The organism is Pseudomonas sp. OG7 (genome assembly GCF_014192825.1).
Lineage (GTDB): Bacteria > Pseudomonadota > Gammaproteobacteria > Pseudomonadales > Pseudomonadaceae > Aquipseudomonas > Aquipseudomonas monteilii.
The window spans coordinates 342,620-400,290 of record NZ_JACHYK010000004.1 but is presented as its reverse complement, the minus strand read 5'-3'; the positions used below and the strand labels follow the sequence as shown (position 1 = coordinate 400,290).

Genomic DNA, 57,671 nt, shown 5'->3' with positions numbered 1-57,671 from the left:
TTTGCTTACTCACTAGCAGCGCGACAGAATAGAAAGCCATCACGATAGTTATAAAAAAATTAAGACCCGTACCAAAAATTACACCCGTCAGCCTCAGCTTACCTAGACCGCCGCGCTCTACGGCAGCTAAACACAGCCGCCATATCATGATACTAAGAATCTTAAAAAACATAAAAACCAAGAGGAGGCACATTGCTTGAGAAAGCGCGCCTCCATTACCGATAATCATAATAAAACTTATTAATGTAGAAACACCAAAAATCGATATGTCGACAGGTATTTCCATCCCTGCCCGCCAAAATTCATGTGGACTTATAGGGCGGCAGGCTATGAGCTTTAGTATGAACACAATTGATAACAAGGCGATTGGCAAAACCGCTGTATACGTTGCGGGGGTCATTCAGTGCAGTCCTATGCCTCAGTATTTTTTTCATTGTCCAAGCAAGCGACTTGCACAGGGTGCAAGCCCAAGGAACGGCATTATGGCATATTCATGGCACTCTCTACCGCTACGATCTCCGGGCCACCTCCAGACTCATAGAGGTGAAACGAGCACTGGCCCTGCCAGCACATCAGGTGCCGCAAACGATGATCAGGAAAATCATGCGGGAGCTAAAGGCAGCCTCCGGATCCGGGACTGCTTTTCATTTAGCTATCAAGGCAAGCCTTAACCAGGCCACGTACCTCTTGAAGATTGATGGGGGGTGATCTCACGCTCAGCTAGCTTGGGTGTGATGGCCTGCAGAGCTCCTTGAGGGCCCACTATTTCCACCAGCTGGTCAAACGCGCGGTTGTCGCGAAGCTCTGAGGCAGTGCCTTTGATATCCTTGTAGCCTTTTTCGATTGACTTCAACATAACGCATCTCCTCACGGGCAGTGAATATGGCGCTAGGTTTCGAACCTGCTTAAAAAGTGTAAATAGCCGAGACAGAGGCGTCCTACCGTATCGCCCTACTCATCACATCTCAAGCCCACATCGTATCAAGGCGCTGCAACTCAGCTGTGTTAAGTTCCGCCCCGTCATGATCAATAACGCAACGCGTCCTGCTTTGCCATCGTATCTGCACGTTCTGCGTCGCGCAGCCACGACTGTGCGATTTGTTCGAGCATCGCGTGAGTACGGACAAAATCCACTGACGCCTGGGCCCACGCTCGTGCTTGATATGCCAGATCCCGCTCTTGGTCGCCCCCCTCTCCAATCGCTTTAGAGAAAACACCACGCATATTGGATCTTTCGATGCAGACACCTAGCTCAATTTGCGAAGAAGCGAGTGCCTCGATGACGTGGCGAACCGCTTCGTGTGGCCACGCTCCATCGATGGAGCTCAATGGCGCGTGCGCCAATACTTGGCCGATTAGCTGATCGGTAATGTCTTCCCGATTCACTTGCGCCGCCAAGTGCCGAAGCTCAAGGCACCACGCCAACAACGTCTCCTGATCGACCTCTTCACCAGTCTGCCCTGGCAGAGTTTTCAAGCTTTTCAGCAGCTGATAGGCATTCGTGGCTTGGCTCTTTTGCAGTGCCGACACCTCTGCTGGCGCTGCCCCTTTGGCCCTGAACACCATGCTCACCAAACTGATGAAGAAATTCGGGTCTTTCAGCAGCATCTGGTGCAAGGCCTGAGGCCCTTTGCGAAGGATGGGCAGGTAAGCGAACTCCAGATTCGCAATTTGTCTCAGCGTCGTATCAGATCGCTCGGCCAACTCTCTGATGATTTTTTCTACATCGAAGAAGCTCGTACCTAACATTGCTCCCGGCTTGCCGTTTCGTTCGGCGACCCCGTCCATGAGCAGTGACACCACCTGCTCTGTTGGGACATCGTCCAGTCGACGCGACGCAGCACTCAATGCAGCAGAAGGCCGACTTGCCTCCCGGTATTTGCCCATCGCAAAAAACAGTTCGCCAACAGTGACTTCGAGGGGATAAGGGGTTTTTATCGTCCAGTACGACTTTCCGACTTCATCGCCAAATGACTCTACATATCGCCATGTCTGTTCACTCTCAGGGATACGCTCCAGCAGTCTTGCGATAACCTCCACTCCTAGACCGCAGCTTAAGAGTACCGAACGAGCCGCCTCCTTCCAGCTGTCCTCGAAATGGGCGATCCCGTCAGCCAGAACTACGCCGGCTGCAAGTTCAAGATCCTGAGCATCGCCGGCAAGCAGGCCAGTGAGCAGTTCCAGGCGCTCCTCGTAAGACAGCTCAAGGCGCAACGCGGAGTAGATAACGAAATGAGAAATCTGGGCTCGAGATGCGAGTTGCACAATTCCCTGGATGCCCAAGGTTTCATATACTGATCTCAGAGCCTGCAGACGCGCTTTTTCAGCGAGTTGTTCAATATCTGCCCCTTCATCATCGATGCCATCCACTGGCGGCATCCACTCATCGAACAGCCATGTGAATTTATCGACCAGCGCCTGGGGAGCAAACCGTTCGATCAGCGGCAAGAGACAGTCGATCCGTTCCTTGGTCATAGCCCAATCTGCACTTGAATACTTCTGGTGTTGCTTGATCTGGAGGTTCAACGCCTTCCAGATCTGCGCACAAACGTCAGCGCTGACCAAACTCAAAACCTCGGCCAGCCGCTCAACCGCAACCTCAAATGGAGCAGATTGGAAGTTCGGCAGGGCATTAATCAGCGTGATCCAGCGCTCTGGAAGCATTTCGGCTGCGTCGACCGCCAACGCGATGATTTTGGCTTCACTTTCCCACACCAGACCATACGTAAGGGTTTCACCGTGATGCTGCTCATACTCCCGAAACTTGGGCTTCTCGGTTACCGAGCTCGTATCCTGCGAACTCGGCAGCAAACTGGCGAGAAGCGGCCAGGCGATCTCGGGCACAGCGCTCACGGTGGACTGCAGCGCTGTTAAGCGGCGCCTAGTCGTTACAGAGGTACCGGGGCACCATGAGAGGAAGATTGCACGTAGACTGTTAATTGGCCGGTTGCTCAATTTGCCGCCGGGGTCGATTGCAGCAAGCTTGGCGAGAGCCAGCACGGCTCTTTCAAAATAAGTGGCATCCCACGCAATTACTTCCAGCGCCCACAGCAGACCGCAGTGGTACGTCACTGGCGTCAGCATGCCTGGGTGTTCATCGAAGATCGGCAAAATGCTGGGCGAAGCGCCCTCAAGCTGACGCTCAAGGGCCTCTAGAAAAGACTTAGGTGAGGCCTCTGCGAGCAATGAAAGGTTTTGGTTCAGGCTGGCCAACAGCGTCACGTTACTCGACAGCCCAGGAATGGACTTGACCAGATCATCAACAAAAGACTGCGGATCACACCCAGCCACGTTGAAATTCGCGTGTCTGTGGAGCACTGCCATATGCAGCAAGGTTGTCATCAACCCGTTTCTGAGCTGCTCACTGTGCGAATTATCCTGATCCCGCTTACTGCTGAGAATGAACGGTTGATCAGCACTTGGCGGTTTGTGCGCGGCGGCAGCCGTCTCGAACACGGCGATCAGCGCCGCTTTAAACTGCGCCAGATGCCGACGGCCAATCCGATGAGCCAAGTGCAGAAATGCGTCGACAGGGGCTCTGGTGGCCCAAAGGTTGTCGATACGCTCGATAGGCGAATCCTGCATCACAAGGAACTGAAGGAGATCATCCTCGGTATCGTAATAGGATTTCTGGCTGAGGGCGCTGAGGATGTCTTGGTCGTGTTGTACATCGCAAACCCAAGCGCCAGCCAGCATGGCAGGTATCAACGCGTCGGCGTCGCCCACCCATGTGGGTAACTCGGCAGTACCACTTGGCTTCTGTCTAGCCAAGACCGCCAAGCTCCGACCACAGGTTCGGGCCACTTCATAGCCCTCGACTTCAGACATGCCCATGGCCGTGAACGCTTTGCCAAGCTGTGCACTGGTCGGCCTCACCAGCTCAACATGTTCGTTCTTGCGATCTTCAGCCCCCGCACTTATCACGGTTGGCCCCGACGATTTCAGTAGGCCGACACAGCTTCGTGCTGCGAGTCGGGGGAGATAGATCAGGTTGCAGGTACTTACCAAGTAGCGAGCGGCCTCCTCCGTCTCGACAATAAGTGTGCGCGCCTCCAACGGTTTGCGTACCAGCTCAGGAGCCTTTCGGATCGCGGCAACCGCAAACGCGATAACTTCATCCGTGGTGTCAGCCGCAAACGCCAATCGTCCACTCCCCTGGGTAAGGGTACGCAGTAAGTGATCAGCCTGAGATTCGCGTCCGGCGAGTAGGACGTCTTCCACCAATGCAGGGTCAAAACGACGGGAAAAGAATTCCCAGAACTCGTCGGTGCTGAGCACGCCGCGCTGCGGGGCGCGCTTGAAAGCATTTCGCGCCCAGCGCGAGGCTACCGCCGGACTCTGCGCGAGCCAACCTTCCAGTAGAGGCCCGTCAAGGTAAACGACCCGCTTCCACTCATTGAGCGCATTTTTTTCGTCAAGCCAATCCTCAACTTTGACCTTCGGCGTATCCCAAGTCCTAGGCGAGATGATGACCAACGTGCACTCAGCCCGAACGGCTACATCGACCTCTCCAGTGCGCTTGGCATAATCACCCTCAGCCTTGACCTTGCCGGCGCCGTTGGTACCAAATTCCCAAATCGACTTTCCGTTGGGTACAAAGGGCGAATTCGCCTCGACGTTGAGATATCCATCGAAGCCCCGAACCTGTCCCATATCGCCATGCAAGAACCGAAGACGGTGCACCCTTGTGGCAGTGGCCCATATCAAATCTTCCACAAGTTCGGGGAGCTTATCCCGACCTTGGAGGGTGTCAGCCCACTGTCCCAGTTCAAGCGCATTGATCCACTTCAACGATTTTCTCCCTTCACATGGTGCCGCAGTCGTTGCCGATACAAGCGAGGTTCGTTCGCAAAGGGGCACTCTACCCCACGCCAGAACAGGACGGCTAGGCATGCAGCAACATTGCACAGCGCCTTTCGGTGCAGACCAATCCCAGCATTAGCCTATGATGAACCTGTCGCTCAAACGTCTACATCGGCGACACCAGCTACCGCTAAGTACCAACGTTAATCAGGCGGAGTAAATGCAGACCTACTCCACCATGACTGCCCTATTTTGACGGCATGCTCACGACCCGCCTATTTGCAGTAAACAGTCCATAGTTCGTCCACTTTTGTCGTGTAGCTTTGGCTCATCATCTCCCGGCGCATCCCCCAGCTGGGATCGATAGGCACGCTGGCCAGCCGCATGGTACCCCTACCCCATCTACCATTTACGGCATCGAGCACGCCCATCAGCTTTTCACTCGCTATTGGCTGAGCCGCCGCGAACAGGTCACCGGTGATCTCGTTCGGCTGGCTGAGGTCGAGCAGCAGCACCTCTGCCTTGCTGTACCGGAAGCCCTCCCGGTACACCCGCTCCACGCCCTCCTGCGCCGCTTTTGTCAGCAAACGCGTGTCGTCCGTTGGATAAGGCAATTCGATCAAGACACCGTTGGCGTACTTGGCCTCATCCGGATTGAACATCCCCGTGCGGATACTCACCCGTAGGCGCTTGCAAAGCGACCGCTGGGAGCGGAGCTTTTCAGCGGCACGCGATGTGTAGGTGGCCACGGCCTCTTTGATCGGAGCCAGCTCGGTCAGCCGGGTACCGAACATGCGGCTAGAGCAAATCTCCTGTTTCGGCGGATCGGGCTCGTCGAGTTCGAGGCAGGTGGTACCACCAAGCTCGCGGACTGTCTTTTCCAGCACCACGCTGAACTGCTTTCTGAGCGACCAGGCGTCGGCATGGGCCAGCTCCCAGGCGGTGCGAATATCCATAGCCGCCAGATGGGCGGAAATGGCGCGATGCAAAGGAGTGCCCGAGCTCAGCTTCATTGGAGCAAGAAAAAGCCACTCGTGCCTTATGGCTGCCGAGTGGCTTGTAAGTCAGAGCTACAGTCCGACCCAAGGACGAGTGGCCTCAATGTTACTCGGCGGCGTAACCGCCATCGATACGAGCTCGCTGCCCATCATGAACTTTGAATCTTCCGATTCCAGGGAGAGAATGGCAAACACGATGTCGTCCGGCTCCCCCCTCTCCAGTTACGCGTACTCCGGTTCCGCCTTGAAGAATTTCGCGCTGGATGGCGGTAGCTGGCGACCGAGAATCATGTCCGCTGCCTTCTCAGCGATCATGATCGTCGGCGCGTTAGTGTTCCCATTGGTCACCTCAGGCATCACAGAGGCGTCGACAACTCGTAAGCCACGCACCCCTTTGACCCGCAGCTGGCCATCGACGACAGCATCAGCACCACTGCCCATTTTGCAGGTTCCGCAGAAGTGGTAGCCACTTTCAGCATGGTCACGAATAAAGTCGTTCAGGCCCTCATCGTGCATGGCGGTTTGCAACGGCTTGAGCATCTTCCCGCGATACGGTTTGAAGGCATCCTGCTCCATAATCTCGATGGTCGAGCGAATGGCATTTCTTGAGTCAATCCAATCCTGCTCCTTTGTGAGCCAGTTGGGCTGAATCAGCGGCGCATCCTCAGGATTAGAGGACGCCAGGTTGATCCACCCACGGCTCAGAGGGCGCTGCGGGCCGAGATGAACCTGATAGCTATGGCCTTCGGCTGCCATTCGCCCGCTGTATTCCGCCGCGACTCCAACGAAGTGGCATTGTACGTCTGGCCAGGGTTTATCAGGAGAGGAGCGCAGGAAACCACCAGCTTCAAAGAAATTGGATGCTCCCAACCCGGTGTGGGTCGCATACCACTCCGCACCAATCGCAGCCTGGCGATGCAGCTTCAACTCCTTGTAGTACGAAACCGGCTTGAGACAGTCATAGGCCACGATATATTCGATGTGATCACCGAGGTTCCTGCCCACGCCTGGGGAGTTACATACCACCGGAATCCCATGCTTCTTCAGCTCGTTTTCCGGGCCCACACCAGACAACATCAACAACTGAGGCGACTGGATCGCACCCGCTGACAAGATGACCTCACCATCACAGCGGATGACCTGTTCGCGGTTCTCGCTGCGCAGTGCGATACCGACCGCTTTGTCGCCCTCGAAAACGACACGACGAACCAGAGCCCCGGTGATCACCGTGAGATTCGGGCGCGACATCACAGGGTGAAGGTATGCGCGGGCAGCACTTTCCCTGACCCCTTTGTGAATGGTCATATCCATCCGCCCGAAGCCTTCTTGCCGGTAGCCGTTCTGGTCGGAAACGTGCGCGTGGCCGGCTTCTTGGGCCGCTTCAACGAAGACTTGGTACAGCGGACTCGCACCGAAACCTTTGGTCACATGCAATGGGCCCGCCCCACCGCGATACTCGTTCTCGCCCTGGTCATAGCTTTCCGATTTCTTGAAGTACGGTAAGCAGTGTGCGTAAGACCAATGGGCCAGCTCTGGATCCGTCGCCCAGTTGTCGAAATCCATCGGGTTACCACGGATGTAAACCATCCCGTTAATGGTCGACGAGCCACCCAATACCTTTCCTCTGAAGTACGGAACCCTGCGGTTGCGCAACTCCGGAACGGGCTCGGTCAGGAACTGCCAATTGTAGGTTTTTCCGACCAAAGGGTACGTAAGGGCAGCAGGCATCTGGATGCGAAAATCCCATTTCCGATCAGGCCCACCTGCCTCGATGACCAGCACGTTGATGTTGGGATCCTCACTTAGACGGTTAGCCATCACACACCCCGCCGAGCCGGCGCCTACGATGATGTAGTCGTACCCGCCACCCTTCACTGCACTCATTTCGCTCACCTTCTTGTTCGATTTTTCACTGCCAGATCGGCAACTCACGTCAGTCATGCGCTCCTTGGAGCAGTCCCGGCTTCAGCACGATTTCAACTGGAAAAGCCATAGGCCCCTCGGTTGACGACAGCACCTGGCCCTACTGAGCCATGCAAATTTCGCCTCAAAAAGATGCGAAATAGCATGAAATTGCCCAATTTTGGCCAGGATATCGCCAGACCTAGCTGACTTAAGATTCGCCTGACTACCCCTTCAAGCTACCAAGCAAAAAAGCACTTGTCTAAAAATATTTGTGGACGTAGATTTAAAGCCGGCACAGGTTTTCCTGCGCTTCACAAAAATAAGAGGCATGAAAATGACAACGATCAACGTCATCGGACGTGACGCAGTGACGGCATTCCTAACCCCGCCATCAGGGGGCGAATTGGAGCCGGGCCTTAACAGCTGTGGCATGCGCGAAGAGTCGGTCAGGGATGTCCAACAGTGTGTTCGAACAATAAAAACAGGTTCCGCCGGCAGCTTGGCCTGGACGGCAGAGTCCCGCTCCTCTAATGATTTTCTTCCCCTACTGCCAGGGCGGCCCGTGCGGCTGATCTCACCCACGCAGACAAACGCTCGGACGGGCTAATACCAGTCCTGAGACGCCTGCATTCGCATCAAGCACCAACTCACCTTGGCGGCACCTCTGCATAGACGGGGATAGAATCTATGAGTTATTCGGAACCTGCAGGGCTCACAATGACGGCCCGACAACAGCACCAATCATCACAGCGTCTGCGTGGCAATCTCGGCACCTTCGACATCGTTTTCACTGTGCTGGCCTATAACGCTCCACTGACCATCATCATTGGTTTGATTCCAGTGATCATTGGCATGGGAAACGGCCTGGGCGCTCCTCTCACCTATCTGGCGGCAGGCGGATTGATGCTTCTTTTTGCCGTCGGCTTTACCACGATGGCTCGGCACGTTCCCAACGCTGGGGCGTACTACGCGTACATCACTGCCGGCCTGGGCCGCTCTTTGGGGCTGGGCAGTGCATTCATGGCCATCTTGGCCTACACGTTCATGTTGATCGGGGCGTATCTCTACGTGGGGGTGACCTTCTCGACGATTTCGCTGTCATGGCTCGGTCTGGAGAAGCTGCCCTGGTGGCAGTGGTCGCTAGGATTCGCGGCCATTGTCGCAGTGCTCGGCCACTTCCGAATTTCGCTTTCAGCAAAGCTGCTTTCCCTGGCACTCGTGTGCGAAGTCATCATCACCTTCGTCTGGGAAGCCGCTGTGTTTCAAGATGGGGGAGCTAACGGGCTGTCACTGTCGTGGATGACCCCTGAAGTCCTCACCTCCGGCTCGATTGGCCTGGCGGTTCTTTTCGGTGTCACGTGTTTCGCAGGTTTCGAAGCCACCGCTGTCTTCCGTGAGGAGGCGCGCGATCCGGAAATCACTGTCCCCCGGGCAACCTACATCTCGATTATTGCCATGTCGGTGATGTTCGCCTCGGCCACGCTTTGCTTTATCTGGGGATGGGGGCCGGACGTAGCTCTAGATAAGTCGATCAACGACCCTTCGAATGCCGGCATGGCTGTCATTGAGGCCTACCTGGGTAATGTGGGGGTCAGCATCGTCCACACCCTGGTATGCAGCAGCATTTTCGCGTGTGTACTTGCCATCCATAACATCCTGGCTCGGTACATCTACTCACTGAGTGTTGACGGCGTCTTGTTCAAAGCACTGAGCACGGTGCATCCCACTCATGAGTCGCCGTACCGCGCCTCTGGACTGGTCGCCGTCATTACTGTGGCCAGTCTGCTGGCCGCCATTTACTCAGCAGTGGAGCCCTACTCGGGATACGCCTCACTCATCGGCATCGCCGGTTACACGTTGCTGATCCTCCAGATCCTGACCACGGTGGCGGTCATCGTGTTCTTCATCAAAACGCCCAACAGCGTGAGTGCCATGAAGACGAAGCTAGCCCCTGCCCTCGCGCTCATCGGCCTGTCCGTGACCGCGTGGTTGGCAACCGAGAACATCGGGCTGCTTACAGGCAGCGAGAGTGTTGCCATGATCCTGCTCGCATTCCTTTTCGGCTCGCTGTTCTTCGGCTGCGTCTATGCCCTGTGGCTAAAACGCTCATCGCCTCTGGTTTACAGAGCGATCGGACGTCAAGAGATCTGACTCCTTACAACGGGTTGCTATCACTTGCGGCCCAACAACGCCACCTTAGGAATGGAAGTTAAGCAACATGCAGAAGTATTCGAAATTCTTCATCGATGGACAGTGGGTAGCACCTGCACTGTCCACACCCTCGCTGCTTGCTGTGATTGATCCAGCGACCGAGGAAGCGTTTGCCGAAATCGCGATGGGAACAAAAGAAGACGTTGATCTCGCCGTCAAAGCAGCCTCGAAAGCGTTCGACACCTTCTCTAAAAGCACGGTCGAAGAGCGTATCTCCTTGCTGGACGCCATTCGACGTGGACTGGAGGAGCGACGTGAAGAGATTGCTCAGATCATCAGCCGCGAAATGGGCGCACCGATCACGTTCGCCCGAGAGGCACAAACCTTTACCTGTATCGCTCACGTCGAAGCGATGATCGACATCCTCCGGACTTACAAATTCGAAGAGTCGCTGGGTACCACACAAGTCCTCAAAGAGCCTATCGGGGTGGTGGGCCTGATCACGCCCTGGAACTGGCCACTCAACCAAGTCATCTGCAAAGTCATTCCAGCGATTGCCGCTGGTTGTACAGTCGTGCTCAAGCCGAGTGAGATTGCCCCACTCGACGCCATCATCTTCGCAGAAATTCTTGAGCAGGCTGGCGTACCCGCAGGTGTGTTCAACCTGGTGAACGGTGATGGGCCAACAGTGGGGGACGCGATCTCGCGGCACCCCGACATCCATATGGTTTCCTTCACTGGATCAACGCGAGCAGGCATTCAGGTGGCCAAGTCCGCTGCAGACACGGTCAAACGCGTTACCCAGGAACTGGGCGGCAAGTCTGCCAACATCATTTTGCGAGATGCCGATCTGGAGCAAGCAGTCGCGACTGGCGTAACGGTATGCCTCAGCAACAGCGGGCAGTCCTGTGATGCCCCTACTCACATGCTCGTTCCAGCAGAGCACTACGAGCAAGCACTGGAAATCGCGGCGAAAATCGCAAACGAAGCCGTGGTGGACAAGCCAAGCAACGCCTCAACGGAATATGGCCCACTCGCCAGCCGGATGCAGTTCGACAAGGTGCAAACCCTCATCGAGTCCGGCATTCAGGACGGCGCTCGCTTGGTCGCAGGCGGTCTGGGACGACCTGATCACTTGGCTGTAGGTTTCTACGCCAAGCCGACCATCTTCGCTGATGCACATGAGAACATGGCCATTGTGAAGGAGGAGATCTTCGGCCCTGTGCTTGTGATCTCCCCTTACGATACCGAAGAGCAGGCAATCGACTATGCAAACTCCAGCCATTACGGCCTGGCCGCATACGTTCAGTCGGGTGACAAAGCGAAAGCAAACGCGGTTGCCAGGAAGCTCCGCGCCGGATCGGTCTTCGTCAATTACCCGCACTGGGATGTGATGGCCCCATTCGGCGGCTATAAGCATTCTGGAAATGGGCGAGAAGGTGGGCCACACGCCCTCACTGAATACCTGGAGATCAAAGCGATCGTCGGATACGGCGCTTAACCACCACAACCCTAGCCGGCGCTCACTGCAAGGCCGGCCAGGGTTCCAAGCGCTAGCGTCGACCCGGAGCTTTAGTTAGGTAGAATAGGAAACCGGCTCGAATGCACTCCCATGAGGACTCAATGATCAGTGGTGTAAACCATCCCCAGCGCCTGACCATGTTTGCTTTGCGAGCAGAGCAAACATTTGGCGTTGACTCCGTGATAGCACGATTGCGCACGGCCATCGATCTTGGGTTTCTTCAGCATGGCGAGATGCTGCCCAAAGAAGCGCTGCTTGCCAAAGAGCTTCACGTGACAGCGTTCACGTTAAGGGAGGCACTAGCTCAACTCCGAGCGGAGGGCATGGTAGATACGAAGCCTGGTCGAGGCGGAGGAACGTTTGTAAACCACGCCTCAAAGCTCGTGAGAGAGAAAGCCATGAGTCGGCTACAGGAGCTCTCGGCAGTAACACTGAGAGATTTGGCGGACTGGAAAGCCATGTTGCTTGGCGAGTCTGCAGAGCTTGCGGCTACTAGAGCTTCACCGGCCAATATTGCTCGGCTGGTTTTGTATAAAACCAGGATTGCTGAGGCCAAGGATGCGTTGACAGCCTGTCGTGCCCATGCGCGCTTTGACGTCGAGCTAGCGTCCGTTGCGCAATCAGTCCGGCTGAGCGCTGCGGCACTGCAGGTATACGAAGATTTTGGTTGGTTATTGGCCCTGGCCCATGAAGAACAAGAATATACCGACCTGTGCGCTGCCACCGTCGGTGAGATTCTTGAGAAAATCACTCTAGGTGAAGGCATCGAAGCCGGGAATTTGGCGCGGTCACGGACTCGTGTGTCTTTTGACAATCTTGTACGCTTAAGATTGAAACTGATTGCTCAGAGCTCAGAGTCTACTTTAGGCGAAAAGTTAGAGACCGCATAATGTTGCAGCCGTTGGTAGAATCAGCCAGTGCTGTTTTCGAGTCGACTTTCGTCGAGTTGGAAAAGCTTGCAAATCGCTTTGAGTTGCTGGTTTCGAATTCAAAGAAAACCAAGAAAGGCATTTCGGAATCTGGTTTGTCAAAAATCCGCCCAGACTTGGTTCGCTCCCTGACAAACCTGGGAAGCTACGCTTATGCCTTGGGCATAGTGCTGGATGAGGGCGTAATTGAAAACTCCCCCTTCTGGCTCAACTGGATCGAGATCGATGCAGACGGAATCATTCAAGATGATTCGAACATAAGATACCCATGGCGCGGCAATTTTTATGAGTACCCAAATGCTGACTGGATGGTAATCCCGAAGACGCAACGGCGCCCGGCAATTGTAGGGCCCTATGTGGACTTCGACAAACACATCATCACGTTAGCAACACCTATCATTGTCCAAGAGCAATTCTTGGGGGTGAGTGCCGCAGATATTCGACTCAGTGACTTTGAGCGAATCGTGGCCACGCCTCTGTCACGTATAACTCGGGAGTGCCTACTCTGCAATCACGAGGGGCGGGTTGTTGTGTCTAACACAGCGAGTGCTCCAGTCGGCTCTCTCAATCACACATATCTTGAATCAGGCCAACCTGTTTCATCCACCGGCTGGAGAGCGATACTTCTTGAGTAACGGGCTGATTCAGCCCTTTCAGATACACATCAATAGCCGGCTTTCAGCCAGAGACTGGACAACTCAATTTCCATAAGAAACCATTAAAGGTTCTCTGAACGAGCACCACATGTTTGCTCGCCAAAAATACTGACTACCGAGTATGATCTTAACATACCCAGTGGTTTATTTTCAGTTAACAACCTAGCTGCGCAAACAACAATCCACCGAAATCTGCATACACGACAATAGGAAAAAAAACGTGAATAAAAGATTCAGCATCTTGGCAGCTTCGCTTATTGGTGCTTCATCGAGTCTCGCCAGTGCCGCCCAACTTAGCGATGATTTTTCGATTGCACTGACGGCTGGAGTGTTCAGCGACTACTGGTCACGAGGTATGTCGCAAACCAAGGGAGACCCTGCTTTACAAGCGTCAGCCACGCTAATCCACTCAAGCGGCCTGTACGCCGGCGTGTGGTCGTCCAACGTCGACTTCGGAAACGGCAGCAAGACACGCCAGGAAATAGATTACTACGCGGGATATTTCTGGCAGATCTCGGACGATGTCTCTCTTGACCTCGCCTACTACCAATACGAGTACCCAAAGCAATCTTTTTCCAACTACTCTGAATACTATGCCAAGCTGTCCGCATACGGCTTCAACATCGGTGGATATTACTCAGACGATCTCTTTGATGATCAAAGCTATCTCTACAGCTTTGCGGGCTATACAGCCAATCTTCCACACGAGATTAAGCTAGACCTCACTTATGGCAAGGTGGATTACAAAGATCCAGTTTTTGTCAAGGGCAGTGGGCAGACCCGAGACAGCTACAATTTATGGCTGGCCAAAGTTAGCAAGTCGCTCTTTGGCTTCGTTTGGTCTGCAGCGTATGGCGATACAGATCTCTCGCGACAAGAGTGCATGAGCTTCAATGGTTACGACGACATTTGTTCAAGCACTGTTATTTTCGGCGTCGAGAAGTCGTTTTGAGGTAAGTGGGAGGGCAATTTTGCCCTCCCCTACACACGCGCCAAGACGCTCCACTCGCACACCTCTACAAATCGTGACCTAACGCCCAGAAAGCCAACAATGGCTTCGGCCCCGAGCGCATGGCATGGACAACCTCGGCCTCGGTGTAAAGCGAACCTCTGTATCCAGGCGCCGCCCAATCGCTTCCATCCTTGCGGAACTCACCTTCAGAGACGACCAAGTACATTTTGGCAGGTGCATGGCTGTGGTCTGGGTGACGAACGTCTGGGGCGAGCAAGCTCATCCCAATTCTCAACCTATCACTGCTCACCAGGCCGCCAGGGCCATAAAGGGTGGCGTTTGCGTGCCCAATCCAGAAGTTCGCTGATGCCGACTTTGGATGGGACAGTGAGTGGGTCTGGTACCAGTCCAGATCGCTCGCGATGAGTTTGCAGGCCTCAGAAATTCCCCAAAGGCCCAGTTCCCGGGATGCCGAGGTCAGGGCGGCACCGAGGTGGGAGCATGCAGGCAAGGTTTGCCTGACCCGCTGAACCTTCGAGGGGCTCGTTTGGTAACCAGTGAACGCCTGGGTCACCACCGCCAGAGCACGGTCATCACCTGCAGCATTTTCAAAAGCGAGATGGAGCGCTCGAATGAGCCTATGTGCACTGTCCCTTGTCATGTACCCAGCTCCTTTCAAGGCTTAGAGCTGCACGTGGCAATCACAGCGACGTCCGCCCCACACACGTCAGGCTCAAGTCATGAACCCATCATGCATATTTTAAAACCTAATGGTATCATTTTCTGACCATTCGGTATTTTCGAGCAAACAACTCGACCGTAGCGCCCGTCGAACCTCACACCGCAGTCAGGCACTCAAATGATTTCTCTGAAGAAAATTGAACTGAGATTAGGCACAAAGGTGCTGCTGCAGGACGCAACCACGACGATCAATGCGGGTGAGAAGGCCTCTCTGGTCGGGAGGAACGGAGCGGGCAAATCAACGCTGTTCGCCCTTATCTGCGGCATCCTTCAAGAAGAGGCTGGCGAGCTCGACCTCCCCCGTCAATGGCGTATTGCTCAGGTTGACCAGCACATGCCAGAGACGGCGGACGCCGCGACAGACTTCGTCCTACAGGGAGATGTCGTACTCATGCGCGTCAGGGAGGAGCTTGAGCGTGCGACCGCTAGCGACGATGGAATGGCAATCGCACAGGCCTACAGTGACTTGGCTGATGCCGGCGACCATGATGCAACAGCCCGAGCTCAATCCCTCATCCTCGGTCTTGGCTTCAAACCAAGCGACCTCGAAAAACCAGTGAATAGCTTTTCCGGTGGCTGGCGGATGAGGCTACAGCTGGCCCGGGCTCTCATGAGTCCATCCGATCTGCTGCTCCTGGACGAACCCACCAACCACCTGGATCTTGATGCCCTGGTTTGGCTTGAGGCTTGGTTGAAGAAGTATGAAGGCACGCTGCTGGTCATCAGCCACGATCGTGAATTCTTGGATGCCGTCACCGATGTCACCATTCACCTTGAGCATGCCCAACTCAACCGATATAGCGGTAACTACAGCGCATTCGAACTCCTGCGTGCTCAGAAGCTTGAACAGCAGCAAGCCGCCCACGAAAAGCAGCAGGAGAAGATGCAGCACCTGCAGAAATACATTGATCGGTTCCGCTACAAGGCAACCAAAGCACGGCAAGCTCAGAGCCGTATCAAAGCGTTGGATCGCATCGAGAAGATCACTGCGGTAGTCGCCGACGCCGAATTCTCCTTCACCTTCAAAGAGCCCGACCATCTCCCAAACCCCATGATCGCGATCGACGATGCCGATTTCGGTTATCGGACAGCAAATGGCGGCCCTGGCCATAAAGTCCTCACCCGCGTGCGCAAAACCGTACTGGCCGGACAGAGGATTGGTGTGTTGGGTGCGAATGGCCAAGGCAAGTCGACTTTCATTAAATCCATCGCGCGTGACCTAGAACCCCTTGCTGGATCTATCACCGAGGGAAAAGGGCTGACGGTTGGCTATTTTGCCCAACAGGAATTGGACGTCTTGGATCCTGAGCAGACCGCTCTCCACCATATGCTGGAGCTGGCACGCAAATCAGGACAAGCCGGCTATAGCGTCCGGGAGCAGGAGCTACGGAATTTCCTTGGCACATTCAACATCAACGGAAACATGGTCACTCAGACCGTTGGGACACTGAGTGGTGGCGAGAAAGCACGCCTGGTGCTTTGCATGATCGTCTGGCAGAAGCCAAACCTGTTGTTACTCGATGAGCCGACCAACCACCTGGATCTTGCCACTCGCGAAGCCCTCTCCCTAGCACTCAACCAGTTCGAGGGAAGCGTGATGCTTGTAAGCCACGACCGGGCTCTGCTTCGCGCTGTCTGCGATGAATTCTGGCTAGTAGGTCGAGGAGATGTAACTCCCTTCGAGGGTGACCTCGAAGACTATCAACGCTACCTCATTGATGAGTCCAAACGGAACACTGAGGCTAGACGGGCTGAGCACTCCGTTGCAGAGACGCAAGGCCAACCGAAAAGCCAGCCTCACGGCGTAAGCTCGAAGCGCCTAAAAAGCATCGAACGTGAATTGGAAGAAATAGAGCAGATCCTGACACAAGCACAAAAGGATAAAGCTCTGGCTGAAGGTCGGCTGTGCCCCATGTTGTCCTATACAGAAGTCCAGACAATCGCCCTGGAGCTAGAGAGCATTGGCCAGCTCATTAGCAATCTTGAAGAGCAATGGCTAACCCTTCAAGACCAAGCTGAAGAGTTAAGCGCCACAGGCTAGCTCAACGTATACGAACAGGCCGAAGCACATAAATAAATTAGAAGTGCCCCATGCGTGCAAGGTTCGCCTAGTACGCATGATCGTTGCAACCATTAGAAGAATCACACTGCCGTTCCAGAATAACAAACACAGGGGCCAGAATCAGATGCTTAACAACCTTGCAATCAAAACAAAGTTCACCTTAGCATCACTAACCATCATATTAGCAGTGATCATCTTGATCACATCGATAGGGATATCAAGGAACTCTGAGAACAACGAACAGACTTACCGCAGCAGCAACCAAATAATCTCTCAAAATATCCAGCAAGTTTTAGATTCGAAGTCAGCTGAACAGACAGAGAAAATTAGAGGCACTTTCAACAGCCAGATCAATCTCGTTGAGTTTCTGGCTCATCAGACCTCCTCCATGCACGCCCTCATCAGCATCGGAGCTGATGTAAGAAAAATCCGCATGGAACAGAACGTTTTATTGAAAGAGCTGTTCGAAGCCCATCCCAGTATTTTGGGGCTTTGGATCATCATGTACCCGAACCAGCTGGGAGACGACAGCAGTTTCATCAATTCCATGGCTGCAGGCTCCAATGAGGCAGGCAGGTTTTCTAGCTATTGGGTGAGGCCTGATGGCCGATCAGTGAACATAGCCACTAAAGAAGAAAGCCTGAAGAACGCAACTGTCGGCGAGTCCGGCTTTCCTGCCAACTACTACATGTCCTGCCCAGACAGGAACAAGAGCACCTGTGTCCTGGAGCCGTTCTACGGTTCGGATTCCGGCACCAAGATTTTGATGACCAGTATCTCAACGCCGATCATGGCCGACGGAGAGGTCATCGGTGTAGCTGGCATCGATGTCTCACTCTCGTCGCTGCAGACGATCGCCGAAGACGCGAAACGTCAGCTCTATGATGGAAAAGGTGACCTGCTCATCACTACCGGGCAGGGATTGATTGCTGCCAACAGCGCCGATGCTGCATCTATTGGCAAGAAAACTCAGCTGCTCGATGAGTCGACTTCCAACCTCCCCTCCTCTGCACAGCCCCACTCACTTAAGGTCATCAAAAATCTGGAGTTGAGCAGCTCCGCACCCTGGAAGATCAGTGTGGCGCTTCCGAATGAGGTAGCCAGCGCTGACTCACTCGCCCTGAAGAAAGCCCAGTCAGATCTGCAACAAGAATCCACCGTGTTTTCGACCATCATTGCCGTGATTGCTGCCCTGATCGGGGCCTTGGCCATGTGGTTCATAGCAGCTGGGCTGACCAAGCCCATGAGCGGAGTGGCGGCCATGCTGAAGGACATCGCTGAAGGCGAGGGAGACCTCACCAAGCGGCTGCATTACACCAGTAAAAACGAGCTCGGTGAGTTGGTGCGCTGGTTCAACCTCTTCCTGGACAAGTTGCAGCCCACCATTCAGAAGATCCGATCAGCAACAGTCGAAACCCGCTCTACTGCAAGCCGGTCAAACCAGATAGCCAAAGAAACCAGCATCGGCATGCAGTCGCAGCTTCGAGAAATCGAGCAGGTCGCTACAGCCTCACACGAAATGAGTGCTACTGCGCATGAGGTAGCGGCAAGTGCAGCCAGGGCAGCAAACGCAGCCCAAGGTGCCGATGAGTCTGCAAAGAATGGCTTGCAAGCAATCGCACGAAGCACTGAGGACATCACCGCGCTGGTGGAGAACCTGTCTGCCGCGATGTCAGAAGCCCGGTCACTGTCAGACAACAGCGAAGAAATTGGAAGCGTGCTGGAAGTGATTCGGAGCATCGCTCAGCAAACCAACCTTCTCGCTCTCAATGCCGCGATCGAGGCCGCCCGTGCAGGCGAAAGCGGGAGAGGTTTCGCCGTCGTGGCGGATGAGGTGCGGAACCTGGCCATGCGCACACAGGAGTCAATTGAACAAATTCGGGAGGTGATAGAGCGCCTGCAATCCGGTACCGAGGGCGTGGTCAACTCAATGCAGAGCAGCTACAGCAAAGCCGAGGTCAGCCATGAGACGATCCAAGCCACAGCCCGTTCGTTCAGAACCATTAGCGATGCTGTCTCTGTCATCAGCGAGATGAACCTCCAGATTGCCGCTGCCGCTGAGGAACAAAGCGCTGTCGCGGAGGATGTGAATCGCAACATCACGAACATCCGGCAGGTCACTGACGATCTGAGTGTCAGCGCCACTGAGACGGCGGCCATCAGCGACCACCTGAGCTCCCAGGCAGATCTTCAGTTCAGCCTGGCCGAGCAATTCAAATCCTGAAACCTCAAGGGCCCTCACGGGCCCTTTTTTATGCTGTTTGCTCTCGCCTCAGAGAGCTCACCAAGCATGTCACTCCTACCGCCGTAATCACCAACAGGATCGTGAGCCAAAGCAAGGGGATCAACCCCGCTGAGCCCCCTGCGCCGTGTGCGTTGAAGAAAATCGCGATGCCGAGACAGATGCCGAACTGCCGACACGTATTGAAGATCCCGTTGGCCATCCCGACCACCTTTGAAGTCGCCAGAGTAAGCACGAGCCCCGTGACAACAGGAGTAATCAGCGCCAATCCAAACGACACTAATGCAAGGCCTGCCATCAGGAAGCCCAAGCCACTGCCGAGGTCGAACATCGCGAAGATCATCAGCCCCAAGGTGGTGATCAATCCGCCGGCGCTCAGAAAGAGTTTGAACCTGTGCGGTGATGCATACCTGCCTGCAATCATGTAGCCCACGACAAGTACTCCCGTACCCGGCAACAACGCCAGGGCGGTGGAGATTGGGGTTACCCTGACATCACGTGCCAAGCTCAAGCTGAAGTAGAAGAGGACGCCATAAAAGCTGAAGTTGATTACTGTTCCAGCGAAATAGCAGGCCATTAGCGAAGGTTTGAAGACCAGTGGACGATGGAAAACCTTGACTGGGCCTCGGCTTTCTCTGATCACGATTATGAGGAAAGCCATCAAGACTGCGGCCCACAACCAGTATGAATGTGAACCTCGCGCGGTCAGCATTACAACGAAACCGGCTGTAAAAGCGACGCACAAGGAATGCGTTACATAATCGAAGCAAGCAAAGTCCCTACAGGGCTTGGCTGCTGGTAATGGGGCCAGCAGAATCAAGATGACGGCGGATAACACGACGTTCAAGTAGAACAGATTCGCCCAACCCAATTGGCTCAGCAAGAGCCCGGCGCACAATGGAGAGAGCGCCATCGCTATACTGCCGAATCCTCCCCACCATCCGATTGCCTTCATCTTTTCGCGTGGGCTTTCGAAAATGTAATTCAAAAGCGCCAGTGATCCTGGGATCAGCAAGGACGCCCCTACTCCCTGCCCTGCGCGGGCCGCAAGAAGCAGCGTGAGGTCGTCAGATAGGGAAAACATGATGGAGCCAGCAGAATAAACCGCGACGCCCAGGACGAGCGCACGCCTCGAGCCTATGAAGTCGCAGAGTGCCCCCGCCAAGATCAAGCACGAGGCCAGCGCTACGTTGTACATGCTGACCAAATGCCGGAGATCTGTACCCCTTAGAGCAAGGTCGCGCTCGATAGCGCCCAACGACACACTGATGAGCCCTGGATCCATGAGCACCAGACCATAGGCCAGCGAGCATGCAATGAGTGCTGAAACCTTCTGATCAGAGCCCATCGATCTTCCTTTTTACGCTGCGCCTGCCAGCCTAAGCGCCATGCTTTGCAAATCCTCTATCGAGTCTTGAAGCTTATCGCCGCTGATGGTTGAGTTATTTATCAGCTCATCCAGCATTGCCACGATAGCCTTTGCCGCAAAACGAGCATCTTGGACAGCAAAGATTTGCTTGGCTTGGCCTACCGCCAAGACTTCCCATAAGCGGGTCACTTTCTGATCCCGGAGCTCGTTGAGCGTCGAGCGAACATCACCGCTCAAGAGATGACCTTCACGCCTGAACAGCATATGGTGCAGTCTGTACTGCAGCCCACACCGCACATACGACTCTACGTAACTTGAGATGGCCTTTGGCACGGACATATTCCTTGGGTTCGCAGCGCTGACCTCTTCGAGCAAGCTTGTGGCCGCGTCCATGAACAAGCTGACAAAAACCTGCTCTTTTCCCCCACTAACCTTATGAATCGATCCCTGCCTGATATTGGCAAGGTCTGCAATCTGGCGAAGGCTGACCGATGCATATCCGAATTCCAAGAACAATGATAGTGCTGCTTGCGATACCTCACTCTTGCCGTCCGACTCACGTTCAGGTTCACCGCGATCTACCAAGTAGTGAAGGTATGCCTTCGGAAGATAATGCATCAAAAACCCCGTTCAAAAAAAACGGGCTGCCTACGCTAACAAACATTAGCGAAGGAGCCCAAAAACGAAGATAGAGACTAGCAGCGACAAGCAAAAGCCCAGTCTGTATGCTGGTACATAAGACAGGTGAAAAGCCGCAAACTAATACGCCAGCGCAGTGGTGACGCAAACTAACAATATCAATTAATATTTTTGTTAGTCAACCTCACCAACCACTATTTATCAGGCACTTTCGTACCGAGACAAATGTTTCTCATAACGTCCAACAAAAATAGTTGCCGGAATGCACACCGCCGCATACATCATCCCGGTCAACAGCAACACGGACATATATTCAAAGGTTGCAGAACCAATGTCATTCGCCACACCCACGAGCTCCGGTAGCGCGATGGTGAAGCAAAGCGAGGTGGTTTGCAGGATCACCAGGGAGAAGCCGAGCAAGGGCGGGAGCGCAATCCTCAACCCTTGAGGCAGGATGATGATCCGCAATGCGTCCCAGCTACTGAGCCCCAGCGTCCGAGCCGCCTCTCTTTGCCCCTGAGGCACCGCCCCAAGTCCCCCGCGAATAATTTCACTGGTGTACGAACCGGTACTCCAGGCCAAAGCCAGAATCGAGGCGGTGAATGACGACAAGGTGAGCCCAGTCGTTGGCAGTCCGAAGTAGAAGAACTGCAGCAGGATCAGCACCGGCCCACCTCGCCCCACCTCGATGAAGATGAGAGCGAGGGCACGGTTCACGCGTTTCTTCGACCCAACCCACAACGCAAACAGCAGTCCCAGGGGAATCCCGATCAGCAAGCTCACGGCGGTGACCTGCAGGCTCAACCAGTAGCCATCCATCAGCTGAGGGAACCACTCAATCCAGCGGTCAATGATCTCCATTACCGTTCAACCTTTGCACGAAGGTGGATATCAAGCTGTCGCGACAACAGAGCCATAACAACACTAACAGCGAAATACAGTAGGCCAGCGATGGCGTACACACTCAGGCCTCGGAACGTCTCCTGAGAGATATGGTTTGCCACCTGGGCCAGTTCAGAGACGCCAATCGTGGAAGCAATGGCGGTGTCTTTAAGCAACCCGATGCAATAGGTACTCGCCGCTGGAACCGAGATCCTGACTACCTGTGGAACAATCACGTGGACGTATTTCTGCCAGGTGCTCAAACCCAGCACCTTGGTCGCTTCGTACTGCCCTTTCGGCACTGCACTCAACGCTCCGCGATAGATCTCGGCCATGTTTGCAGAGGTGATCAGTGCCAGGCCGATGATTGCCGCCACGAAGGGGCTCAGCTGAATCACATACTGGCTGAACGCGAAGAAGATGAAGAACAGCCAGACAATGGGCGGAATCGAGCGCAAGGTCAGAATGAGCGCGATCGCGATATTCCGCAGGATCTTGTGTTTGGAAATCCTCATGGCACAGATCGGGATCCCGATGATTGCTCCACCGATGAACGACCCGAATGTGAGAGCGATCGTCCAAGGTAAGGCAGCCAGCATCGCCGCCAGAATTTGGCTCGTCTCCATCACCGATCCCTCACGGCGGTCAGGAACTGCTGCACCCGTGGGTGCTGAGGATTACGCATGACATCGGCGCTACGCCCCTGCTCGATGATGCCGCCATCAGCCATCACCACCACGCGATCAGAGACGTTCTCGGCGAAACGCATTTCATGCGTCACGACGATCATCGTCATACCCTCGTTAGCCAGCTCACGCATTACCGCAAGCACCTCTAGGCCTACTTCCGGATCGAGTGCTGAAGTAGGCTCGTCGAAGAGCATGACTTCAGGATCCAGGGCCAAGGCACGCGAGATCGCGATACGCTGCTGTTGGCCACCGGAGCACCGCGATGGATACATGTTAGCTTTGGAGGCCAGGCCTACACGAGTCAGCAGCTGCATGGAACGCTCGTCAGCCTCCTTGGCACTGCGCTTCAGCACGCGGCGCTGGGCCAGACTCACGTTCTCCAGAACGGTGAGGTGAGGAAATAGATTGAAAGACTGGAAGACCATGCCGAGCTTGCGATTCAGGAATGCCAGTTGCTGCTTCGTGGCCCCTTTGCTCGCATCGATGGTCTGCCCACCGATGCAGATGGTGCCTTCGGTTGGAGGCTCAAGCTGATTGATGCATCGCAAGAATGTACTTTTACCGGAACCGCTTGGGCCGATGATGGCAACCACTTCACCGGAAGCCATTGAGAAATCGACATTATTTAATACACGAACGGAACCAAAGGATTTACCCAGACCTTCAACAGTCAGGATTGGCGAGACGTTTTCTCGACGGCCCACATCTTTTATCTGCGCGACTTTAGTCATTTTGTTCTCTATCTTATTAACTGAATCTAAACGCCTGGCCGCTAGACCAGCACACATCACGGCAGCACTGTAAAAGTAAAATCCCTGTTCGATATTATAGCGCAGCTACTATCGTATCTTTGATGCGGGGCATACCTGCCCCGCGCTACCGAAAGTTATTCAGCAGCCAACTTCTTATAAAATTCAGGCCTGCGGTCTTTTAGGTGTCGAACCTCTCCACGCTCCCGGGACAGCCGCAGGGTGGCGAGATTGAGGTCTGCATGGATCAGCCCCTCCTCACCCTCGCTGAAATCGGAGACCGCGTAGGTGCCATCCACCACATTCATTCGGTTGTCGATCGGACACGCGATGAATGCTTCACCCGTACCGCTAACCGGGTAGTCGTTTGGAATGCCCAGGTTGCCTACGAGTGGCGACACGCAAACGAAGATCTGGTTTTCCAGGGCCCTGGCGTGTGCGCTGTACCAGCTACGCCATGCTCCGCGCTTTTCCGTCAGGGTCGGCACGAACAGGACTTCGATTCCTTCGGCCACCAACGCCTGGGTGAGCTCTGGGTACTGGACGTCGTAGCAGACGAACAGGCCGCACTTGACGCCATCGATCTCGAACGCCGACAGAGTTTCTCCGCCCGAGCTCTTGATGGCCCGCTCACCACGGGTCAGGTGGATTTTGTCCTGACGCAACTGGGAGCCATCCGGGCTGAAAACGAAGGCACTGTTGAGGCCCCTACCGTCTTCTTCATGCCAGAAGGTACCGCCTACCAGATAGATATCGTGTTTCTTCGCCAGGCCAGCCAACAGGCTTTGGAAGTCCGGAAGCATCGGACTGAATACTTCGCGGTAGAAATCCGACACCTTCGCATTGTCGATCTCAGCAGCGCTGGCATGAGTCCAAAGCAAGCCCATTGCCAGGAACTCAGGCAATACCAGCACGCGGCTGCCTGCCGCCTTGGCGTCCACGACGAAGCGCTCAACGTGCTCAGCAAATTGAGCAAACTGCTGGTAGTGCTGAATGCGGAATACCGAAACAGATACTTTCAAGTTCTCAGACATTTGCTTTCTCCTTCCACATCTTCAGCAGCACTTTCTTGTCAATTTTCCCGGTATTCCCAAGGGGCATTTCTGCAAGCGCGATGAATTCGCTCGGTACTTTGAATTCAGCCAGCATCAGACGGCAGTAGTCAGCCAGGTCTTCTGGCTTGGGTTGAGCACCTTGCGCCGGCACAAAGTAGGCAACCGGCAGCTCACCAAACTTCTGGTCAGGAACACCGATGACAGAAGCCTGTACGACTTGAGGGTGAGACAGTAGCGCCTCCTCCACCTCAGCCGGGGCGATGTTGGCTCCGCCTTTGATGATGATGTCCTTGATCCGACCAGTCAGGTAATAGAAACCTTGAGCATCGACATGACCAAGGTCGCCGGTGCGGAAGAATCCATCGACAAAGGCCGCAGCGCTAACCTCAGGCGCTTTGTAGTAGCCCGAGGTGGTAGCTGGAGCACGCACCAGAATTTCGCCTGTCACGCCTGGCCCAACCTCCTGACCATCACCGTCGACGATCTTGATCACAACGCAAGGGCTTGCTTTGCCGATCGCACCTGCAGGGACTGCAGTGCTATCCCCGGCAAATTTGCCAAAGACCGGACGCACCTCAGTGAGAGCGTAGTAATCCTGGATCTCGACACCGAATTTGCTCTTGAAACGGGTGCGGAGGTCGCTCGCCAGTGGAGCGCCCGCAGAGATGACAGCACGCATGGAGGACAAGTCGAAGTCCAAGCCGTTCTGCTCTGCGTACTCCAGCATCATGGAGAACATGGTAGGCACACCCTGGAATACGGTGACACCATGCTCAACAAAGGCCTCCAGGGCCTCACGCGGGTGGAATCGACGCTGGATGATGGTCTCGCACCCGGCCTGCAGTGCCATGGAGGCAGCGGTCGAGAGCCCGTAGAGGAAGCCCAGCGGCAGCGCGACCAGGAGCTTGTCACTTGGCGTGACATCCCACATATCGATGAGGGAAGCGTTGCCTGCCACCTCAGCCGGCTGGCTGTAGAGCACCGCTTTAGGTACTCCAGTGGAGCCCGAGGTGTAGATGATCAAGAAGTCGTTCTTGATCGCCTCAGCCTGCTCGACCTCTTCAGTGCCGACCAGGGTATTGCTGAAGAATTCACTGACTTCAACCAGGCTGCATGCTGTATCACCGACAGCCGTAACGGCGTTCTCATGCAGCTTCTTGTCAGTGAACAAGAATTTTACATCTGCGTGGCCCAGGATATAGCTGACTTCAGCTGCACTGAGCACCGCATTGATCGGAACGAATGTCCCGCCCATCTTCGACATGGCGTAGTACAATACCATGATCTCAATATTGTTCTCGCAGTAAACCGCGATGGTGGTATCAGCGCTGACGCCTGCTTTTTTCAACAGGACAACAGCTCGATCAATTTCGCGCGCCAACGCACTATAACTGAGCACTTTGTTATCAAACCGCAAAGCAACACTATCGCTTCGCTCAGTAGCGTGCTCTTCGACAAAACCTACGATCATCTTGCAAAACCTCAAAAATAGTACGTTAGCGGGCGGGCAAATCAATTACTCAGGCTTGCAGTGCATCATGACCTTCCACTCGCCTTCTTGAACCGACTCGCCGCGCTGGTTCACCAGAGCCACCTGGAAGTTGACGATACCCACGCCTGGCTTCTTGGTCTCACGCTTGGAGCCGACCTTCTGGTTGACGTGGATAGTGTCGCCGATCTTGATCGGGCCACGCAGATCCCAAGTCATGCCAAGGAATGCAATTGCAGTGCCTTCCTTGATGCCCAGACGGCTTTCCAGACCGGTTGCGATTGCGAAACCAGCTGGGCCATGCAGGATACGACCGCCGAATACGGTGTTCTTGGCGAACTCCTCGTCAGTGTGCACCGGGTTATGGTCACCGGTGAGCGCTGCAAACATCACGATGTCTGCTTCGGTGATAGTGCGACGTGGGGAGTTCCACTCTTGACCTTCATACAGCTCATCGAAGTAGAGAGCGTTTTGGCCGATACCAGCTTCTTGTTTAACAGCAGCAGTCATGATTATCTCCAGCCTTTATTTATTAATCAGGGGTACAGCGTTGATCATGGTCGAGAACACAACATCATCGAAGCTCTGCATGTACTCGATCAATTCTTCCAACATCTTGATACGTGGGCCGCGCCCAATAATTTCCGGATGGCAAGTCAGAGTGAACACACCGTTTTGAGCGCGTGCGGCATCAAACTCGGCAGCCCAATACTTGTAAACATCCGAAGGCAGGCGATTGCCGGTGTTCATCGGCTTCACCATGAACTGGAAGTACGGATAGTCATCAAGCTCCCAAGCAACAGGGAACTCGACCACCGAGCTTTCGGGGCCTTTTGTGAAACCTTCTTCGGTAAGGACATCACCAGTACGCGCATAGAACAGTTCAAAGTCGTTCGACATCATGCTGCTGTCGTAGCGAAGCTCGAACTCTTCCAGCAAAGGGATGGTGTTCGGGCTCAAGTCCCAAGCCGGCGAACGGTAACCCTGGGGCCGCACGCCTGTGACGTCCTGCAGAACCTTGATGCTCTTGGCCAGCAGCTCACGCTCCTCGGCCAGTTCCAGGTTCACAGGAGACTCATGCAAGAATCCGTGGCACGCGACCTCATGACCGTCCGTTACGACCTGCTTCACCAGGTCTGGATAGGAGGTCGCTGTGTGCGCTGGCACGAAGAAGGTGGCTGGCACCCCACGACGTTTCAGAACATCCAGAAGCCTCGGCATACCCACGTTAGCGCCGTACTCGCCCCGCGAAAGCGGAGTGGGCGAAACCTGTTTGAAGGTGCTGAGCCAGATGGCCACACCATCGAAATCGAAGGTCAAGCAGACGGTCGTGGTCATGCTGGCAGCCCCAGAGCGTCCACTTCGCTACCGTCGATGATGCGACGCGCGATGACGATCTTTTGAATATCGTTGGTGCCTTCACCCACGATGTAGAGCGGCGCTTCGCGGTACAGGCGCTCTACAGGGAACTCGTTGATGTAGCCGTAACCACCGTGGATACGCAGCGCGTCTTCACAGATTTCCTTGGCCGATTCGCTGGCCAGGAGTTTGGCCATACCCGACAGCATGTCCGCACGATGACCCGCTTCCTTCGCACGAGCCGCTTCTGCGGTCATCAGGCGAGCAGCGACCAGCTTGGTGGCCATGTCGGCCATACGCAGCTGAACGGCCTGGTGCTTGTCGATGGTCACGCCGAACGAGCTACGCTCGCTTGCGTAACGCTTGGCTTCGGCAAGGGCATTCGCGGCCAAACCAACTGCACTGGCAGCGATAGCGATACGACCAACTTCGAGCGAGTCCAACAGGTGGCGCATGCCCAGGCCAGTTTTACCACCGACAACCGCAGTCGCCGGCACTTTGACCTTGGAAAGCAGGATCTCGACGGTGTCGACCTGGGTGTAGGCCATCTTGTGAAATTCGCTTTCCACGGTAACGCCGGGGAAGGATTTCTCGACCAGGAACAGACTCAGGCGCGGACGACCCGTTTCGGCATCGATACTGGTACGCGCCAACGTCAGCAGCAGCGTGGCACGCTCACCGTTGGTGACGAAGATCTTGGTACCGTTGATCACAAAATCCGAGTCGTCTTGCGACGCAACAGTGGTGATCGATTGCAGATCAGAACCCGCAGCAGGCTCGGTCAGGCAGAGAGCGCCACGGTGTTCACCGGTCGCCATCAGAGGCAGGTATTGACGCTTCTGCTCTTCGGTACCGTGTTTGCTGATCGCATAAGCCACAGTGCAGTGGCTATTGATAAAGGCAGCCAAGGTTGTCCAGCCGGCAGCGATGGTTTCCATCACAGCAGCAAACACAGGCAGGCGCAGTTGGTAGCCACCGTACTCTTCCGGAATGGCCAGACCGAACAGGCCCATCTCCTTCATCGCAGCCAGCATCTCTGCAGGGAACGTTTTGCTCAATTCAAGCTGCTGAACGTTGGGCCGGACTTCTTTGGCGATGTACTTACGGACGGTTTCGAGAATCTCTTTCTCGACGTCGTTGAAGTCGTTGAATTGGCTCATGCTGTCCACCCTCCGTCCGCAGCGATAGCTTGGCCAGTGATGTAGCTCGCCTCTTCAGTGGCCAGGAAATAAATGAGGTTCGCGATCTCTTGCGCAGTACCTTTGCGCTGAGCCGGAATGATTCGGCTGATCCAATCAGGGTTCGCACCAACGCCACGGTTCATGAACTCTGCAGCGGAGCTGACGATCGCAGCCGAGTTGCCGCGAACATCAGTGTCGATGGCACCTGGGCAGACTGCGTTGACGGTGATGTTGTGCTTCGCGTGGGTCTTGCTGATCTGACGGCTCAGGCCAACCACGCCGAACTTCGAAGCAGTGTAGGAAGCGCCGTCGGCACCGCCGATTAGGCCACCAATGGATGAGGTATTGATGATCCGCCCATAGTTCTGCTTGACCATGTGCTTGATAGCGGCCTGGCAGCCGAAGAAGGTACCTTTAAGGTTGATATCAACCATGTGATTCCACAGGTTCTCAGTGGTCTCTTCGATATCAGCCATGCCGTCGAAGACGCCCGCATTGTTGACCAGAATGTCGACGCGGCCATATTGGTCGACAGCACCCTGCACCAGCGCTTCTACTTCCGCCTGGTTGCGTACATCTACCTTGACGAACCGGACTTCAGCGCCGGTTTCTGCCAGTTCACGAGCAACGGCTTCACCGCGCTCAGCGAGAATTCCGCCGATGACGGTTTTCACGCCAGCAGCTGCGAAGGTTTTGGAAAGCGCTAAGCCGATACCGGACTCACCGCCGGTGATGACCGCTACGCGGCCTTTGAGGTCAAACATGGTTATCTCCACATCATGGGGCCGAGCCGAAGGAACCGGCCCCTCAAACAGACTTATTTAGTGAACCGTTGACGACGTCCGAAACGCTCACGAACCTCGGCAAATTCTTCTGGACGCTTCTGGGTCATTTGCTCGTAGTAACCGATTCGGCTGATACCGTATGCGCCCATCTGCTTCAGCAGGCCGAGCGACTCCGCCATCTTCAGCGCGAAGGTGTTGGGGTTGAGAATAGTGGGGTCGCGATACTGGCCATTGCTGAGCAGCCATTTCTCTGTTGCTGCAGAAATGATGGTGCAGGACAGAATGACGGCTTCTACACCCCCAACCTCGCGGGCCTTTTCAGACGCAGAAAGCGCGTCACGTGCGACGCCTTCTAGGTCTTTGATCATGTCGGTGATGTGCCAGTCGATGTAGCGCACGTCACGGCACTGCTGCTCAGCCCCATACAGACGCACCAGGTCTTTCATGTAAGCGGCAGATTTCCGGTGGTCGGTGACCAGCAGATAGTCGTAGCCGAAATAGCTGACGTGCTGCATCGCGGCTTCAAGAGGGCCGATGACAGGAATGTCAACCAACTCACGGGCGGCACGAACGCCTGGATCATTGCAGCAACCAATGATCACGGCATCGAAGCCATCTTTCTCAGCCTGGATGACGCACTCGAAAAGCTCCTCTTCGACCAGGTGCTTTGGATACCACCAGTCGCAGTTTTCAGGAACGTTTTCGGTATTGGTGACCACCAGCTCGTTCCCCTGGTTGAGGTACGGCGTCAGTGTTTCAGAGATCAAACCGTTGTAGGCCGGCGTACCGAAGGGGTTGATGAAATTGACACGAACACCCATGAGAAAAGCTCCGCGTTTTTTATGTGCCCCGTCTTGAACGGAGCTTTCGGAAAAACCAACCGGCCGTATTAAAAATTAGACCGTTGAGTCAGTATGATTGAATCCTGCGTCGTGTCAATAGGCCGCAGCGCTCTTGATCAGCCGCTAATCAGACGCCGCTGAGCCCACGGAAGACCGCACCAGATCGCGGCATGGCGCTTCAAATCGGTGCAGTGGAAACTCTTCACGAGCCCCTTGCACGGTGGAGGTCTGTTGTATAGATTATACCCACCGGTCAGTTTTTTAGTATGACGGGACAATCAGACAGAGGTGACTCACACCTCCAAATCCAAGAACCGATGTGAGGAGCAAGGGATGATCAAGGCAGTAAATGTGGGCGCGGGCTTCCCAGGCGTATCCACCGCTACCCTTTCGGGTGAAGGCGAGATTCTCTTCTTGAGCGGCCATTGCCCAACCGATAGCAATGGCGATGTAGTCGAGGGCGACTTTGAAGCTCAGGTTCGAGCCGTATTCGAGAACTTGAAGGCAACCCTCGCCGAGGCCGGTGTGGGCTTTGAAGCAGTCGCCAAGCTCACCACCTACGTCGCGAACTTCGAGCCATCGATGCTTCCCGTCTTCAAGAAAGTGCGAAACTCGTATGTGAACGAGGCGTGCCCGCCAGCGAGCGCCCTGGTCACCGTGCCGATGCTCTACGACCCAGCCGTACTGATCGAAATCGATGGCTTCGCGGTAGTACCACGTCAACCGAAGTAAATAAGCGAGTTGCCAGAATGTCTCAATTCGATGCTGTAATTGTCGGTGCCGGCCATAACGGCCTGGTATGCGCCGCGTACCTGGCCAAGGCTGGGAAGAAGGTCTGTGTGGTCGAAAGACGTAATATCGTAGGCGGAGCAGCCCTCACGGAAGAACTGTGGCCCGGCTTCCACCTTTCGGTTGCATCCTATTGGATGTCGTTGATGCAGCCCAAAATCATGCTTGACCTTGACCTGCCCAAATACGGCGTCGAAGTGATTCCGACCCCTCCCGGTATTCATCCATTCCAAGATGGCTCAGTCGTCACACATTGGGCAGACGTAGACCGGATGTGCGCCGAAATCCGCCGGTACTCAGACAAGGACGCTGACGTCTACCCGGCTTATGTAGAGCACATGAAGAAACTGGTGGGCCATCTTCGCAAGCTGCTGTTTGAGGTGCCTGTTGATATCGCGACGGGCAAGGTAAAAGACCTGACCAAATCAGCCGCCCTGTTGTGGCGTATGAAAGCGGCAGGCCCAATGTTCTACGACATTTGGGATTTGCTGACGCTGAGCTGCCACGACTTCCTGCGCCGCTGGTTCGAGAGCCCTCAGGTGCTCACCATGTTCGGCTGCTACACCTCCGGCAGCGGCGGCAACATTGGCCCTATGGTTCCTGGAACCGCGTATGTGCTCGCGCGCCCTTACTTGCGAGACGGCAACACTAAAGCCGGCCCAGGAGGCCTGGTTAAAGGTGGTATGGGCGCCCTGTCGAATGCCATCAAGCAATCGTGCTTGGATCATGGTGTCACCATCCGCTGCAGCACTCCCGTGAAAGAGATTGTTGTCAAAGACAAACGGGCAGTTGGGGTGCGCCTGGAAAGTGGTGAGATCATCCACGCCAAGTCTGTCGTCAGCAACGCGAACGCGAAGACCTTGTTCCTGCGCCTGCTTAAACCTCAGGATCTGCCGCCGGCGGTCATTGATGCCGTGAAGCGTATTCGCACCAAGGCGAGCACCTTCAAGATCAACATGGCACTGTCCGGTCTGCCCAAATGGCAAGGCCTGAAGGCTTCGGACAATCAGACTCCTGGCTCGATCACGATCGCCGAGAACCTGGAAGAGCTGCAGACCGCTTATGAATCTGCTCAGCACGGTGAGATGGCGAAGCATCCCTATATGTGGATTCTGACCCCAAGCGTGTTCGATCCGACCGCAGCCCCTGAAGGCAAACACACGCTGAGCCTGTTGGGCGGTCACGTGCCTTACGCCCTTCGGGATGGCCGGCCATGGGACGAGACCACGAAGGAGGAGCTCTTTAACATCGTGGTCAATCAGATCGAGCGCTACGCGCCTGGTTTCCGTGAGCTGGTACTGCATAAACAGGTGTTGGTACCGTCTGACCTCGAGGCGATGTTCGACCTCCCGGACGGCCATGTTCACCACGGTGAACTGAGCATCGACCAGATCTTCTTCCGTCGCCCTATTGCCCACTATGCCGACTATCGCTCGCCGATCGCCGGCCTGTATCAGTGCGGTGCATCGACCCACCCTGGTGGTGGTGTCACGGGTGTTCCTGGCCACAATGCTGCCCAGGTCATCCTCAGCGAAATCTAGTTCTTGTTGTGTCGGCTTCCCCCTCTGCTCGTCAGAGGGGGCTTTTTTCTTCCCCCTGTCCCCCTCCTCCGCTCAACCTCTACCTCATTCCTCTCCCCCGGTTTCTCTGGCCACTTACATACGATCCTGCATGCTCTCATAGGCACTTAAATGCCACTGAACCGAGACAGACTAGCAAGATAAAAAAATTGACGTATCGGTCTATAAAACTGACAATGGACATCCAAGGAGCGTGAAGAACCACTTCATTCGCTCTCTATTGCATGCCAGTATCGAGTGGATGACTGAATGGAAATCACGTACCGAGGTGTTGTTTACCCTGCGCAAACGGATGCAATGGGGCACATGACTGTGCAGTATTATGTGGCAGCCTTCGACCAGGCCTTCTGGCATCTGATCCACTCGCTGGGCTATAACGCCGACTGGCGCTTCGAGCGCAAGGAAGGCTGGGCAGATGTTCGCTACGAAATCGACTACAGGGCCGAGCTGAAGGTCGGTGACCTGTTCAAAGTGGCGAGCACGGTTAAGAAAGTGGGCAATGCCTCTATTGTCACTCACCATCAGATGTTCAGCGCCAACGATGAGCTCTGCGCAGAAATCCAAATGACCTCGGTCTATTTCGATCTCGAGCAGCGGACTTCCAAGGCCATACCGAACGCCATCAAAGAAGCAGCCATGAGCAGAATTCAACTGCCTAGCGATCTTTAACCTTAATCCAGGTGGTTACCTTGAATACTGTCGATATGCGCGACCAACTCAAACAAAAAAAACAAGCCTACGTCCAGGACGAGATCCTCTCTTCCGCCGCTACCCTTTTCGCTGACAAAGGGTTCCGTGCCATCACCATCAATGATGTTGCGGCCAGCCTGGGCTACACCAAATCGGTCGTTTACTACTACTTCAAGAACAAGAACGAGATCTTGTGGCAAATCTTCAATCGCATGCACCAGTGCTACGAAGACACGATCGTAGGGATCCTGCAGGAAGACCTGCCGACTGATGAGACCCTTAAGAAGATCCTGTGCCAGCACGCCCTTAATGTGATGCAGCGCAAGGACTGGACGGCGATCTACTTCCGGGACGAAAGCGAGCTTGAAGAAGCGCAGCGCCTGCTGATTCGCAAGCGTAAGCGTGAGTACGACAAGATGATCGAAGGCGTTTACCAGCGTGGCGTGGACGAAGGCTTCTTTAAGCCAGTGCCCACACACATCGCGGTAAGCGGCTTCATGGGAATGTGTAACTGGCTCCACACCTGGTTCGACGAGAACGGCAAGATGACAGCCGAGCAGATCGCCGAAACCTACGTGGACATGATGGCCGGCGGTTACCGGAAATAAAAAAAGCGCCTCACAGGAGGCGCTTTTTGTTTCAGCTCAATTACTGGTCAGCGTAACGAGGCTCGCCGACGTCCGCGCCATCAGCACGCAGGCCCTGGTCGGTGAGCACGCTGCCCAGCTTGCCCGACTCACGCATGCCTTTGATGGTAGCGTTGATGGCCGCACCCAGCTCGGGGTTGCCCTTGCTGTAAATAAACGCCGTTTGGGCTGGATAGACCGACGACTTCACCTTCTCGTCCGGCTTGGCGACCTTGATCTTGATGTCCTTGCCGATACCGCCTTTCTTCTGGCTTTCAGCGCCGATTGCATAGGTGTTGACCGCAGCGTCGATACGACCGCTGTTCAGATCCTGAGAAAGCGCCACAGCGTTCGGATACAGCGACAGCTTGCCACCGTAGAGTTTTTTCAGCTCCGGTACCCAGAGGTAGCCAGTTACGGTACCAACTTTGCGATCTTTAAGCTGATCGAAGGTGTCGGCGCCGTCACGCGAGTAGATGGCGGTCTGCTCCAGGTAGACAGGATCGGAGATGCCCATGACCTTCGAGCGCTCGAAGGTGCGGTACCAGGCGCCCACGGAGATGTCCGAACGGGATGCCACGACGTACTGAATCGAAGCTGCGGAGTCGGTGACGATGTGATTGACCTTCAGGCAGTTGTCCTTGGCGATCTGCTGAATGATTTCCCCGTCCACGCCGCTGAAGCGACGAGCCTGGTCATCATATGCAAACGGTGGCAACACTACCGAGGTAACAGTCAGTTCGCCTGGCTGGATGGTCTTGAAGGTATGCAGAGGCTTGCAATCCTCCGCCACCGCAGAAGCCGAAATGGCCAAAGCCAAAACCGAAGCGCCCATGCCCAGCAGACCTTTAATGCTATTTTTTTTCATCGTCTCACCTAGCTTTTTGGATTAACCGAGGGAACGCGAGCTTCGGCAATGAAGCGTAGCTCGCGTCAACTACTACTTACTCGTCACAGCTTGAAGCACGAATTTCTGGATCTGCCTCACCAGAGAGTCGACACAAAGGTCGCTTCCCCACTCCTTGGTGAGCGCGCCATCCAAGGTGGCGCAAATCGTCCCTGCGGTCAGACGGTCATCCTGGAGATGAAAGACGCCCTTTTTTCGACCAGAAGCGATAACACCAGACAACACCTCTACAACTCGTACTCGGATTCGGTTGATATCCGCCTGCTGATCAACCATGAGATTGCAGGTTTCACGTCGCGACAGGACATAAAGCGAGCGGTTTTCAAGCGCTATGCTCATGTAGGTTTTGACGAAGGCACCGAGCGCATCAATCGCATTACTGCGACCTTTGAGTTCCTTCATGACCGCATGCAACAACAGCGAGTCAAGCTCCTCAATGAAGTCAAACAAAAGCGTCTGTTTGCTCTCAATGTGGTTGTACAAAGAGCCAGCCTGAATTCCTACCGCATCGGCCAATTGTCGAAGGCTGACAGACTGAAACCCCCTAGTAACGAATAATTCCAACGCAGTGCGACGCACAACAAGCGACTTGCATGAGCCGCTTTCAATATTGGCATTGGTGGCAAGCGAACTGGCAAGACTTCCCATATTGATACCACCAACCTCGTACAACTTGATGCCGTTGTACCTAACGAAAGAGTTTCAATGAAAACGCTGCCGCCTGTGAAAGCGGCAGCAGTACCGCTTACAGGCCGCTTTTCGCCAAATCTTCAGCAAAGTTGCGGCGCTCGCGGGCGTAGTCCACCTCACTGTCGCTGATCGCGCGAATACGCACCTTGCTCTGCATTTCCTCGGAAATGTGGGCCACGACACCTGGCATGGTGGAGATGACAGCCAAACCGGTCATCTCTGCTGGGGTGAAGCCCATCTGAGCCAAGATGGCACCCATCATGCCGACTTCGTTGATCACGATCTCAGGCTTGTTGGCCTGGGTGGTAAAGGCCTTGTGCACCGCCTCATACCACTCGCAGATGTCACCCCATACACCGGTTTCGATTGCCAAGGCCTTGAGCTGCTGGGCACGCGGATCGGTATAGCGGAAAACCGGGTGACCGAGGCCTGGCACGCGCTCCTTACGGGCACGCATCCCTTCCACCAAGGCGTTGGCCGAAGCTTCGAAATCGCTTGCGTCTGCCGAGAAGGTAGCGTTCAGGAAGTTGCCAGTCTGGTCTGGGGCCAGCGAATACTCACCAGCGGACAAAACGGCAGTGGCGAGGCCAGCCACCATGGATGGGTTGCTCGAAACGCAGAAGCGAGCAGCGGCAGTGCCTGGTTTCTTCAACGCGTAATCCAATACCGAGCACAGGATGCCGTCGATCATCTTGGATTCGCCAGCATTCGGCAGGCGCCCACGGATCAGCAGGTAAGTGGCCGAAGCGAAGCTCAGCTTGCCGATCAAGTCGCCCAGGTCGTAACCCCGGATGTAGACAGCGGACTCCTCAACATCGCTTACCGAGGTGCTCCAATACCGCTTTTCTGTAGTCATTGCTGGTTCCTATCGAGTGTGCCTGCACCGTCCACTTGGACGATTGCTTGGCTTGACTGTATTCCAGGTATATTTTTTTGTCCAGCGGGTACGTAAAAATGATTGACGGGTCTTGACCGTGCCTGGCAGCTCGGTCAGGCGGCGCCCGAAAGGCGGGGAAGCTGGGCGGACGAAGCAGCCGGAGGTGGATCAGGAAGGAGGACGCATCGGATCTCTGGAAGGCGAGGAGATGCACATACCCAATGTTCAAAACGTTTGACCGGCGGGTTTTTTCAGGTATCTTGCGTCTTCTCAGGACGAGCTCGACACCCGCGAGCAACCATCGAAAAAAATGGTGGTGCTTCGCAGCTTGGCTACATGAGCCTTTGATACATCTGCCCAAATAAATCTAAAGGTACAGCGGATGAATTACGCCCCCTCCCCCATTCAGAATCGATGCACAGTTGACTCCATCCGTTGCTGGCCAACGGAACGCTCTCTCTTACAAGACTAAAAATTTCTACCGCTCTTGCTGCAGTAGTACATAGAGACAACCTGGATATTTACATGGCTCGTTCACAATCGCTTGATGACGCGGTGCTCACGCGCACCCATAAACGTATTTTCCTCTCGGCCTTGGGTAGTCCATTTATTGCCGGCTACGTTCTGAGCTTGATTGGTGTCGTGATTGCCCAGATCACAGGCGAGCTGCAGCTCTCGACAATGTGGGAAGGCCTGATCGCTGCTGCCGCCCTATTGGGTGTGTTCTTCGGCGGCACCCTTGGGGGCTGGATCACCGACAATTTCGGCAGAAAGTTTCTGTACCTACTAAACCCGGTACTGATTTTCGTCTTTTCGGTAACGCACATGTTCGCCGAGACGGCACTCACGCTGTGCCTGCTACGCTTCATCATCGGCGTAGCCGTGGGCGCGGATTACCCTGTGGCCTCCACAATTCTCTCTGAGTTCATGCCCAAGAAACATCGTGCTCCTATGATCGGCGGCCTCGTCATCATGTGGTTTGCGGGCTCTGCTACTGCCTACATCAGCGGTGAGCTGATCATGAGCACCTGGGGTGATGAGAGCTGGAGGATGGTACTAGCAGCTGCAGCCATACCATGTGCCCTGTTCTTTTTCATGCGCCTAGGCAGTCCAGAATCCCCACGCTGGATGGCAGATCGCGGAAACTTGGCGGCAGCTGACCAGATCGTCAAAAGCGTTTACGGCCAGCAATACTCCATCAACGACATGCCCGAGGAAGAAGAGAAGAAACTGTCACTTCGCTCCCTCTTCAGCGCTGGTCATGGCCGCAACATGCTGTTCGTCACGCTTTTCTGGACTTGCTCAATCATCCCCCTGTACGCGGTCAATATCTTTGCCCCCAAAGTCATGCAGGCCCTAGCACTCTCAGGGCGCTGGGCGAGCCTTGGCTCCATCATGATCATGCTGCTCTTCGTTGTCGGATCGATGCTGGCATCCAAAATGCTCAGTATGATGGGCAGGCGCCAATTGCTGATTCAGAGCTTCATAGGCTCGACGATCCCCCTGCTGTTGCTCGGGGCATTCCCAGAAGCCTCCCCCGTCGCTGTGTTGGTGCTATTCAGCGTATACGCCATCTGTATAGGTGGAAGCCAGGTGCTGCTCTTCGTTTACCCGACGGAATTGTTCCCGACTTCCATCAGAGCCTCCGCACTCGGTGTAGGTACCTCGTTTTCAAAGCTGGGCGCAGCTGTGGGAATTTACCTGGTACCAATGTCGGTAGCGTCGTTCGGCATTTCACCAACGATGTATGCCGCAGCGGCAATATCGTTGATCGGCCTGATAGCTACCGTGCTAATGGCACCCGAGACACGATCAAACGGACTCATTAAAACCGCATAACGAAAAAGGGCGCTCAGCGCCCTTTTTTCTTCGATTCAAACACCAGCCCAGGGTATTTCCTGCACTGGTATTTTTTGCCGCAGCTCGTAGCCAGCCCCGGCACCTGGAATGGAAACCAGGTCGGCAACGATCTGCCCCACACCTAGAGCGCAGATTGCATTCACGTCATGCCCTACGGCTACGATTGCGCCCTTTACGTCCTCAGGCCGGCCTACATAGGGTTTACCAATAGGCGTAACAGGGACATCCACCAGATCATCGCCAGCGCCTACGCGCTCTTCTTTTAGCCCCAAATCAAGGTTCAGAGAGCCCTCAAACCTGGAGCTGAGTACGCCTGCAGCTACGACGGTTTCATCTGCCAGGAACTGCCCAGCCTTGGTAGAAACTCCGACCACTTTATCCCCTGCCATCAGAAGCTCAGTTACTTCGAGATCTTCAAAAATCCGCCCACCCCGATCGTTCACGATATTCCTCAAATCCATAAGCATCTCATGCATGGATAGCTCATTACTCAAGGTTCCTCGACGCACGCTGTTGGCGGTGATCGTGGACTGAGAGGTGAAGCAGAACCGGCTCACTAGGCGCATGTTGTAACCAAGATCCTCGAACAGGGGGAACAGCAGTTCCTTCCCACGCTTGGCCAGCTCCGAGCTCTTGCCACCACTACCGAGGCAATCAACAAAGGGGGTACGAGGCCCTTTGGTGCCAACCTTCGATTGCTCAATCAAGGTGACCCTCATCCCGGCTTTTTGCAGGAAGTAGGCAGAGCAAATCCCAACGGCTCCCCCTCCGATGATGATCACATCCAGTCCAACGTATTTATCCACAGCGCGTACCTCGTGGTTGCCAGTGCCGGTATGTCCCGCAATCGGCTTCACGGAGCTCCAAAACGGAACATACCCTAAAGACTTTTTTGCGTACCCTTCGGTCAGTATTTGGATTTGAGCCCGCCCTGTCAATAAATTCGAGCATGGCGGGATGACCCGAGCAGACAAATGGTGAAAGGAGGCAGGGATGAGACATCGTGGAGCAGTATTCTGGGCTTGGGCCGCCCCCGTATTCCCATAAAGAGGTGCTCGCGGATGGAGCACGGCTTGATGTTCAGGCCAGGCTAGCCTGCACAGGCGACACCAAGTTCGTCATCGGGATTTACGAACCTTCGGGCCTGGCCCGGGTGAAGAGGCTTACGCCAGGCGGCCCGGCGAGACGACTACGAGGGCCATGGCCTGGGGCGCGGGAAGAGGCCGCGCGCTTGCTGACATTGGAGCAGTGAGGGCAACAGAGCCAGCACTCATCCAGAGTTGAGAGAGGTCGCATATCATGGTCGGTCACATTGCCGAGTGGGACGCGGATCTGGAGCTTCTGGGACAAATAGCCGACGAGCTTGAACACCAAGTTGCACCCTGCCCCACTACCCGACCGATGCTGATCGCGTGGCTGGTGGAATGGACTCGAAGCCTCGACGCGTTGAGCGAAATCAGACGAGAGATGCCACGCCTTCCCCACGTTTTGAAGTCGGCGAACAGCTAGTGGAATCACCTGGGTGGCGGCCAGTAGTAAATGCCGCCCCAGCCGTTACATAATCCTTATGCCACTTGCCGTTCAGCAGGCTGCTGATTGGTCGCAATGCAGCGTGCATGACCTACTCCCCACGCCAGCGCTCGAGTCATAGACTCACCTGGGCGCGAGTAGAAAGCTTCCTCATGCAGCGCCATCCCAGTCCCGACATACACCCCGATGAACAATTGGGTGTTGCCCGTGCGCGACAGTCGCACTTGGATGTCCATGGTCGTCCCATCGTCCAGCGTCTCATCGTGAGACCTGTGGTGAAGCGTGGGGTCTGCCCATTTCCAGAAAACATCACCGCCAATCCGCATGCCGACCTCCTACGACTTTAGTCTTATTTGTGGGGTGCTCTCACCATAGCGCAGCGAAGCGGCAAGGCAATCACCGGCGAGCAGATAATGCCTTGGCAATATGACGGGATGTGACGAGTTGCAAAATTGAAGGACGGCAGTCTCAGCACACCTCTGGTAAGCCACGGATTTTGAAGGTCTTCAAAGACTCATTCTGAGCGTCTAGCTGGCCCACGCCGGGGCTGCATCGCCATGCAAAACGCATCGCCATCGAGCATCCTGCCGTTCCGCGCCGGCATCGCCTTCGCCTATTCCCTGGTGTTCCCGCTGATGTTTAGCTTCTGCGCCAAGTCAATACCTGAAGGCGTGTCGAAGATGACCGACATCGACAGCTACCTCGATTTCGTCATGACGCTGTTCTCCGCATTCGGATTCCGGTGGCCGTAGTGTTGCTAGTAGGCGTGGTCGACGTGAAGACCTGAACAAGATCCGCCCGTACCTGATCGTCGGCTGCTTCGTAGTCGGGATGATCCTGACGCCACCGGACATTTTCTCAGAGACCTTGCTGGCGCTACCGACGTGGCTGTTATTCGAAATAGGCGTCAACTTTGGCAGACTGATCCGTAAGCGTAACAATTTCTACGAAAACGCTGCTGAAGCCCAGCTCCATCGCATATTTAAGAGATCCTTATCCAACCTCAATTCCCATTTCATGCACGTCCTATTCACGAAGAATGCGTTCATGAGTTGATTTGATCACGGCATCCTGCGTTTCTCTGGCCAGCGGACTTCCACTTGCCTACTGACTCATATGGTTTGCTGCATGATCAACTTCGCATTTGACTTCGTTTTTGGCGTTCTCATGGGCGCACTGGGTGGATTTTTCGGAATTGGCGGAGGCCTTGTCGCCATTCCCCTCATGACCCTGATCCTGGGCCTAAGCCAGACCATGGCTCAGGGGACTGCTTTGGTCATGATGGTTCCGAACGTCGCCCTTGCACTATGGAGGTATCAGCAGATAAGCCCCATCCGCTGGTCGCTTGCGCTCCCCTTGGCAGCCATGGGCTTCATCACCGCAGGTATTGGTGCACGAGCAGCGGTGCACCTCGACCCTCTGTACATCCGAATGGGTTTCGCAATACTTATGCTTGGCCTCGCAGCGCTCACCTTGCTCAGGAACCGCATCTCTCATCGGGGCACTAAACCCAAGGCTCAACCATCTCCCCTCCGATTAGGCGCACTTGGGTCTGGCTGTGGGGTTCTAGGTGGCTTTTTCGGAGTGGGTGCTTCCGTAGTGGCAGTTCCTGTCCTCACTGGTGTTTTCGGCCTCAGCCAACTGGCTGCGCAGGGCATGGCCCTTACGCTCGCGCTCCCCAGCACCATGATTACGTTGGCGACCTACTGTTGGGATGGCCATGTAGATTGGCCTATGGGCCTTGCCATGGCATTAGGAGGACTGTTGAGTGTAGGTTGGGGTGTGAAATGGGCCTATAGGGTTCACGAGCGTCACCTTCGGATTTTGTTCGCCGTTTTTCTGGTGGCATCCGCAACCATGCTGTTTATCAAAGGCTAAAGTGGTTGATTCACGAATCGTGCACCAAAGGTATTTACTTGGCATCTTTATTTAGAAATTTGACTCGATAAGCTGACACCACCACTGCTCGCCAGTGATCGTGATGCCTGCGGGCTGCATCAATAACAATATCGGGTACAAATTTGCCATGAATACCCCAAAGACGCTTTATCAAAAACACATCGACTCCCACACCGTTTGTGAGCTGGATGATCAAGGGCACGTGCTCCTTTACATTGATCGCCAGGTTGCGAATGAATACACCAGCCCTCAGGCATTCAGCGGCTTAAGGGAAGGAGGTCGCAAGGTTTGGCGCCCTTCGGCAACCCTCTGTGTAGTCGACCACGTAAACCCGACCGCGCCTGATCGAATCTCCGCAATGCCTGACGCAGGTGGAACCCTGCAAGTCAATTACTTCGAAGAAAACTGCCGCGATTTCGGTATTGAACTGTTCGACGTCCTAGACAAGCGCCAAGGTATCGAACACGTTGTAGCGCCAGAACAAGGATTCATCCTCCCTGGCATGGTGGTGGCGGCAGGTGATAGCCACACAACCACATACGGTGCACTGGGAGCATTTGGCTTCGGTATCGGCACCTCCGAGATCGAGCATCTCTTGGCGACGCAAACGCTGGTGTACAAGCGCCTGAAAAGCATGCGTGTAACTGTCAACGGCACCCCTGGGCCTGGTCTGGTTTCCAAGGACATCATCATGGAACTGATTCGCCAGATCGGTGCCTCGGGCGCGACTGGCTACGCCATCGAATTCACTGGGCCTGCGATCACCGCCTTGAGCGTCGAAGCTCGAATGACTATCTGCAATATGGCAGTCGAAGCCGGAGCTCGCGGAGCTTTCATGGCCCCGGATGAAAAAGTGTTTGCTTATCTGGCTGACAAGCCACGTGCGCCGAAAGGGGCCGTATGGGCTCAGGCAGTTGAAAGCTGGAGGTCGCTTTACACAGACCCTGGTGCCGAATTCGACTTGGAAGTCCGTATGGATGTAGCAGACCTACAGCCGATGGTTACCTGGGGTACCAGCCCTGATCAGGCTGCTGCGATTTCTGACAAAGTGCCCGACCCTTTGGAGCAGCCAGACTTGATCCTGCGCCGTGACCTGGAGCGAGCACTTCGCTACATGGATCTGCAACCAGGTACTGCACTCAGTAGTATCAAGATCAGCCATGCTTTCATTGGTTCTTGCACCAACGCTCGAATCGAAGACCTCCGCGATGCGGCACGTGTAGTTAAAGGGCGGAAAGTAGCCGAAGGTGTACGTGCAATGATCGTCCCAGGCTCCACGCTAGTGCGTGACACTGCAGAAGCCGAGGGGATCGCCCAGATCTTCCGAGAAGCAGGCTTCGAGTGGAGACAGTCCGGTTGCTCAATGTGCCTTGCCATGAATGACGATGTACTGAGCGCCGGTGATCGCTGCGCCTCAAGCACCAACCGCAACTTTGAAGGCAGGCAGGGTCAGGGTGCACGCACCCACCTCATGAGTCCCGCGATGGTTGCAGCAGCGGCTGTAACTGGCCACTTGGTCGATGTTCGTTCCTTGGTATTGGAGGCCTGATATGCAACCGTTCAACAAAGTAGCGGGCATTGCCGCACCCATCCTGGCTGCAAACGTCGATACCGACGTAATCATGCCTAAGCAATTCCTCAAAGGGATTGACCGTAATGGCCTCGACCGTGGGGCGTTCTTCGATTTGCGATTCTTGGCCGACGGTTCGCCGAATCCCGAGTTTGTCCTCAACCAAGCGCCTTGGAACGAGAGCAAATTCCTAGTGGTAGGCCCTAACTTTGGTTGTGGGTCAAGCCGCGAACACGCCGTCTGGGGGATGAAACAGTTAGGGATCCGAGCCCTCATCGGTACGAGTTTCGCAGGCATCTTTTACGACAACTGCCAGCGCAATGGCGTGCTCACCATCCAACTGTCTCCGGCAGAACTCAAAGAGCTGGGCGCCATGGTCAGTAAGCCGGCGACCGCAAAAATCGCCGTTGATTTGGAGGAGCAGTACATTCTCCTGTCGGATGATCGCCGCATCAGATTCGAGATCGACGCGCTGAGGAGGGATGCGCTTCTCCAGGGACTTGACGCAATCGGCAGTACGCTTGTCCGAAGTGAGCAGATCCGTCGCTTTGAGGAACGTCATATGCAAGCCAACCCGTGGTTGGCCTGACCCTCAGTCGTCAGCCGCCCCAAATGGGGGACGGCATCTGGAGATGTTCGAATGCTTAACGTAATAAATGACGGGGAATGGCCTACGGGGTATCGCATCAATCCCTCCCCTCCACCTCTCGAGGAAAAATGGCGAGAAGCATTTGAAGGGATGCCTTCAGCAATCGTCAGCGACTGTTTGGGACGAAATACAGGCGGCCTGGGGCTTAAGCCATATCACGGATTCCGTCATCTTAGCGGGAGCGCCCTGACCGTCAGGATTCGACCGGGAGACAATCTGCTGTTGCTTAAAGCCATTCAGATGGCGCGTCCCGGTGATATCTTGGTCGTTGACGGGAGTGGAGATCTCAGCCGTGCCGTGATCGGCGGCATCATGCGAGCCATGGCCATCAAAGCCGGTATTGCCGGAGTGGTTGTCAATGGTGCTATCCGAGACAGGGAGGAGTGGATGGGGGGAGAACTCCCCGTGTTTGCATTGGGATACGTACACCGAGGGCCAAGTACGGACGGCGGTGGCGAAATAAACGTACCGGTCGCATGTGCTGGCATGATAGTGAATCCTGGTGATTTGATCGTGGGCGATGCCGACGGAGTGGTGGCAGTGGGCGTGGACGAGCTGCCGAATGTCTACGCCAGGTGCACGGAGCTGCTCGACAGAGAGGCGAACATCCTTAAATCCATTGCAGCCGGCACTCTTGATCCCAACCGATTTGATGAACAGCTTCGTGACAAAGGTTGTCCTGTCTAGGGTTTGAGACGCTCATTCAATCAGCTCGCAGCCGGCTGAAGCTGGATTCAAGGAACTCGACGCATACCCGCAGCTTGGCGGAATCCGCCAAGCGTGTCGGGTAGACCGCCCATACGTTCGCACTCTGACTGTAGTCGTGAAGCACTTGAACTAGGCGGCCTTGCTCTAGGAGAGGCTTAACATCCCACATCGACCTCAGCAACAATCCACGGTGATTTAGGGCCCACTGCAGCACGATTTCACCGTTATTGGAGGAAAGCCGGCCATTGACACGAACGGTTTCTTCTTTCTCTGACTTGAGCAGCTTCCATACACCGTAGGGATTGTTTCTTTCCTTTAGTACCAAGCAATCATGATCCGCTAGATCACTAAGTTTTTCTGGCGTTCCTCGCTGCGCGAGATACTCTGGCGTGGCACATATCACTCGCTTATTGGCAACGAGCAGTCGACTGATATGGTTTTCTGGAATGTCGTCACCAACCCTTATCTCTAAATCAAATCCTTCACCAACGATATCAACCACCCGGTCAAATACGTCAAGCTTAACTTCCAGATCAGGATATGCGCTCGAAAGCTCAGCAACCGCTGGAGCCACATAATTCCGACCAAAACCGAAGCTGCTACAGATGTGCAACAAGCCTCTGGGGGCTTTTCGTACCTGGCTCAAATCGCCCATAAACTCGTCAAGGTTATCCAAGATCCGAACCGCCCATTGCTGAGCTCTAACCCCAGAGTCAGTGAGAGCGATTCTGCGAGGGCTCCGGTGAAGTAGCCGCGTCCCCAGCGTCTCCTCCAAAATTTTAATGCGCTTGGTCACATATGCCGGCGATTGGTCAAGCTCCAGGGCCGCGCCTGAGAAGCTCCCCACACGAATCACCGTAAGGAAAACCCGAAGGTCATCAGGCAGTGGTGTCACTTCATGATTCGTGTTCATAGCGTGCATAGAAGGGCCGTTTCTTTACGATTCTGCTAAGGATAGCATTTTACCAGATAGGAAATTGCCGTGATCTCTGGCAGCAAGCCTCCTCACACAAAAATAAACAGAGGAATTCAAAATGACCCTCGCAACCCAAGCAATGCCAACGCGGCGTCGGTTTACCGCACTCATGGAATATGAAATTGGCGTGATCCCGCTGCCCTATTTTCTCGGTATCGCCCTGATCGTTTTCCTTTCAGCCCATTTAGGCTACCTCCCCAAGACAATGATTGGCGGCCTAGCAGTTATCATGACTATGGGTATGCTACTTGGCCAGGTGGGTCAACGGTTGCCTCTGCTCCGAGACATAGGCGGCGGCGCGATTTTGTGCCTCTTGTTACCCTCTGTATTGGTCTATTACGGCTTCTTCGGTAGCACCACGATTGATGCCACCAAGATGCTAATGAAGGATGCCAACTTCCTTTATTTTGTAATTGCAAGTCTTGTCGTAGGAAGCATCCTGGGTATGAACCGGACAATTCTTGTCCAGGGCATGATCCGGATGTTCGTTCCACTTGTAATAGGCACCCTCGCAGCGGTGGCAGTGGGTTTAGCTGTAGGCGTAAGCTTCGGCTATACCGTTCACCACACCTTTTTCTACATCATTGTCCCGATCATTGGTGGTGGTATTGGTGAAGGTATCCTTCCACTCTCTCTTGCGTATTCACACATCCTCGGCGGAGCCCCAGAACAATATGTCGCACAGTTGGTGCCTGCTGCAGTCGTAGGCAATATCGTCGCCATCATCTGTGCAGGCACTCTGGCTCGCTGGGCTGCTCGTAAGCCAAAAATAAATGGTGACGGCCAACTGATTCGTGCCCGAGAGGAAAATGACGCATTCAAGGAGGAAGTCGAGGATGACAGCGCTATCGACTTCCGCTATATGGGTGCTGGTGTGTTGCTCATCTGCGCGTTCTTTGTTTTAGGGGGGCTGCTCGAGAAAGTTGTGCATATCCCAGGGCCGGTAATGATGATCCTGGCTGCTGTAGTCTTTAAATATGTTCGTGCTCTACCTGAAAAACTAGAAAAAGGGAGCAAGAAATTTTATAAGCTCATTTCCACTGCCTTCATCTGGCCAGTAATGATCGGGCTTGGAATGCTCTACGTACCTCTTGATAGCGTGGCAAGTGTCTTCTCTGTTGGTTACGTAATGGTATGCGCCTCAGTGGTACTCGCCATGACAGCGGCAGGGTTCCTCATCGGCAATCTATTGAAAATGTTCCCGGTCGAGTCGGCCATCGTCACCTGCTGCCACAGTGGGTTAGGCGGTACTGGAGACGTCGCTATCTTGTCTGCCTGCAACCGTATGCAACTGATGCCTTTTGCTCAGATCTCGACTCGCATTGGCGGCGCTGCCACTGTAATCGGTGCTACATTGCTGCTAGGCATCTTCAGCTAACAAGTCCCACCCACCAAATTTGAGTATTACGTACATGCCATCGCCACCTGGCCACGCACCAGATGGGGGTGGCATGTGCGTATCCCACATTTGAGATCTCCTCTTGGTAGACCAGCTGCGTTGGCTTTCTTCTCATCCGGATTAAACATGCCCGAAGCCCCTGCAGGCTAGCTATGCAACTGACGCCTGAATGACTCGGCGAACGGATGGAAGGGGGCAAGTGAGCGCGGGATGTCGATGAGGACAGGGCTGTACGGAGGCTCAGACGGTAACTGGTTTCCACAAACGTAGGGGGGGGCGAGCTCTCACACCCTCCCCGCTGCATCTTCCACCAAACGTAAGTAGTCAGCGTCACCATGAGCGGAATATCCATGGAGCTCGTCAATCACATCCATGCCCAACGAATCTGGCCTCGCTCAGTACCATTTGAGCTAAGTTGAAGATTTGTAAGCTCAGACGCGGTGCTCGATTGCATCAACGCCTTTTAATGGGAGAGGAGTTATGCCAAGGCTGACACTAGGAGATGTGGTTGAGGTCGTTTCCAGAGCCGGAGCGCCAAAAGCCAACAAGGTTTCAGAGATCAAGAACAGACCGCCATACAGCCCGGTTACGGATTTCTACAAGGCTCTTCGGGAGGGCATTGTTGCTGTCCATGAGAAGGGAGGAGATAAAGGCGAGCTCAAGTCCATCCTCGCTCGGATCAGCGACCAGAAAAAGCTAAGCAATTATCCTCGAGCGATCAAAGGCTATGAGAAATGGTGGGGGCGAAAGCAGATCGAATGGCACGCACCTTATGCCGTGACCTACCAGGTAGGTGACATCGACATCTCAGTTAAACCAGAGCTTGGCCTGATGGTCGACGGGGTGCCTCACTTCGTCAAGCTGTACCTCAAAGACGAAAAACTGCAGAAGCTGAGGATTGATGTAGTGCTCGCCCTAATGGAGCACTCTCTGAGGCCAGACGCTCCAGATGGCTGTTGCATGGCCATACTGGACGTGAAAAACAGCAAGATGTTCGCCGGCCCAGGCCACGCCGATCCGAAACTTCTTTCGATGGTTAATGCAGAGATGGCATACGTGTCAGCGTACTGGGGCCAACTGTGATGAGCGTGAGCTATACCCAGTAATAGGGGGTCGTGCCATATACCTAATGCGCCCCGGAGTGGAACGTCCCTCTCCGGAACGCATGGGCAATCAAAATCAACTCATGCTTTTAGCTTGCTTTGCTGCCAAAAACGCGGCAGTCCATAGCTGATCGGCCAGCCATTCAGCTTCAGTGGGGGTAATGATCCAGGCGACCCACCCAAATTTGAGCATGATTGCATCCTTGTGGGGCATGATCGAGACGTCGTAAACGGCCTGCCTCTCGTCCACAAAAGTGACAGACGGATCGGGATCCTGAAATCTGCCACTGGCAACATAATTGGGCCCAAAACCTTGATCGTCCAGCTTGTCACTTCCAGGCTTTGGGGTTGATCGATTTATTACGATGAGTTGAGTCCAGATACCAATTGAGTCGAGAAGCTTCAGAGTGTTCCTATCATAGGAGTTCGTTAATGACACTCCCAGGTGCCCGATTGCCTGTATCAGACATGCAGCCACTTGGTGCGCTTGATATGGCGTAAATGCAACGCGAAAATCATGCAGAAGTGCCTCTACGAGGCCAGTGTCCTTGAGGCTTACTGAAGCACTGTAGGTCTCAGCAGTATCAAGAAATTCGAAAGTCGAGGACGCGATAAAGGAGGTTGTGGAATTGCAGCATTGGCGATTGGTCATAACGCTCTCAAGATATTACCTTACCTATCCAAAACGGTAGGACTCGGCAAACCTTGAGTGAAAATCTTGGTATTTCTGAATTTTTTCCTTTAGCGGCTGGCCATGCCGCGAGGCCACTGACAACATCAAACTGAAAACGAAAAAAAGCCCCAGTTAAGGGGCTTCTATACGCTTCTCGATAATCCATACCGTTGATAGCGCCTTTCCATGGAGATCGGAGGTCTTACAGAGATCCTGCAGTGTCCGTGAGCGCTCCACTTTAAGATGGCGCCAGTATAATCATCTGGATTCTTGCAAGTCAATATATTTCGCACGCCCTTCAATATCACACCTTATCAACGGTCGAGCAAAAAATATAAGGACTCATGTCGTTAAGAGTATGCTGTAGATATCCTGTTAGATCTGAAATGAAGCGTTTTTTTAACGCCGCAGCTAAATGAACCTGTCTTTGGAATGACTCAGAAGCCTTGCAAGGCTGGAGTTCGTCCCAAGCAAGCAGAGCGCGCAGGCCTGGAAGGCCGAAGGCGTGAAGGATGTCAGCCCGAAGGGCCGAGACGGGCGGAACGCCAGGGCTCGGTTCACGACAGCCTGGCCGCGAAGCGGCGCGCCCTACCCCCTAAAACGCCTCAAAAAATAATCGATATCTTCACTACCTCCGGAAAACCCATCGCCCATGCGGAATCGGAACAGGTATCCTTTCGACCTGAGCCGAAGACTTGGGGTGGGATGGTGTCGAATCAAGACGAACGACTTCAGCAGGTAGCTGATTACATAGAAGCCATCAACCAGACTGAAGCGCAAAGAACGCCCCAGGAATTGGCGGCCCTTCAGAAAATGGCGAACGAGACGCTCTTTCCTCCCTCTCCTATCAACAGCTCATCCATCGAAGCCATCAAGTCTTTCCAGGAAAGCTATGCCGGCACCCAGGCTCTATTAGAAAAGGCCCGAGTGACTAGCTCTCTGCTTCATGACTCCCATGGTGCTTCCTTTAGGCAAATCCGGGAATTCGCGGACAAGGCCATGGCACCTGCGGCTGCAGCAATGCGTGCGATGGATAGCCTTTATCCAAGCAAGCAGATTGACGCCATCATGCGACTAACCTCCGGCCCATTATTTCAGCCGTTTGGTGGTATTTCAGGATTGCAGATCCCCAGCTTCGAGAGCGCCGCTACACAAGCGATGGAGAAGATTTCAGGCCAGATTCGAGCACTAGATGGACTGAAATCCTTCCGCAATCTCTGGGCAGAAAATGAAGCCGCTCAAGCCACATTGGCGAGCTTCGCACAGATGCACAGCCTCACTGACGGGTTGGCGAAGCTGCACGCTACGCCGAAGTACAGCGAAATGATGAAGCAGGTAGCCATCCTTGCAGAATCGCCGCTGTTCGAGGCACTCGAACGCACATCTGCAAGCAAGCTGGCCAAACTGTTTGAAGAATATGAAATCGTCGAGCAGACAGCCTTGGTTCGGGAGCCGGCAGCTCGCTATGACGTCAAGCCCGTTCAGGAAGCCTCGCTACAGACAGAAATTATCGATGCACTTGAGGGCAAGGAGAATCGCAAGCCGCTTTCGCCTGCCGCGTTCCTCCTGCTTTGCTGCATCCTGAGCTTCCTGTCAGGCACATTGGCGCATGTGAGCCAGTGGAAGGACTTTAAGGAGGGTCTGTGTGATCTCAATGATCTTACCCTTCAGTCGGAGTCTACTGCCGAGGCTCACAGGCTGGTTCGTTCCTCGATGTGCCATATGACTAAAAGCGCCAAGGCGCGTGTGAGGCTCGTAGCCAGGGACAACGTGAACCTTCGCTACTCGCCAGGCATGAAGGCCGAGGTAATCATGCCTTTGAAGCAGTATGCCGTGTTGGAGGTTGTAGACTCGACCGACAAGACCTGGCTGGAGGTCATTTACAAGCACGAGGACATTGAGATTCAGGGCTGGGTATCTAGGAGTATGGTGAAGACCGTCCAGTAATGCATCGAACAAATGGAGCTGTTTTCGAGTAACCACCCGCGCCCAAACCGTTTGTGAATGAAAGATTCGAACAGATCGTTGAGGGAGCACTGCCGAGTGCTGATTAACGAGTGCTACTACTCAGGCTATGATCTGTCGGAGCTACGCCACTAGGATGTGACCCAACGCATGAACCTCCAAGCTTTAGGCGATAAATTCCGGCGGTACCGTAATCAGCTCCAGCGCCCTCTCAGCGAAGTCGCAGAGGCAGTAGCTATTGAAGCGGAACGGCTCAAACAAATCGAGATGGGCACGCTTGAGCCCTCCGGGGACGAGGTGCTCATTCTCGCCGACTACTATCGCTGTGACTTCAAATTCTTCATTTCGAACGAGGAACTGGCTCCATTCGAGCAAACGGAAACACTGTACCGGGCCCACGGCCATGAGTTTTCGAAAGAGGATCGTTCGGCGATTCAGGAGTTTTTGTATCTCTGTGAGACCGAAGAATTCCTCACCCAGGAGCTTCGGGGCGGTGCCCGGTCATTCGCTTTCAAGCCGCGAGGAAACTATCACATAGGTCATGCAGAAGAAGCGGCTAAGGCATTTCGTCAGCTCATGGGACACTCAGATCGGGAGGTACCCCGGGATATCTACGCAGAATTTCGCTCGGTTGGTGTGCATGTGTTTCGTCGAAGGCTGGAAAACTCCAACATTTCTGGCGTTTTTGTGAAACATCCCGTGGCTGGCAAATGCATTTTGGTCAACTACAACGAGGATGTGTATCGACAGCGCTTCAGTGCGGCCCACGAGATGGCTCACTGCATTTTTGACAGCGAAGATGGGCCAAGCGTGACGATCCCAGGAGACAAGGATATCAGGGAGGTTCGCGCCAATAGGTTTGCATCCTGCTATCTGATGCCACCAGAAACGATCAGCAAGCTCCCTGATCCCGGCGTTTGGACGCAAGAGGATGCCCAATCATGGGCTAATAAATTCCGGGTGAGCTGTGACGCCCTTGGTGTCGCCTTGAAAGCAGCGAAGCGAGCCGACGAAGCGACCAGTCGACGCATCCGAAGCTATCGTGTTCTGCGGGAAGCGAAAATAGATCCTGAGTTGCCAGAAAGCCTCACACAACCGCAACGATTAAGAAAAACCGCCTTACTCGAACGAGGGCTATCGAATCATTACGTGACGCTGTGTCTGGATGCTCATAGCCAAGGCGTAATCAGCCTTGGGCGGCTCGCAGAAGCACTGCTCTGTGGCTATGGAGAATTGAACGCACTTGCGTCGCTGTATGGGAGGAAAATTCATGGCCATTGATCCATCCAAGTTCCACAAAATCAACGTCGCCGACACTTGCTCTGTTTGGAATATTTTGTCATCACGGCGGCTTTATGCCGGGGCTCAAGAAGCCAAGTGCGAATTTTGCATAACCGGCTTTGTGTTCTATGAATGCCTGGTCAAGCCACGGTCATCCCCAACGGATGCCGACCTTGAGCTCAGGGAGCGTCTGGAACGCGAGAGAAAAAGAGGCAAGTTTGCATCCCACTCCTGCAGTATTGATGACCTACAGGCTATCGCTGATCTCGAAAATCGCAGAAAGCTGGGGAAAGGCGAACTGTCCTCAATCGCCTTCGCCAGCAAGATCCGCCAAGCCTTCATCACTGATGACCGCAAAGCCCGAGCGCTGTCCGAAAGCGTTGCAGATTCCATCACACAAACTACACCGCACCTGCATTCTTGGCTCATCTTCAACAACACCCTGACAGATGCTGACCACCAGGAAGTGTTGTCGCAACACATTGAGATGGGAGGCTCACTTGCCACGCACCTGGACACTGCATACCAGATGGCCTTGCAGTGCAAACTGAATATCCCTGCCCCTCCAATACCGGCACCCTACGCTGAGTGACAAAGGAAATTCCATGGCCTCGTCATACATTAATCTGCACTTGGATGCGAGGGTGATTTGGAGTATCCATGGCTTCGCTTGGCATGGAACTCTATCACCTCATCCCATGACATCTTAATTGCGATGCTCAGCCTAGACGACTCGTCAATCACATAAACCTCCGTCTCTGGGTCACTGATCGGCGACACCATCCTGAATGGCTCTTGCAAACGACCGCTACCTATTGTCCCATCTTGGCTAAAGATGATAGCTGGACAATTATCCCCGCTTTCGAACAGTGCCTTCACGCCAGACTTCAACCACTCCCAATCAACTTTTCCATGGAACGGAGCTTTGGTAGTGTGCAGGACAACAGGGATGATCGAATCCATCCCTTCTACAATCAGACTAGGAAAACCTGACAGAAGCACATCATCGTCAATCGCACCTATCGCGTCACTGACTTCGACCTCATTCTTCCGATCCATCTCCGCACTGATATACGGCTCTAGGAAGTCCATAAAACGGAGGTAATCTTCAGAACTAAAAACTTGACCTTGACTCCCTTCAGCCCTGCCTATCACAACAACCAGAATCTGCCGAACCAGCACTACTGCCTCACCGGCGCCGGCCGACTGAAGGTGTCGTCGAGAGCCCTCCTCCAGCAGATCGAATACGATTGCATGACGATAACCAAGTTCAAAGCAGGCCTGATGAAGCGGATGATGCGGGCCAATCAGATAACTGGTCACCCAACTGGCCAGCTCTTGGGTGGCCTCAAAACGCTTCGAGGGGTCGGTGGAAAGGTGAGGCATCGGTGCGACGACTTCTTCAGTGATGTCGTACATCTGCTTCATCTCAATGGCATACCTGAGCGCTTCAAGCTGCGCCCACTCGACCAGCGGCTCAATCTTGGCGGCCTGTTCTCTGTCAGGAGTGGCATTGAAGGCAGCGACCGCTAAATCACCGAGTACGCGACCTACTCGGAAGGCATCGCTGCACTTGATTACTCCTCTTGGGAATGGCACTCCAACCGAGAGGTTAGCCACCAATGTCATTGCAACTGCAGGATCCGTCCAGTCCAGCTGACTCCTGGATACAAATGGCATGTAGTTATGCCTTACTGCAGGATTGCAAACAAACTCACGTGCGTGCTGTCCTAGGCTGCCCCAGAAGTCGAACCTCGTCGGCACAACTCTATGACGATATTGACGAATCTTGAGATGCCACTGAAAGTCACCACAAAACTCTGGATCGAAGTGCTCTTCCAAAATAGGATAAGCTGCTTTGGCTATGTCATATACAGTGGTGGGCGTCTGCCCCAAGAGGTCGCCTCTACGATTGTTGAGAAACGCTCCAGCTTCCGATTCTCGCTGAGGCAACCCATGGTCTCTGCACCACGCATACATTGCGTATGGATCGATTGCAGTAAGTGTTATGCACCATCTCCCTCTACCGTAACCGTGGACATCACGCCAAAGCATCATAAATCCGTGTGACCCAGCGCGGTCACCTGACCTGGCGATCATATCCATTGCCGAAAGAACGGCTCGTGGCGGCCAACGCTCATCGTCTTCTTCAGTGTTGCCATGATCACCTATGGGCCCTTCATCTCCCAGTTGATCAATACCTTTGCAAGCGAGGTATAGGTCGATAGAAGTCAACGCTTCCGGAGGAAGGTTCGTGCTGCCCGTAAGGTGCCAAGCTTCCGGCAATTGTGCAGTCAGTCCAAATCCTGACTCATTGCTGGTGAGTCGAAGTGCTAGGCATTGCTTTCCTGACCAAGCATTCATACTGCCAACTGCATGGACTAGGAGAGTCGACCAATCTGCTGCGACGACCACGAAGCAGACGTCGAAATTCCCCAGAAATGGCAGCATGTTCCGTAGCTCTTGCTCATAACCCGCTAGCTCGGTAACTGTCTGGCGCTCTGTATCGCTGGCACGCTTGACTTCAAACACAACAAGAGTTTTGGTTTCCGAATTAAAACAAAGAATATCAGGGCGTAGCACTTCCCCAGTTGTGAGGGAAATGCTTGTGTTGATGGAAATAATTTCCAACAAGGCAAGCCGGCCAAGTACATGCCGAGCCGCTTCTGCGGAGGCACGACGTGAAATGTAGTCGATACTGAAAGCAGGTAAAAAGCATTCTTGATCACCTAGATCTGCCAGCGACAGTACGGCCTCCTTGCCCTGGATCGCATCAAACAGCTCATCATTCTCTATGCATTGCTGCAACCAGATGACCACTTCGGACTCGAGGGGAATTTTCTGCGCTGTCATAACCATCCTTGACTTAGTAAACTGAAATACCCGAATACCTTTTCTCGGTCAGAAATACTAGCCCACGCGATGTTAGTAGCGAAGAATTTTACGGGATAGCTGCGAAATCCAAAGCCAAGAATTTGGCGTCATTTTTCACCTGCGTCTATTCTCTTGACACAAATAGCCAGAAGCCACTACAAAGCGAGATGCGGGAGGCTCCACTCTTAAGGACATCATCAAAGGAATTTGCAATGGCAGATGTAGTAGTCACGTGCATCACCAAACCAAACGTCAATAGTGCTCACGAGCACATCACCCACCTTGGCAACCCAGCTGCGGGTTGGAAATGGTCAAGGGAGCAGGTCATTCAAAGTATCGATGCGAAATCGAATACTTTTTATGTTCAAGATCCGACTAGCGGGAAGAAGGCCTACATCGGCGTAGTTAGGGAGAATGGCAAGGCCGCTTATTTGCGGACTTATGCTGATGGGCAATGGAACAACAACCTGCTCTCTTTGAATCAGTGTCCCTTGGGCTAACGTCGCGCTACTGACGATGTGAGCTAGCTGCCAGGTAGGCCTCTGCATTGATGGCATAGGTTGTTTTCATCAGTGCAGAGCCCGACTACTTTACCCTATCAACTGTTGATTAACGCTGGCTCCGATTTATCTGGGCAAGCGGAGCGCGCAGGCGGGAGGATGAAAGCCCGACAGGGCCAAAACCCGCTCTGGGCGGGGTTTGGTTCACGCCAGCCGTCCGCGAAGCGGCCCGCTGAGTAGGCTGAGTTCCTATATCAGTGATGACGATCAGGAGTCGGAATATACCGATTTTCAGCAAGGCGTCGAAACTCGCGGAGACTGCGTCGTCCACCTGCCCGCCCGAAAGTGGCCGCAACGTAGCGAGAATTGACGGTCGTAATAACCCAGAACCGCCCTTCCCTCTCTACCTTCTGGATGTCCGAAGTCCGGATCAAATGCCCATCCGAAAACCGCCCATACGGCCCTTTTCGCGCATGTCCAAAAACCACGCCCACAGCGCTGCACGCTTGTATTTCAACGTTCACCAGGAAGGCGGTGACCTCATCCTCATACCCTTGCCCGACAGCTCGAGCAATTCTGAGCAGGTCAAAGTCAGAGTAACGCTTTACGAGGAAATCGACTGAAATAGTGCTGATGTCCGTCATGATTATTGCGCCCTCGCCATCGTGTCTGGAGCTTCTTTTGAGGAGCTGCGCCGGTACAGCTCTTTCAATCCCTTCAGAGATGCCACATCGAGGTCAGCCTCATGAGTGTCGACATATACATCGCCACTCTCGACCTCAAGGACACATATGGGAACCTCTGCCCGGCTGAATCCCATCAAAAGAGACGTCAGATTTTCCAGCTTCCACCCCGCGCCTTTGTTCATCCAGGCCGGCGTCACTACCTGGACTTCCTGAACAACCAGACTCTCATCCTGGGCTAACAAAAGCTCAACGAGTCGGGGCTCATCGTTGAGCATTTCGGTATGGTTCCTGAATTGACCATCCTCGAGACGCTGAACGCTAACGTGGTACCAGTGGGTAGCGATAGCTCGGGAAACACCATGCCAATGCATGAGCCCGTCGCCAAACATGCCAGGCATGCCTGCTATATCACTTTGGTGGGTACGAAACATAAAAGTGCCTCAAGAGCCAGTATCACATAGAAGCGATGATATTTAGAAGATGGAGAAAATAGCCTGAATAGACGAAGACTTGCGGTGCCCGGGCCCCTTCAACACATAGGCAGTGTTTCGCGTGATGAACAAGTAGCCCTCTTCGAATCGAGTGCCCATGGAGGAACGTACCCAGTCGCCGGGCTCGAAGCGTCTCGCCTCGTCATGCAGCACCGTGTGGGCAAATAGAAACATCGGCTGGCACCCAGCTGCGGTGACCTTCGCCCGCTCCTCTTCAGTAACTATCGCATCGAGGATTACCCACTCTTCAACTACGCAGATAGGAAACCACTTGAACCGTTGTCGGGTGGCAGCAAGAACATCTTCGAGGGAAAGTTCGGAGCCAGTCAGGGGAACCCCATTTTCGCCCAGCAGCCCATCTTCGAGCCCTCTTTCCATCAGTTGCATTCCCGCCAATAATTACGCATAAATTGACGATCTAACCCCTGACCGCCACCGGTATAACTATAGCTCTTTGCATGGCGGCAGGCAAACGCGGCATACCGTTCGCTTTTAGGGAGCTTGCGATGTCGCTGCGTTATTCCTTTGCAGCATGCCTCCAGTTGCTACGCACTCGTAAAGGGCTGTTCCAGGAGGACATCGCCAATGTCGGCGATTCGGTCTCTCAGCCCTACGTGAGTAAGCTAGAACTCGGAAAGAGTGTGGTGAGCCTCGACACGAGCTATCAGCTAGCAGCCGCGTTGAAGGTGGAGCCGATCACCCTACTAGCCCTAACGGTTGCCTCTCATGATCAAAAAACAGCTAGGGAGATGCTGCTAGCTGCGCTGGCGGAACTGGATGCTTTGGAGCTGGCAGACGCGAGCCTCCCAACGGAGCCAGCAGAACTAGCCCGCCATGGTTCAGATAGCGCTAGGAAGAAATGGGAGGCCGTTCAGGACTTGAAGAAGAGAGGATTTACCCAGGCTCAGGCAGTGAAGGAGCTGGGGATACCGGAGAGCACATTGCGACGGCTTTGGCATCAAAAAAACTAGGGTGGGATAGAGCCCGACACGGACGCCGTGGAGGCGCCGGAAATGCAGATGTAAACCTGAAAAAGCCCGAATTCATTGGGCTTGATGGATGATTTGGTTGGCAAGGAGCATCGGGAAGGGGAAAAAGGACGGTGTATGGCCAAAATAGGTTTACATTTCACCTACGATTTTCGCTGACGAGCGGTGGTTTACATAACGCCGCACCTCGGTGCTATGATGAAATTACTAGCAATGCTTCTCCTACTCCACAAGCCCCGCTCCGGCTAGGGTCTAGGGAAAAAAGATAAAGCTAGGCGCAGAATCCCTCAGGTTTACGTTCTCCCCCCTCCGAAACAAGTTATTCGTGAAGCGGTCACACAACACGACGGCCCCGCGAG

Annotated in this window: 51 protein-coding genes and 4 pseudogenes (2 of these 55 running past the window's edge); 25 read left to right on the top strand and 30 right to left on the bottom strand. The window is 54.3% G+C overall.

Translation table 11 applies throughout. The features are described 5' to 3' along the window. The 5 genes and pseudogenes from FHW75_RS12600 to FHW75_RS12580 form a co-directional block, all read right to left on the bottom strand. A protein-coding gene (locus FHW75_RS12600; RefSeq protein ID WP_183673805.1) for a hypothetical protein crosses the window boundary here: on the bottom strand, positions 1–400 show its 5' portion. 14 nt of this gene lie to the left of the window's left edge; only the first 400 of its 414 coding nucleotides appear in the window; its start codon is at positions 398–400; its stop codon lies beyond the left edge, outside the window. Positions 401–667: 267 nt separating this feature from the next. Further along, a complete protein-coding gene (locus tag FHW75_RS12595) occupies positions 668–856 on the bottom strand; it encodes a hypothetical protein (RefSeq protein ID WP_183673803.1) in 189 nt (62 codons plus the stop codon). 170 nt (positions 857–1,026) lie between these two features. Next, positions 1,027–4,791 (bottom strand): hypothetical protein, encoded by a 3,765-nt coding sequence (locus FHW75_RS12590; protein WP_183673801.1) that lies wholly within the window; start codon positions 4,789–4,791, stop codon positions 1,027–1,029. A gap of 287 nt (positions 4,792–5,078) precedes the next feature. Next, positions 5,079–5,786, bottom strand: a pseudogene (locus tag FHW75_RS12585) (DUF4113 domain-containing protein); the annotation flags it as partial. A 237-nt stretch (positions 5,787–6,023) separates the two neighbouring features. Then, the gene (locus tag FHW75_RS12580) at positions 6,024–7,685 is read right to left on the bottom strand and encodes a choline dehydrogenase (protein ID WP_088512373.1); all 1,662 of its coding nucleotides are present in this window, start codon (positions 7,683–7,685) and stop codon (positions 6,024–6,026) included. Positions 7,686–8,393: 708 nt separating this feature from the next. Here FHW75_RS12580 and FHW75_RS12575 point away from each other — a divergent pair. The 5 genes from FHW75_RS12575 (at position 8,394) to FHW75_RS12555 (ending at position 13,916) form a co-directional block, all read left to right on the top strand. Continuing rightward, the gene (locus tag FHW75_RS12575) at positions 8,394–9,857 is read left to right on the top strand and encodes an APC family permease (protein ID WP_233687878.1); all 1,464 of its coding nucleotides are present in this window, start codon (positions 8,394–8,396) and stop codon (positions 9,855–9,857) included. A gap of 67 nt (positions 9,858–9,924) precedes the next feature. Next, positions 9,925–11,358 (top strand): aldehyde dehydrogenase family protein, encoded by a 1,434-nt coding sequence (locus FHW75_RS12570; protein ID WP_183673799.1) that lies wholly within the window; start codon positions 9,925–9,927, stop codon positions 11,356–11,358. Positions 11,359–11,480: 122 nt separating this feature from the next. Further along, positions 11,481–12,269: a FadR/GntR family transcriptional regulator gene (locus tag FHW75_RS12565; RefSeq protein WP_183673797.1), complete on the top strand. Its 789-nt coding sequence runs from the start codon at positions 11,481–11,483 to the stop codon at positions 12,267–12,269. Further along, positions 12,269–12,943, top strand: coding sequence for a cache domain-containing protein (locus tag FHW75_RS12560; protein WP_178085885.1), 675 nt, complete (start codon positions 12,269–12,271; stop codon positions 12,941–12,943). The genes FHW75_RS12565 and FHW75_RS12560 overlap by 1 nt, the downstream gene beginning before the upstream one ends. Positions 12,944–13,184: 241 nt before the next feature. Beyond that, on the top strand, positions 13,185–13,916 hold the full coding sequence (locus FHW75_RS12555; RefSeq protein ID WP_183673794.1) for a TorF family putative porin: 732 nt from the start codon (positions 13,185–13,187) through the stop codon (positions 13,914–13,916). A gap of 64 nt (positions 13,917–13,980) precedes the next feature. Here the strand turns inward: FHW75_RS12555 and FHW75_RS12550 are convergent, their stop codons facing one another. Next, positions 13,981–14,577, bottom strand: a complete 597-nt coding sequence (locus tag FHW75_RS12550) for a dimethylsulfonioproprionate lyase family protein (RefSeq protein ID WP_183673791.1) — start codon at positions 14,575–14,577, stop codon at positions 13,981–13,983. A gap of 198 nt (positions 14,578–14,775) precedes the next feature. On the opposite strand from FHW75_RS12550, the gene FHW75_RS12545 reads away from it, so the two are divergent. From FHW75_RS12545 to FHW75_RS27165, 3 genes and pseudogenes are all read left to right on the top strand, one after another. Continuing rightward, the gene (locus tag FHW75_RS12545; protein WP_183673788.1) at positions 14,776–16,698 is read left to right on the top strand and encodes an ABC-F family ATP-binding cassette domain-containing protein; all 1,923 of its coding nucleotides are present in this window, start codon (positions 14,776–14,778) and stop codon (positions 16,696–16,698) included. 76 nt (positions 16,699–16,774) lie between these two features. Further along, positions 16,775–18,085, top strand: a pseudogene (locus FHW75_RS27170) (HAMP domain-containing protein); the annotation flags it as partial. A gap of 102 nt (positions 18,086–18,187) precedes the next feature. Continuing rightward, a complete protein-coding gene (locus FHW75_RS27165) occupies positions 18,188–18,943 on the top strand; it encodes a methyl-accepting chemotaxis protein (protein WP_371919679.1) in 756 nt (251 codons plus the stop codon). 28 nt (positions 18,944–18,971) lie between these two features. Here the strand turns inward: FHW75_RS27165 and FHW75_RS12535 are convergent, their stop codons facing one another. The 12 genes from FHW75_RS12535 to FHW75_RS12480 form a co-directional block, all read right to left on the bottom strand. Then, complete coding sequence (locus FHW75_RS12535) at positions 18,972–20,309, bottom strand: MFS transporter (RefSeq protein WP_183673783.1); 1,338 nt, start codon at positions 20,307–20,309, stop codon at positions 18,972–18,974. 12 nt (positions 20,310–20,321) lie between these two features. Further along, the gene (locus tag FHW75_RS12530; protein ID WP_183673781.1) at positions 20,322–20,948 is read right to left on the bottom strand and encodes a TetR/AcrR family transcriptional regulator; all 627 of its coding nucleotides are present in this window, start codon (positions 20,946–20,948) and stop codon (positions 20,322–20,324) included. A 222-nt stretch (positions 20,949–21,170) separates the two neighbouring features. After that, positions 21,171–21,830 carry an amino acid ABC transporter permease gene (locus tag FHW75_RS12525; protein WP_088512384.1) on the bottom strand — a complete coding sequence of 220 codons (660 nt, stop codon included), beginning with the start codon at positions 21,828–21,830 and terminating at the stop codon, positions 21,171–21,173. Next, the gene (locus FHW75_RS12520) at positions 21,830–22,477 is read right to left on the bottom strand and encodes an amino acid ABC transporter permease (protein WP_088512385.1); all 648 of its coding nucleotides are present in this window, start codon (positions 22,475–22,477) and stop codon (positions 21,830–21,832) included. Before FHW75_RS12520 ends, FHW75_RS12525 begins: the two co-directional genes overlap by 1 nt. Beyond that, on the bottom strand, positions 22,477–23,271 hold the full coding sequence (locus tag FHW75_RS12515) for an amino acid ABC transporter ATP-binding protein (RefSeq protein WP_088512386.1): 795 nt from the start codon (positions 23,269–23,271) through the stop codon (positions 22,477–22,479). The genes FHW75_RS12520 and FHW75_RS12515 overlap by 1 nt, the downstream gene beginning before the upstream one ends. A 155-nt stretch (positions 23,272–23,426) precedes the next feature. Continuing rightward, the gene (locus FHW75_RS12510) at positions 23,427–24,323 is read right to left on the bottom strand and encodes a nitrilase-related carbon-nitrogen hydrolase (RefSeq protein ID WP_183673779.1); all 897 of its coding nucleotides are present in this window, start codon (positions 24,321–24,323) and stop codon (positions 23,427–23,429) included. Continuing rightward, a complete protein-coding gene (locus FHW75_RS12505) occupies positions 24,316–25,815 on the bottom strand; it encodes a class I adenylate-forming enzyme family protein (RefSeq protein ID WP_183673777.1) in 1,500 nt (499 codons plus the stop codon). Before FHW75_RS12505 ends, FHW75_RS12510 begins: the two co-directional genes overlap by 8 nt. Before the next feature lie 45 nt (positions 25,816–25,860). Further along, the gene (locus tag FHW75_RS12500) at positions 25,861–26,343 is read right to left on the bottom strand and encodes a MaoC/PaaZ C-terminal domain-containing protein (protein WP_042571930.1); all 483 of its coding nucleotides are present in this window, start codon (positions 26,341–26,343) and stop codon (positions 25,861–25,863) included. 15 nt (positions 26,344–26,358) lie between these two features. Next, a complete protein-coding gene (locus tag FHW75_RS12495; protein WP_183673776.1) occupies positions 26,359–27,171 on the bottom strand; it encodes a polysaccharide deacetylase in 813 nt (270 codons plus the stop codon). Further along, positions 27,168–28,352: an acyl-CoA dehydrogenase family protein gene (locus FHW75_RS12490; protein WP_183673774.1), complete on the bottom strand. Its 1,185-nt coding sequence runs from the start codon at positions 28,350–28,352 to the stop codon at positions 27,168–27,170. Before FHW75_RS12490 ends, FHW75_RS12495 begins: the two co-directional genes overlap by 4 nt. After that, complete coding sequence (locus FHW75_RS12485; RefSeq protein ID WP_183673772.1) at positions 28,349–29,137, bottom strand: SDR family NAD(P)-dependent oxidoreductase; 789 nt, start codon at positions 29,135–29,137, stop codon at positions 28,349–28,351. The genes FHW75_RS12490 and FHW75_RS12485 overlap by 4 nt, the downstream gene beginning before the upstream one ends. Before the next feature lie 53 nt (positions 29,138–29,190). Beyond that, positions 29,191–29,979 carry an aspartate/glutamate racemase family protein gene (locus tag FHW75_RS12480; protein ID WP_088512392.1) on the bottom strand — a complete coding sequence of 263 codons (789 nt, stop codon included), beginning with the start codon at positions 29,977–29,979 and terminating at the stop codon, positions 29,191–29,193. Positions 29,980–30,333: 354 nt separating this feature from the next. On the opposite strand from FHW75_RS12480, the gene FHW75_RS12475 reads away from it, so the two are divergent. The 4 genes from FHW75_RS12475 (at position 30,334) to FHW75_RS12460 (ending at position 33,667) form a co-directional block, all read left to right on the top strand. After that, entirely contained in the window at positions 30,334–30,732 is a 399-nt protein-coding gene (locus FHW75_RS12475; RefSeq protein ID WP_183673770.1) for a RidA family protein, read from the top strand. 17 nt (positions 30,733–30,749) lie between these two features. Then, positions 30,750–32,330: an NAD(P)/FAD-dependent oxidoreductase gene (locus FHW75_RS12470; protein WP_183673768.1), complete on the top strand. Its 1,581-nt coding sequence runs from the start codon at positions 30,750–30,752 to the stop codon at positions 32,328–32,330. A gap of 288 nt (positions 32,331–32,618) precedes the next feature. Further along, positions 32,619–33,038 carry a thioesterase family protein gene (locus FHW75_RS12465; protein ID WP_088512395.1) on the top strand — a complete coding sequence of 140 codons (420 nt, stop codon included), beginning with the start codon at positions 32,619–32,621 and terminating at the stop codon, positions 33,036–33,038. A 20-nt stretch (positions 33,039–33,058) separates the two neighbouring features. Next, a complete protein-coding gene (locus tag FHW75_RS12460) occupies positions 33,059–33,667 on the top strand; it encodes a TetR/AcrR family transcriptional regulator (RefSeq protein ID WP_258535892.1) in 609 nt (202 codons plus the stop codon). 40 nt (positions 33,668–33,707) lie between these two features. Here FHW75_RS12460 and FHW75_RS12455 read toward each other — a convergent pair whose 3' ends face one another. The 3 genes from FHW75_RS12455 to FHW75_RS12445 all read right to left on the bottom strand — a co-directional run bounded on the left by FHW75_RS12455 (position 33,708) and on the right by FHW75_RS12445 (position 36,138). Then, a complete protein-coding gene (locus FHW75_RS12455) occupies positions 33,708–34,553 on the bottom strand; it encodes an ABC transporter substrate-binding protein (RefSeq protein WP_183673766.1) in 846 nt (281 codons plus the stop codon). 72 nt (positions 34,554–34,625) lie between these two features. Beyond that, positions 34,626–35,240, bottom strand: a complete 615-nt coding sequence (locus FHW75_RS12450; protein ID WP_183673764.1) for a TetR/AcrR family transcriptional regulator — start codon at positions 35,238–35,240, stop codon at positions 34,626–34,628. Between the two features lie 97 nt (positions 35,241–35,337). After that, a complete protein-coding gene (locus FHW75_RS12445) occupies positions 35,338–36,138 on the bottom strand; it encodes a citryl-CoA lyase (protein ID WP_183673762.1) in 801 nt (266 codons plus the stop codon). 546 nt (positions 36,139–36,684) lie between these two features. On the opposite strand from FHW75_RS12445, the gene FHW75_RS12440 reads away from it, so the two are divergent. Then, positions 36,685–37,998: an MFS transporter gene (locus tag FHW75_RS12440; protein ID WP_183673761.1), complete on the top strand. Its 1,314-nt coding sequence runs from the start codon at positions 36,685–36,687 to the stop codon at positions 37,996–37,998. Positions 37,999–38,033: 35 nt separating this feature from the next. Here the strand turns inward: FHW75_RS12440 and FHW75_RS12435 are convergent, their stop codons facing one another. Continuing rightward, positions 38,034–38,825: an FAD-dependent oxidoreductase gene (locus tag FHW75_RS12435; RefSeq protein ID WP_221212510.1), complete on the bottom strand. Its 792-nt coding sequence runs from the start codon at positions 38,823–38,825 to the stop codon at positions 38,034–38,036. A 759-nt stretch (positions 38,826–39,584) separates the two neighbouring features. Beyond that, the gene (locus tag FHW75_RS26790) at positions 39,585–39,875 is read right to left on the bottom strand and encodes a hypothetical protein (RefSeq protein WP_260308768.1); all 291 of its coding nucleotides are present in this window, start codon (positions 39,873–39,875) and stop codon (positions 39,585–39,587) included. 215 nt (positions 39,876–40,090) lie between these two features. Between FHW75_RS26790 and FHW75_RS12430 the strand changes: the two are divergent. The 5 genes and pseudogenes from FHW75_RS12430 to FHW75_RS12410 form a co-directional block, all read left to right on the top strand. Further along, positions 40,091–40,605: pseudogene (locus FHW75_RS12430) on the top strand (twin-arginine translocase subunit TatC); the annotation flags it as partial. Positions 40,606–40,677: 72 nt separating this feature from the next. Further along, positions 40,678–41,427 (top strand): sulfite exporter TauE/SafE family protein, encoded by a 750-nt coding sequence (locus FHW75_RS12425; RefSeq protein ID WP_183673759.1) that lies wholly within the window; start codon positions 40,678–40,680, stop codon positions 41,425–41,427. A gap of 148 nt (positions 41,428–41,575) precedes the next feature. Then, positions 41,576–42,997 (top strand): 3-isopropylmalate dehydratase large subunit, encoded by a 1,422-nt coding sequence (gene leuC, locus FHW75_RS12420; RefSeq protein WP_183673757.1) that lies wholly within the window; start codon positions 41,576–41,578, stop codon positions 42,995–42,997. A 1-nt stretch (position 42,998) separates the two neighbouring features. Next, positions 42,999–43,607 carry a 3-isopropylmalate dehydratase small subunit gene (leuD, locus tag FHW75_RS12415; protein ID WP_183673755.1) on the top strand — a complete coding sequence of 203 codons (609 nt, stop codon included), beginning with the start codon at positions 42,999–43,001 and terminating at the stop codon, positions 43,605–43,607. Between the two features lie 51 nt (positions 43,608–43,658). After that, a complete protein-coding gene (locus FHW75_RS12410) occupies positions 43,659–44,354 on the top strand; it encodes an RraA family protein (RefSeq protein WP_183673753.1) in 696 nt (231 codons plus the stop codon). A gap of 16 nt (positions 44,355–44,370) precedes the next feature. Here FHW75_RS12410 and FHW75_RS12405 read toward each other — a convergent pair whose 3' ends face one another. Then, the gene (locus FHW75_RS12405) at positions 44,371–45,288 is read right to left on the bottom strand and encodes a LysR substrate-binding domain-containing protein (protein WP_183673859.1); all 918 of its coding nucleotides are present in this window, start codon (positions 45,286–45,288) and stop codon (positions 44,371–44,373) included. Between the two features lie 121 nt (positions 45,289–45,409). On the opposite strand from FHW75_RS12405, the gene FHW75_RS12400 reads away from it, so the two are divergent. Both FHW75_RS12400 and FHW75_RS12395 read left to right on the top strand, forming a co-directional pair. Beyond that, on the top strand, positions 45,410–46,729 hold the full coding sequence (locus tag FHW75_RS12400; RefSeq protein ID WP_183673751.1) for a 2-hydroxycarboxylate transporter family protein: 1,320 nt from the start codon (positions 45,410–45,412) through the stop codon (positions 46,727–46,729). 501 nt (positions 46,730–47,230) lie between these two features. Then, entirely contained in the window at positions 47,231–47,833 is a 603-nt protein-coding gene (locus tag FHW75_RS12395; RefSeq protein WP_183673748.1) for a hypothetical protein, read from the top strand. 96 nt (positions 47,834–47,929) lie between these two features. Here the strand turns inward: FHW75_RS12395 and FHW75_RS12390 are convergent, their stop codons facing one another. Further along, positions 47,930–48,505, bottom strand: coding sequence for a hypothetical protein (locus FHW75_RS12390; protein ID WP_183673746.1), 576 nt, complete (start codon positions 48,503–48,505; stop codon positions 47,930–47,932). A 453-nt stretch (positions 48,506–48,958) separates the two neighbouring features. Here FHW75_RS12390 and FHW75_RS12385 point away from each other — a divergent pair, with 453 nt between their 5' ends. From FHW75_RS12385 to FHW75_RS12375, 3 genes are all read left to right on the top strand, one after another. Continuing rightward, entirely contained in the window at positions 48,959–50,473 is a 1,515-nt protein-coding gene (locus tag FHW75_RS12385; RefSeq protein WP_183673744.1) for an SH3 domain-containing protein, read from the top strand. Between the two features lie 168 nt (positions 50,474–50,641). Continuing rightward, positions 50,642–51,772 carry an XRE family transcriptional regulator gene (locus FHW75_RS12380; protein WP_183673741.1) on the top strand — a complete coding sequence of 377 codons (1,131 nt, stop codon included), beginning with the start codon at positions 50,642–50,644 and terminating at the stop codon, positions 51,770–51,772. After that, a complete protein-coding gene (locus FHW75_RS12375) occupies positions 51,762–52,364 on the top strand; it encodes a hypothetical protein (protein WP_183673738.1) in 603 nt (200 codons plus the stop codon). Before FHW75_RS12380 ends, FHW75_RS12375 begins: the two co-directional genes overlap by 11 nt. Positions 52,365–52,393: 29 nt before the next feature. Here the strand turns inward: FHW75_RS12375 and FHW75_RS12370 are convergent, their stop codons facing one another. Continuing rightward, the gene (locus FHW75_RS12370; protein ID WP_183673735.1) at positions 52,394–54,625 is read right to left on the bottom strand and encodes a hypothetical protein; all 2,232 of its coding nucleotides are present in this window, start codon (positions 54,623–54,625) and stop codon (positions 52,394–52,396) included. A 233-nt stretch (positions 54,626–54,858) separates the two neighbouring features. Between FHW75_RS12370 and FHW75_RS12365 the strand changes: the two genes are divergently transcribed. Beyond that, complete coding sequence (locus FHW75_RS12365) at positions 54,859–55,146, top strand: DUF3892 domain-containing protein (RefSeq protein WP_183673732.1); 288 nt, start codon at positions 54,859–54,861, stop codon at positions 55,144–55,146. 254 nt (positions 55,147–55,400) lie between these two features. Here FHW75_RS12365 and FHW75_RS12360 read toward each other — a convergent pair whose 3' ends face one another. Genes FHW75_RS12360 through FHW75_RS12350 form a run of 3 tightly spaced genes read right to left on the bottom strand, consistent with a single transcriptional unit; the run spans position 55,401 to position 56,710 of the window. Next, positions 55,401–55,790, bottom strand: a complete 390-nt coding sequence (locus FHW75_RS12360; protein ID WP_183673730.1) for a hypothetical protein — start codon at positions 55,788–55,790, stop codon at positions 55,401–55,403. A gap of 2 nt (positions 55,791–55,792) precedes the next feature. Beyond that, positions 55,793–56,263, bottom strand: a complete 471-nt coding sequence (locus FHW75_RS12355) for a hypothetical protein (RefSeq protein ID WP_183673729.1) — start codon at positions 56,261–56,263, stop codon at positions 55,793–55,795. Positions 56,264–56,305: 42 nt separating this feature from the next. Further along, on the bottom strand, positions 56,306–56,710 hold the full coding sequence (locus FHW75_RS12350; RefSeq protein WP_311649484.1) for a DUF6957 family protein: 405 nt from the start codon (positions 56,708–56,710) through the stop codon (positions 56,306–56,308). Positions 56,711–56,829: 119 nt separating this feature from the next. Here FHW75_RS12350 and FHW75_RS12345 point away from each other — a divergent pair, with 119 nt between their 5' ends. Continuing rightward, positions 56,830–57,294, top strand: a complete 465-nt coding sequence (locus tag FHW75_RS12345) for a helix-turn-helix domain-containing protein (RefSeq protein WP_183673727.1) — start codon at positions 56,830–56,832, stop codon at positions 57,292–57,294. A 339-nt stretch (positions 57,295–57,633) separates the two neighbouring features. Here FHW75_RS12345 and tmk read toward each other — a convergent pair. After that, a pseudogene (gene tmk / locus FHW75_RS12340) lies at positions 57,634–57,671 on the bottom strand (dTMP kinase); its annotated part runs 259 nt beyond the window's last position; the annotation flags it as partial.

Excerpts from the sequence above, each read along its gene's own strand:
- FHW75_RS12595 (WP_183673803.1), bottom strand. The coding sequence starts at position 856 with ATGTTGAAGTCAATCGAAAAAGGCTACAAGGATATCAAAGGCACTGCC.
- FHW75_RS12580 (WP_088512373.1), bottom strand. The coding sequence starts at position 7,685 with ATGAGTGCAGTGAAGGGTGGCGGGTACGACTACATCATCGTAGGCGCC.
- FHW75_RS12575 (WP_233687878.1), top strand. The coding sequence starts at position 8,394 with ATGAGTTATTCGGAACCTGCAGGGCTCACAATGACGGCCCGACAACAG.
- FHW75_RS12570 (WP_183673799.1), top strand. The coding sequence starts at position 9,925 with ATGCAGAAGTATTCGAAATTCTTCATCGATGGACAGTGGGTAGCACCT.
- FHW75_RS12565 (WP_183673797.1), top strand. The coding sequence starts at position 11,481 with ATGATCAGTGGTGTAAACCATCCCCAGCGCCTGACCATGTTTGCTTTG.
- FHW75_RS12560 (WP_178085885.1), top strand. The coding sequence starts at position 12,269 with ATGTTGCAGCCGTTGGTAGAATCAGCCAGTGCTGTTTTCGAGTCGACT.
- FHW75_RS12550 (WP_183673791.1), bottom strand. The coding sequence starts at position 14,577 with ATGACAAGGGACAGTGCACATAGGCTCATTCGAGCGCTCCATCTCGCT.
- FHW75_RS12545 (WP_183673788.1), top strand. The coding sequence starts at position 14,776 with ATGATTTCTCTGAAGAAAATTGAACTGAGATTAGGCACAAAGGTGCTG.
- FHW75_RS27165 (WP_371919679.1), top strand. The coding sequence starts at position 18,188 with ATGCAGTCGCAGCTTCGAGAAATCGAGCAGGTCGCTACAGCCTCACAC.
- FHW75_RS12535 (WP_183673783.1), bottom strand. The coding sequence starts at position 20,309 with ATGGGCTCTGATCAGAAGGTTTCAGCACTCATTGCATGCTCGCTGGCC.
- FHW75_RS12530 (WP_183673781.1), bottom strand. The coding sequence starts at position 20,948 with ATGCATTATCTTCCGAAGGCATACCTTCACTACTTGGTAGATCGCGGT.
- FHW75_RS12525 (WP_088512384.1), bottom strand. The coding sequence starts at position 21,830 with ATGGAGATCATTGACCGCTGGATTGAGTGGTTCCCTCAGCTGATGGAT.
- FHW75_RS12520 (WP_088512385.1), bottom strand. The coding sequence starts at position 22,477 with ATGGAGACGAGCCAAATTCTGGCGGCGATGCTGGCTGCCTTACCTTGG.
- FHW75_RS12515 (WP_088512386.1), bottom strand. The coding sequence starts at position 23,271 with ATGACTAAAGTCGCGCAGATAAAAGATGTGGGCCGTCGAGAAAACGTC.
- FHW75_RS12510 (WP_183673779.1), bottom strand. The coding sequence starts at position 24,323 with ATGTCTGAGAACTTGAAAGTATCTGTTTCGGTATTCCGCATTCAGCAC.
- FHW75_RS12505 (WP_183673777.1), bottom strand. The coding sequence starts at position 25,815 with ATGATCGTAGGTTTTGTCGAAGAGCACGCTACTGAGCGAAGCGATAGT.
- FHW75_RS12500 (WP_042571930.1), bottom strand. The coding sequence starts at position 26,343 with ATGACTGCTGCTGTTAAACAAGAAGCTGGTATCGGCCAAAACGCTCTC.
- FHW75_RS12495 (WP_183673776.1), bottom strand. The coding sequence starts at position 27,171 with ATGACCACGACCGTCTGCTTGACCTTCGATTTCGATGGTGTGGCCATC.
- FHW75_RS12490 (WP_183673774.1), bottom strand. The coding sequence starts at position 28,352 with ATGAGCCAATTCAACGACTTCAACGACGTCGAGAAAGAGATTCTCGAA.
- FHW75_RS12485 (WP_183673772.1), bottom strand. The coding sequence starts at position 29,137 with ATGTTTGACCTCAAAGGCCGCGTAGCGGTCATCACCGGCGGTGAGTCC.
- FHW75_RS12480 (WP_088512392.1), bottom strand. The coding sequence starts at position 29,979 with ATGGGTGTTCGTGTCAATTTCATCAACCCCTTCGGTACGCCGGCCTAC.
- FHW75_RS12475 (WP_183673770.1), top strand. The coding sequence starts at position 30,334 with ATGATCAAGGCAGTAAATGTGGGCGCGGGCTTCCCAGGCGTATCCACC.
- FHW75_RS12470 (WP_183673768.1), top strand. The coding sequence starts at position 30,750 with ATGTCTCAATTCGATGCTGTAATTGTCGGTGCCGGCCATAACGGCCTG.
- FHW75_RS12465 (WP_088512395.1), top strand. The coding sequence starts at position 32,619 with ATGGAAATCACGTACCGAGGTGTTGTTTACCCTGCGCAAACGGATGCA.
- FHW75_RS12455 (WP_183673766.1), bottom strand. The coding sequence starts at position 34,553 with ATGAAAAAAAATAGCATTAAAGGTCTGCTGGGCATGGGCGCTTCGGTT.
- FHW75_RS12450 (WP_183673764.1), bottom strand. The coding sequence starts at position 35,240 with ATGGGAAGTCTTGCCAGTTCGCTTGCCACCAATGCCAATATTGAAAGC.
- FHW75_RS12445 (WP_183673762.1), bottom strand. The coding sequence starts at position 36,138 with ATGACTACAGAAAAGCGGTATTGGAGCACCTCGGTAAGCGATGTTGAG.
- FHW75_RS12440 (WP_183673761.1), top strand. The coding sequence starts at position 36,685 with ATGGCTCGTTCACAATCGCTTGATGACGCGGTGCTCACGCGCACCCAT.
- FHW75_RS26790 (WP_260308768.1), bottom strand. The coding sequence starts at position 39,875 with ATGCGGATTGGCGGTGATGTTTTCTGGAAATGGGCAGACCCCACGCTT.
- FHW75_RS12425 (WP_183673759.1), top strand. The coding sequence starts at position 40,678 with ATGATCAACTTCGCATTTGACTTCGTTTTTGGCGTTCTCATGGGCGCA.
- leuC (WP_183673757.1), top strand. The coding sequence starts at position 41,576 with ATGAATACCCCAAAGACGCTTTATCAAAAACACATCGACTCCCACACC.
- leuD (WP_183673755.1), top strand. The coding sequence starts at position 42,999 with ATGCAACCGTTCAACAAAGTAGCGGGCATTGCCGCACCCATCCTGGCT.
- FHW75_RS12410 (WP_183673753.1), top strand. The coding sequence starts at position 43,659 with ATGCTTAACGTAATAAATGACGGGGAATGGCCTACGGGGTATCGCATC.
- FHW75_RS12405 (WP_183673859.1), bottom strand. The coding sequence starts at position 45,288 with ATGAACACGAATCATGAAGTGACACCACTGCCTGATGACCTTCGGGTT.
- FHW75_RS12400 (WP_183673751.1), top strand. The coding sequence starts at position 45,410 with ATGACCCTCGCAACCCAAGCAATGCCAACGCGGCGTCGGTTTACCGCA.
- FHW75_RS12395 (WP_183673748.1), top strand. The coding sequence starts at position 47,231 with ATGCCAAGGCTGACACTAGGAGATGTGGTTGAGGTCGTTTCCAGAGCC.
- FHW75_RS12390 (WP_183673746.1), bottom strand. The coding sequence starts at position 48,505 with ATGACCAATCGCCAATGCTGCAATTCCACAACCTCCTTTATCGCGTCC.
- FHW75_RS12385 (WP_183673744.1), top strand. The coding sequence starts at position 48,959 with ATGACTCAGAAGCCTTGCAAGGCTGGAGTTCGTCCCAAGCAAGCAGAG.
- FHW75_RS12380 (WP_183673741.1), top strand. The coding sequence starts at position 50,642 with ATGAACCTCCAAGCTTTAGGCGATAAATTCCGGCGGTACCGTAATCAG.
- FHW75_RS12375 (WP_183673738.1), top strand. The coding sequence starts at position 51,762 with ATGGCCATTGATCCATCCAAGTTCCACAAAATCAACGTCGCCGACACT.
- FHW75_RS12370 (WP_183673735.1), bottom strand. The coding sequence starts at position 54,625 with ATGACAGCGCAGAAAATTCCCCTCGAGTCCGAAGTGGTCATCTGGTTG.
- FHW75_RS12365 (WP_183673732.1), top strand. The coding sequence starts at position 54,859 with ATGGCAGATGTAGTAGTCACGTGCATCACCAAACCAAACGTCAATAGT.
- FHW75_RS12360 (WP_183673730.1), bottom strand. The coding sequence starts at position 55,790 with ATGACGGACATCAGCACTATTTCAGTCGATTTCCTCGTAAAGCGTTAC.
- FHW75_RS12355 (WP_183673729.1), bottom strand. The coding sequence starts at position 56,263 with ATGTTTCGTACCCACCAAAGTGATATAGCAGGCATGCCTGGCATGTTT.
- FHW75_RS12350 (WP_311649484.1), bottom strand. The coding sequence starts at position 56,710 with ATGCAACTGATGGAAAGAGGGCTCGAAGATGGGCTGCTGGGCGAAAAT.
- FHW75_RS12345 (WP_183673727.1), top strand. The coding sequence starts at position 56,830 with ATGTCGCTGCGTTATTCCTTTGCAGCATGCCTCCAGTTGCTACGCACT.